Origin of the sequence: Streptomyces sp. NPDC013157 (genome assembly GCF_042899865.1) — a bacterium.
GTDB lineage: Bacteria > Actinomycetota > Actinomycetes > Streptomycetales > Streptomycetaceae > Streptomyces.
The window spans coordinates 344,746-400,966 of record NZ_JBIBAK010000008.1 but is presented as its reverse complement, the minus strand read 5'-3'; the positions used below and the strand labels follow the sequence as shown (position 1 = coordinate 400,966).

Genomic DNA, 56,221 nt, shown 5'->3' with positions numbered 1-56,221 from the left:
CAGTGGCTTGTCGACCGCGCGGCCATCGGCGACCTCCTCATCGAGTTCGCCCGCGCGCTGGACACGCAGGACTGGGACACGTACGTCTCCCTCTACGTGCCCGAGGGCAGCATGTCCCCGTCCGAGTCGATCCGGCTGGTAGGCCACGAGCAGCTGCGGGGCGTGGGCAGCAGCCGGCAGCTGGGCCGCTATCGGGGCACCTGGCACCTCAGCTCGAACCACGCCATCCACATCGACGGCGACACCGCCCGCTCCCGTTCCTACCTGCTGGGCGTGCACATGCTCAGTGACGACACCTTCCGCCACGCGGACGGCGCCGGCTGGTACGACTGCACGCTGCGCCGCACGCCCGACGGCTGGCGGTTCGTCACGGTCCGCATCCACGAGGTGTGGAACGCGGGCGAGCCCCTGCCGCACGCGCCGCGGCCGTAAGAGCGTCCCGAACCCCGGAGAAAGAGCAACGTGACAACTCTTCGCTTCGACGCCCACGTCGAGCAGGGCCCCGACCGCGTATGGGCCGTGCTCACCGACGTGCACACGATCCCGCAGTGGTTCCCGGCCGTACGGGAGGCGCATTCCGACGGCGTCCACCGTCACCTGCGCACACCCGAGGGGACGCTGCAGGCTCTCGTCGTCACCAAGGACGACGAACTGCGGCGGTTCCAGTACCGGTTCGCCGAGGGACTGCCCGAGCCGATCGACTTCCACCTCGGCACCATCGACGTCCTCCCCGACGGCGACGGCTCACGTGTGATCTACAGCCAGGAGATCCTTCCGGAGAGCCTGGCCCCGCTCGTCGAACGGGCGGTCGGCGCGGGAATCGCGGGCATCGCCCGGTACTTCGCCACCCACCCCTGAGGACCGAACGACCCGCGCGGCGGCACACACGGATCATGCCGGTCCGGCACCGGAGGACATCCCGTCCCGGTGCCGGACCGGCCGGTCGGTGGCTGCGATCCGCTACTGCGGGACGATACGGAACTGCTGGTTGGTGCTGGAGCTGGAGCTCCACTGGCCGAGGTCGGAGCCGCTGGAGGTGCGGCCCATGCCGTCCAGGTAGAGCCCTGTCGCGCGGTTCCTGAACCGGACGTAGTCGCCCGATGTCACCTCCATCCAGTCCTGGGAGGTGGCGGTGCTGTCGGTCGCCTGGCCGGCCGCCGAACCGTTGGCCGTGGCGCCCAGGCCGTCGAGGAACAGCCCGGTGGTGTGGTTCTTGAGGCGGATCCAGCTGCCGTCGGGAACGACCGACCACTCCTGGTTCGTGGTCGAACCGACGGGCCACTGGCCGACGGTGGAACCGCTGGTCGTACGCCCGCCCCCGTCGACGTACAGCCCGCTGGTCCGGTTCTGGATCTTCAGGTACGACGTGTCGGACGAGGCGATGGCCGGGGAGACCTGGATCCTGTCGAGGTTGGGGGCGTAGGCGGAGCTGTTGCCGAACTTGATGGTGTTGGATCCCGCGCTCAGGGTCACGTCGACCATCACGGTCCAGTAGTTGGACCAGCCACCGGAGTTACGGAAGTACACGCGCTGCGCGGTGCCGCTGTTGACCGAGATGTCCGCGTACCGGTTGATGATGTTGTAGGTGTTGCCGCCGTCGCCGCGGTTGTCGGCGTTGGCGTAGGTGACGACCATGCGGTAGACGCCGGCGGTGGCGGCCGTGACGTTGTTGAACGTGAGCGTGTTGGCCGAGCCGTTGCCGAGCCAGTCGACGTACTTGCCGCCCGACGCCGCGGAGTCGGTCTCGATCGCCGCCGTGCCGCCGAGGGTGTTGGCAGAGGCCTCAGCCTCGTAGCTCGCGGTCGAACCGGACGTCGACGTGGTCACGTCGATCGAGTCGACCGCGATGTTGTCACTGTCGTCGCTGGTGTAGGCGCCGTAGTTGATCCGGTTGATGCCCTGGGAGAGGTACATCGTGACCGTCTTGGTCTTCCACGTGTTCCAGTCCGCCGTGCCGGGCAGCGACAGGTCGGTCAGCTTGGACCCGTTCACCGTCACCCGGGTGCTGCGGTCGGTGGGGGCGCCGCTGCTCGGCCCGGCCGAATAGCGCAGCGTCACGTCGTAGTAGCCGTTGCTGGGCGCGCTGACCACGAAGTTGGTGCTCGCACTGCTCGAACCGGCGTAGCCGTCGACGTAGTAGGTGCCGGAGTACCCGGTGTTGGAACCGTAGGTCACCCGGGCGCTGCCGCTGAGGTCCGCGTACTCGGCCTCGTAGCGGGTCGGCACGTCCGCCGAGGAGGCGCTGGTGGCGGGCGTGATGATCATCTGGTAGGCCGAGGTCGCGGACATGTTCGGGACCGTGACGGTGATCTGGCCGTTGCTGACCGGGTAGTCGCCCTCCTGCACGACGTAGGGCCGGCCGGCGGCGGTGTCGGTCCCGGTGCTGTCCGTGCCCTCGACGATGGCGTGGACGGTGCTGCCGAGGTACGACGCGGAGCCGAACCCGCTGACGACGACATCGGTGCCGCCCGAGGTGCCGCCGAAGACGACCCGCGCCTGCTTCTTGGCGGAGTCGAGTGTCGCGACGCCCTGGAGCGAGCCGTTCTGGGTCGGCGGTGTGACGGTGACGGTGTTGCCGGTCATCTCGCCGTACCAGTTGTAGAGCCACCAGGCGCCGGTCGCCTGGTTGTTGTGCCGCCGCCAGTGAGCAGGATCAGGTGCAGGCGCTCTACCAGGCAGCCAAGGCGGAAGGTGGCAAGGTCACCGTCTACATCGGCGGCGACGCGCCCGGCCAATGGGACTCGCTCTCCTCCGCCTTCACCCAGCAGTTTCCCGACGTGAAGCTTCACCTGGTCACCGACCTGAGCAAGTACCACGACGCGCGTATCGACAATCAGCTCGCCACGCACCATCTCGTCGCCGACGCCGCGATCCCACAGACCTCACAGGACTTCGACCGCTGGAAGAAGCACGGCGCCCTGCTCAGGTACAAGCCGGTCGGCTGGGACAAGGTCTTCGCCAACGCCAACGACAAGGACGGCTACTACACCGGCGTCTTCTATGGCGCCTTCTCGTACATCGTCAACACCAAGCAGCTCCCCGTGAAGCAGAGCGCGAGTTCAAGGGCACCGACCTGCTCAAGCCCGCCTACAAGGACAAGTTGATCCTGACCTATCCCAACGACGACGACGCCGTCCTGTTCGGATACAACCAGATCGTCGACAAGTACGGCTGGAACTACCTGGCCAAGCTCGTCCAGCAGAACCCCAAGCTGATCCGCGGCGTCCCGGGTTCGGCGGCCGGCGTGGCGAGCGGCGACTATCTGGCCTCCGTCGCCGTGGGCGGCGACGCCCGGCCCAACGGCACGCAGGTCTTCTCCAGCACCGAGCGCTTCAACTCCTGGACGCAGCGCGGCGCCGTCTTCACGCAGGCCCCGCACAAGAGACGCATGCCCCATCTTGCGCTGTACACATTCGGCGTCCTGAAGTCACCTCTCGCCGATCCCGCGCCTCTCACGCGCGAGTTCTACGAGACCGGTGAGGCCGTCTACCGGAAGATCAGCCAGCACCCCGGGTACCTCGCGCATGCTGAAGCGGCGGACGCTTACCGGGGCATGCTCTTCAAGGCGGACTGGGGTGCATGGGGAGAGTTCGCCGTACCGACCTGGTACGGCAAGGGCCATACGGTGGAAACCACCGCCCTGGCCGCGACCCTCTCGCTCTGGACCGACCTGCGTCCCGCCTTCGACGCCGTCTACACCGGTCTGCACCGCGAGGCGCTGAACAGGCGTTACGACTGGTTCGAGAGGACAGGGCACCCGAACTACGTGTTCTGGTGGGTCTCCGACGGCGTGATACCCACCTGGCGGGACGGGGTCTCCAGGCTGGAGCACCTCCACGACCACGGCTCCGCGCGGCACGCCTTCACCTTCCACGACCCGTTCGCCCCGGACGGAACTTCGACCAGGTTCAAAGGCATCGGGCCGAAGGGCGACCAGGTTCGCTGACAAGGAAGCCCGAACGACTGGATCCGGGGTCCGCCCGCCGCCTGTGGGTCCTGTCCGAGGAACTGACCGGCGTCACCTTCCCCGACCGACGGCGCACCGCGCGGGCCGCTCAAGTCGGGCAGTCCGGACGCCGATGATCTCCGTGGAATGGTCGTTGTCGAGAAGGGCTGGACACTGTGACGTCAGCATCGGTCGGGCGGTCGCTGGACGTGCTCGCGGTCGCCGTCGACGAACTGCGGGCCGGGCGGACGGTCGTCGTGGTCGACGACGAGGACCGGGAGAACGAGGGCGACCTGGTCATGGCCGCCGAGTTCGCCACCACCCAGGCCATGGGGTTCTTCGTCCGCTGGACCAGCGGGCTGATCTGCACGCCCATGGCCGCGGAGATCGCCGACCGGCTGGAACTACCGCTGATGGTCACCCCCGCCCCGGGCACCGGCATCATCGACACGACCGCCTACACCGTGTCCGTGGACGCGCTCGGCACCGGCTCCGGCATCTCGGCCGCCGACCGGGCTCTGACTGCACGCACCCTGGCCGACCCCACCACCCGGCCCGACCAACTGGTCCGCCCCGGGCACGTGTTCCCGCTGCGGGCCCGCCCCGCAGGCATCGCCGAGCGGCGCGGCCACACCGAGGCCACCGTCGACCTGCTGCGCCTGGCCGGGCTGACGCCGGTCGGCGTGATCAGCGAGGTGTGCGAGGACGACGGTTCCTGCGCGCGCTTCGACCGGCTGCGCGCCTTCGCCGACACCCACCGTCTCGCACTCATCTCGATCGAGCAGCTCGCCGGCGAACTGCACCCGACCGCTGCGGCGGCGCTGTGACCCGCCCGGGCACCGCGACCGTCTTCGACCTGGACGACACCCTCGTCGACACCGCCGGGCACTGGCCGCGGGTATGCGCCCGGTTCACCGCTCGCCACGGACACCGGTGGCAGCCCGAGGACACCACCGCGCTGCACGGCAACGGCCATTGGGCCGGCTACGTCGCCGGGCTGTGCGGCGGCGCCGTGAACGCCGCCGACGTCGTGGACGCGTGCACCACCGAGATGCTCCAGGAGTGCGCCGCCGGACGGGTACGGGCACTGCCCGGAGCAGTCGAGCTGGTTCTGGAGGCCTGGCGGCACGGGCCCGTCGGGGTGGCCACGGCCAGCCCCCGCCGCTTCGTGACCGCCGTCCTGGACAGCCTGGGCCTGCTGGAGCACTTGGACGCCGTGGTGTGCGGGGAGGACGTGGTACGGGCCAAGCCCGCACCGGACGCCTACCTGCGCGCGGCCGCCGGCCTCCGCGTCGTGCCGTCCGACTGCCTGGCCGTCGAGGACTCCCCCCACGGCATCCGCTCGGCCGCCGCCGCCGGCATGCGCGTCCTGGCCATCCCCCGCCACGGCATGCGCCTGCCGGCCGACATCGCCTCGCTGCCCGCCGCGCACGCACGAACCGCGACCGACGCCCTGCCCCTGCTGAGCCGGTTCCTCACACCTCGTCCTGCACTCGCCGGAAACCGGTCGCCGGTCCTGTGACGACCCAGGGCGAACCGGCACCGCCGGCCGCGGCGACACGTCACTCCCCAGGAACGGTGGTGCCGGGCAGGTTCCGTCTCGGAGCATCCGACCGCTGCCGCTCCGCCGTGCAGGCACCGTCCGGAAGCGCCAGCCGGCAGGTGTCCCCCGGCGCCACGCGGACCGCGCGGTCCGGCAGCCGGATGTCGATGGGCGAACGGTCCGAGGCGGGGACCCGCATCTCCAGCCCTCCGCGCTCCAGGCGCAGCCGTACGCCCCAGTGCCCCCGGTAGCGGAGGGACACCGCGTACGACGACAGCTCCGGCAGCGGCACCGGGTCGAGCCAGAGCGCTCCGTCTCGGGTCTCCAGGCCGGTGAGCCCGCGCTGGACGAGGTCGAGGGTGCCCGCCATCGCGCCGAGGTGGATCCCCTCTCCGGTGGTGCCGCCCTGGACGTCGGCGATGTCGCCCCGCAGTGCCTCCTGGACGAACCTCCACGCATCCGCGCGCCGGGCCCGGGCCAGCACCCAGCCGTGGACCAGGCCGCTGAGGGTGGAGCCGTGGCTGGTGCGGCGGAGGTAGTAGTCGACCGTGCGGGCCCAGATCCCGTCGTCCAGTGTGTAGCCCAACCGCCGGAAGAGCGACCGGAGTTCGGCCGGGGAGAAGAGGTACCCGAGCATCAGGACGTCGGCCTGTTTGGACGCCTTGTAGCGGTTGACGGTGTCGCCCTCCGCCTCCAGGATCCGGTCGAGGCGGCGGATGTCGCCGTACCGCGCACGGTAGCCGTCCCAGTCGAGTTCGGCGAGGTCGCCGTAGCCCTCGAACTGGCCGATGACGCCCTCGTGGAAGGGGACGTGGAGGGTGTGCGACACCTCCTCCCAGTGTCCCGGCTCACCGTCGTCGAGGCCGATCCGGCCGGCGAGTTCACGGCGTCGTGGCTCGGGCAGCCTCCGCAGCAGTTCCAGGGCCCGGGTGAGGACCCAGGCGGCGGTGACGTTGGTGTAGGTGTTGTCGTCGAGGCCGGGCTCCGGTGCGTCCGGGTAGGCGTCGTGGTACTCGTCGGGGCCGACCACTCCCCGGATGCGATACCGGCCGAGCCGGTCGTCCCAGGTGGCCGAGTCGGCCCAGAAGCGGGCGATCTGCAGGAGTGTCTCGGCGCCCTCGGTGTCCCGGAAGCCGGTGTCGCCGCTCGCCTCGCAGTACTGCCACACGTTGTACGCGACCGCCGAGCCGACGTGCCACTGCAGCCGCGAGTGGTCCGGGAGCCAGCGCCCCGAGCGGGGGTTGAGGTGCAGTTCCTGGGACTCCTCGCGGCCGTCGCTGCCGCTCTGCCACGGGTACAGCGCACCGCGCCGGCCCAGCGCGTGGGCGGCCGCGCGGGCCTGGTCGAGACGCCGGTACCGGTAGCGGAGCAGGGCCCGGGAGACCTCCGGGAAGTGCAGGTTCAGGAAGGGCAGCACGAACAGTTCGTCCCAGAAGACGTGCCCCCGGTACGCCTCCCCGTGCAGTCCCCGGGCGGGCACGCCCACGTCCAGGTCCGCCGTGTGCGGGGAGAGGGTCTGCAGTACATGGAAGAGATGCAGCCGCAGAATCCGTCCGGCCCGGCCGGGGACGTCCAACTCGGCTCGCCGCCAGAGGTTTTCCCATGCCGTCCGGTGCGATGCGAGGAGAGCACTGAAGCCGGGAGCGGCGCCGGCACGGTCGACGGCCGCCCGCAGGGGGTCGCCGATCGCGGGGTCGCGCGAGGTGTGGACGGCCGCGATCTTGTCGACGACGACGGTGTGTCCCGGTGTGAGCCGGAGCAGGAGGCGCTGTACGGCTCGCAGCGGCTCGGGCGTCGCCTCGGTGATCCGCGCGTCGGTCACCAGCCGGGCCGCCATGCCGATGCGGATGCCGGAGGTGCTGGTGCGGCAGCGCAGCCACACCGTGTCCGGGGCCGCCACTCCGCCTTGCACGTGGGTCAGATGACAGCCGTCGAGGTCGCGGTAGCGCGCCACCCCGGCGTTGGTGACGCTCCCGTCGAGGGCGGCCTCGACCTCCAGCTCCCCGGCGTAGCTCTCGGCGGTGAACTCGGTGCGCAGGGCGGCCAGATGCGGGTCGGCCATGTGGACGACGCGCTGCTGACGGACGTAGAGCACGCCGCCGTCGCCGAGGGCGAAGCGGGTCCGGCGTTCCAGGAGGCCGGTGGCGAGGCGCAGGACCTGCCGGTGGTCGAGCACCGTGGCGGTGTCCGGGGTGAGCCAGTCCCCGCCCGGCAGCCGGAACCGGAGCGGCAGCCAGTTCGGGAGGTTGACCATGTCCTCGTTCTCGACCAGGTGTCCCGCCACGTCTGAGGTGAGCCGGTTGTAGCAGCCGGCCGCGTAGGTGCCGGGGTAGTGCACCTCGTCGGCGGTGCACTCGGGCAGGGCGCCTCGGGTGGCGAAGCAGCCGTTGCCCAGCGTGCACAGCGACTCACGCAGCCGTTCGTCGGTGGGCAGGTAACCGTCGTACTCCCACGTCCAGCCGCTCACTCCGGCTCCCTCCGTGCACGTGGCCGGCGCGCAGAGAGCGGGCCGCTCGGCCGGGGCCGCACCCCGCAGTACTGCAACGATCACTCCGGTTGCGGCACGACCGCCACCGGGCACTTCGCGTGGTGCAGCAGGGTGTGGGCCACCCGGCCGAGTTGCAGACCGACGTGTCCGTGCCGACGCCTCGCTCCCACGACGACGAGGTCGGCGGCGGCCGAGCGGTCCACGAGGATCCGGTGGGCCGGTCCCTCGGCCGTCACGCTGCGGACGCTGACCTTCGGATGGGCGGCCACGGCTTCGCCGAGCAGCGTGTCGAGCAGCGCGGACGCCTTCTCCTCGTGCCGGCGGGCGACCTCCCCGAGCGCCACCTGGTTGCCGACCTCGTGGGCGGGGCAACGCCAGGCCCGGACGGCGTACAGGGCGCATTCGCGGGCCTCGGCCTCACGGAAGGCGAACCGCACGGCCTCATCCGCGGTATCGGGATCCCCGGCGCCCAGCATGATCCGCTCGTGGCCGCCGGACAGGCCGGTCCTGTCGCCCCGGACCACGATCACCGGGCAGCGCGCCTTGGCCGCCACGGCCAGACCGACCGACCCGAGCAGCAGCCCGGTCAGCTCACCCCGGCCGCGCGACCCGGTGACCAGGGCATGCGCGTTGTCGCCTTCGCGCAGGAGGGCGTACACCGCGTCGTCGGGGAGGATGTCGGTGGTGACCTTCACGTCCGGGCAGCGTTGTGCGGCGCGCTCGGCCGCGGAGGCGACGATGTGTTCGGACAGCACGCGTTCCGAGGGGCGTTCCGTGCCCTCCGACGGCACCCCGGCCTCGTAGCGCTCCCACCGGGAGGCGTACACCAGCCGCAGCGGAAGGTCGTGGCGGGCGGCCTCGTCCACCGCCCAGTCGACCGCGAGCAGGCTCCCGTCCGATCCGTCGACGCCTACGACCAGGGGAAGTGTCATCGTCCCCACCGCCTTTCGTCGGACTGCCACGTCGTGCAGCAGGGGGCTCCGATGTCACCGTGCCACCTTCCGGCGACGGGTTGGAGGGGCCACTCGGCCCGTTCGGGTGCCCGGTCAGCCCCTGTCGGCGTGGAGCAGCGCGCCGGACGCTGGGCTCGGGCCCACCGGAGGGGAGGGCTCTCGGTACGACCCGTCTGTGCACGGGTCACGGCCTTGAAGGAGGCTCGGACATGAAGCCCACGAAGGTCGGCGCCGTCATGGTCACCGACGTCGTCACGGCTGGGTACGGCACACCGTTCAAGGAACTGGTGCGGCTCCTGGAGGAGCACCGCATCAGCGGCCTTCCGGTGGTCGACGAGGACGGCAAGGTGATCGGCGTGGTCTCCGGGACCGACCTCATGCTGCACCAGACCCGGGACCCCGGGCACGACCACACGCACGCCGTGGGCCGCGGCGCCCGGCGTGCGGCCGTCAAGAGCAACGCGACCACGGCGGGCGGTGTCATGTCGGCGCCCGCCGTCACCGTCCGCTCCGATGCCACGGTCACCGAGGCGGCGCGGCTGATGGCCGGCCACCGTGTCGAACGCCTGCCTGTGGTCGACGCGGAGGGCCGGCTGGTCGGCATCGTCACCCGCGGCGACCTGCTCCGGGTCTTCCTGCGTTCCGACGACGAGATCGTGCGGGAGGTCCGGCAGGAGGTCCTCGGCAACACCCTCTGGCTGGCCCCTCACACCGTCGAGGTCGCGGCCCAGGACGGCGTGGTCACCCTCACCGGCCGGCTGGAACGGCGCAGTGAGATCCCCGTCGCGGTCGGCATGACGCGTCGGCTGGACGGTGTCGTCGATGTCGTCGACCGCCTCTCCTACCGGTTCGACGACAAGCACCTGCGGCCGACCGAGCAGAAGCTCCACGGGGTGGCCGACGACTGGCTCCGCATGCTCTGACGGTGGCACCGCACACGGGTCCGGCGCTCTCCCGGGGGAGAGCGCCGGACCCGTGTTCAGCAGTGCACCGATGTCCGGTGGTCGGACGGCTTCGGCCGGTACGGTTCTCGCGGAGCCGGTCCGTGCCGCCTGCGGTTGCGCAGCCGGGCGGTCAGGGCGTCGAACGCCGTGGTGAACACCGCGGTGAGGATCGCCGTCATCGCCAGCGCCAGCACCAGCAGGACGGAGAAGCGCTCCCAGAACTCCGGTGTGAGGCTTGTGCCCACTGTCATCGCCCTCCCTGATCGGGGTCGTTCCCCTCACTCCCAGCCAACTCCGACGCCCCTCGTGAGGCATGAGCCGGACGGCCCGGAGCACGGCCCTGGGCGTCCTTGCCGTGGGGGGCCGTGGAGCCCGGGGCCGCCGGGCCCGCGATGCACCCGCGCCCGAGGCCGAACGACCCCTTGCCGGGCCCGGGCGGCCCGTGGCGGCCGGGTCCGCCCGGACCCACCCTGGGAGCAGGGCCCCTCGGCCCCGCCCGTCCTTCGGAGGAGGAGACCATGCCCGGCAAACCGCACACCGTGAGCGACGTGATGACCCGTACCGTCGCCGCGATCGGCCGCGACGCGCCGTTCAAGGACGTCGTCACCCTGATGACGGAGTGGAAGGTCAGCGCCCTGCCCGTGCTGGAGGGCGACGGCCGGGTCATCGGTGTCGTCTCCGAGGCCGATCTCCTCCCGAAGGAGGAGTTCCGGGACAGCGACCCGGACCGGTTCACCCAGCGGCAGCGCCTCGACGATCTGGCGAAGGCCGGCGCGGTGACCGCCGAGGAGCTGATGAGCACGCCCGCCGTGACCGTGCACCCGAACGCCACGCTCGCCCAGGCGGCGCGCATCATGGCCCAGCGCAAGGTCAAGCGGCTGCCCGTCGTCAACGACGAAAGCCTGCTCGAAGGCGTTGTCAGCCGCTCGGACCTGCTGAAGGTCTTCCTGCGCGGCGACGAGGAACTCGCCGAGGAGGTACGTCACGAGGTCGTCGACCGCCTCTTCCCGCTGTCGGCCGACCACATCCAGGTCGAGGTCGCCGAAGGCGCCGTCACCCTCACCGGATGGGTCGAGGACAACGGTCTGGCCGCCGTGGCCGAGCGGCTGGCCCGGGCTGTCGAGGGCGTGGTCGACGTCCGCTGCTGCCTGGTCCCGGCGTCCACGCGGAGCGACCCCGGATGACGGGGCAGGACACACGGGATCATCGCCGCGTCGCGCCCGTCGACGGCGGACACAGCGGTGTGCGCGGCCGGTGGGCACCGGCCGCGCACACCTGATGTGGGATCGGCTCCCTCCCCCCTGGGGGTCAGCCGGTCCGCACCGGAATGGTCCTGGTTCCCGTCTTCTCCTCCGGGACCGGGACCGTGACGGTCAGCACGCCGTCCTTGTACTCCGCGGCCGCCTCGTCGCCCTTCGCTCCGGCGGGCAGCCGGACGGACCGGGCGAAGGTGCCGTAGCGGAACTCGGTACGGTGCTTCTCCTTGGTCTCCTCGGTGCGCTCGGCCCGCAGGGTGAGCACACCCTCCGTGACGGTGATCTCCACGTCGGCGGGTACGACGCCCGGAAGCTCGGCCCGCAGCACATAGGTCCCGTCCTTCAGCTCCTCCTCCACGCGGATGCCGTGCAGACCCGCACCCCCGTGCGGACCGGGGAAGCCGGACTCGGCCCAGCCGAACAGGTCCTCGGGCAGCACCGGCCAGCCGCGCAGCCGCTCGATCATGCCGCTCATGTGCTTCCTCCTCTCGGATTGTCATCTCCAGCCTGGCCCAAGGGCGTTGGAACAGCCGTGGGCCGACCGGCCCTGTCCTGGCTCCGGTCGGCCCTCTCCTGAGGTCATCCCTTGCCCCCGCTGAAGTTCCGCCACTGGGGTCCGATCTGCCGCCATTCCGCGTCCCATTCGGCAAGGCGGCGCCGCATCAACCGGCCGCGGAGGCCCCATCCGGCGCCCCACACCGCGGTGGCGGCGAGCGGTGCCACGAGGGCGGCGGCCGCGACGGCGTCGAGGGTCGCCTCGCTCCGGCTCGTCGGCGCAGCGGCCACCCGCTCACCGCGATCCACCCAGACCTGGAGCCGGCTGCCGATGGTGGCCGTGGGGACGGCCTTCGCCAAGCCGGTGTGTGCGGAGCCGTCCGAGGCCGTCCAGCGCACCGTGACCCATACCTTCCCCGCGTCGTAACCGGCCACGACGGGCGTGCCGCTCTCCGCGTTCTCGGTCAGTTCGGCGGACACCACATGGAGCGCGGCACGCCGCTCGGCGAACGTGTGGTCCACGGTCGCGCCGGCCCACCATCCGGCGAGCAGCCCGCCGACCAGGGTCACGGTCCAGACAGCGAGCACCACCCAGGCCTCGACCACGTCGCTGTGGCGCCGCAGCGGATTGCGCCGCCAGCGCCAGAACGGTCCGCCGACCACGCGTCCGGGAGTCGTGCCGGTCATGGTCCGCCTCCTCCTTCCGGGGCCCGGGACGTACGGCCTCGGCCGGGCGGGGTGTACCTGGCGTCGGGAAGATCGGGGTCGAGGTCCGGGCGTCGGGGCGGACCTGCCAGCGTGCACTCCACGGCGACCACACCGTCGACGCCCCGTACCCACCCGGCGGCCACCGGGACCAGGGCGGTGTCCGGGACACGGCCGGTGAGGGTGACGACGCCGTCGCGTACCTGCGCGCGCACCCATTCGGCCGAGTCGGGGAAGAGGTGCGGGAGGATCTCGCGCCGGATCTCCTCGGCGATGTCCTCGTCGTCCCGCATGAACACCTTCAGCAGGTCGGCACGACTGACGACCCCCTGCAGCAGTCCGTCCGCGTCGACCACCGGAAGCCGCTTGACGCCGTGCCGGGCCATCCTGCGCGCGGCCTCGGGCAGTGGGGCCTCGGGGCCGACGGTGACGGCAGGCGTGGTCATCAGCGCGGCAGCGGTGGTCGATGCGGCCTCGGCGAGGTCGGGCCCGGACCGGACCTGGCCGTAGCCGACCGGGACGCCGGTGCGGGCCTCCTCCCGGCGCACCAGATCGGCTTCCGAGACGACGCCGACGACCCGTCCGCCGTCGTCCAGGACGGGCGCCGCGCTCACCTGCCACTGCTGCAGGGCCTTCACGATGTCCTTGAAGGCCGCGCCGTGGCGCAGCGCGAGGACGGTGTGGGTCATCACATCGCGCACGACGTGTGGAGTGCCGGTCATGGCGACCTCCAGGGTTCGGCAGCCGTGGTCCGACACCCCCAGGATGGGCCATCCGCCCTCGGAGGGCATGAGCCGAACGGCCCCCTCCCCGGTCCCGGCATTCCCGAGCCGGGTTCCGGGGACAGGTCCCGTCTGCTGCTACGGCTCCCCCACCGGCACCCGCCACACCAGCGTCGTACCCCCGCCCTCGGAACCCGGGGGGCACTCCCACTCCAGCCGGCCGCCGAGTTCCGCCGCCCGCTCCGCCATGTTCCGCAGCCCGCTGCGGCGGCCTTCGGGCGGGATCCCCACCCCGTTGTCCCTGATCGTCAGCGACAGCTCCTGCCCGTCGGTCGCCAGGACCACCTCCGCGCGGTCGGCCCGGGCGTGGCGGGCGATGTTGGTCAGGGCCTCGGACAGGACGGCGACCGCGTGGTCGGCGATCTCCTTGGGCACGTCCGTGTCGATCAGCCCCTCCATCCGCACGCTCGGCGCGAACCCGAGCGCCGCCGCCGCCTCCCCGACCATCCGCACCGCACGGGCCCGCAGCCCGGTACCGGCGCCGCCCTCCCGGGTCCGCAGCCCGAAGATCGTCGACCTGATGATCTTGATGGTCTCGTCCAGGTCGTCCACCGCCCGCAGCACCCGCTCCGAGGCCTCCGAGTGCTCGATGAAACGTCCCGCGCTCTGCAGGGTCATGCCGGTGGCGAACAGGCGCTGGATCGCCAGGTCGTGCAGATCCCGGGCGATCCGGTCACGGTCCTTGAGCACCGCGATCTCCTCCGCGTCCCGCCGCCGCTCCGCCAGCTCCATCGCGAGAGCCGCCTGCGCCGCGAAGGCCTGAAGGGGTTCCGTCTCCTTCGCGGTGAACAACGGCCCGCCCGCCTCACGCGCCAGCAGCACCACCCCCCGCACACCGGCTTCGCTCGTGCCGATGGGGCTGGCCACCGCGGGCCCCAGTCCTATGAAGCGCGGTGGCTCGGGCGAGACCCGCTCGTCGTGGACCACGTCCTCGCTGGTCACCAGGGCGCCCTGGGAGAACGCCAGCCCCATGAGCGTCTTGTCGAGCGGAAGCACCAGCCCCTGGTGCGCGTCCGCGTCCATACCGACGGCGATCTCCACGGTGAGGGAATCCGTGTTCTCCATCGGCGTCGCAACCGCCGCCAGCGCCGAGCCGGTGATCTCCCTGGCCTGCTCGGCGATCAGCCCGAGAGCCTCCGCGCTCGCACTGCCGGACATCAGACTGTTCGTGATCTCCGCGCTCGCCCGCAGCCACCGCTCACGCAGCCGCGACTCCTCGTACAGCCGGGCGTTGTCGATCGCCACCCCGGCCGCCACGGCCAGCGTCGACGTCACCGACACATCCTCTTCGTCGAACTGGCCGCCGCCCCGCTTCTCGGTCAGGTAGAGGTTCCCGAAGACCTGGTCACGCACCCGGATCGGGACACCCAGGAAGGTGTTCATCGGCGGGTGGTTGGGCGGGAAACCGTACGACGCCGGATGCTCGGAGAGCTTGGCCAGGCGCAGCGGCTCGGGATCACGGATCAGCTCACCGAGGATCCCGTGCCCCTCGGGCAAGGGGCCGATCCGGGCGATCTCCTCCTCGGTGACACCGACCGTGTGGAACGCCGACAGCCGCCTGCCGTCCGGCCCGATCACGCCCAGCGCCGCGTACTCGGCGTCGACCAGCACGGCCGCCGCCTCCACGATGCTGTGCAGGGCCTGCTCCAGGTCCAGTTCCCGGCCGACCGAGAGCACCGCCTCCAGCAGACTGTGCACCCGGTCCCGGGTCCCCCGCGCGGCGTCCAGCCGGGCCTGCAGCTCCTCCAGCAGCTCGTCCAGCCTGAGCTGCGGCAACCGCCCCCGGGCCGCCTCATGGCTCTCCACCGCACTCCTCCCGACCCCGTCGACTCGTACACCGGCAGGTCCGGTCAAGTGCCACCGTAATGCGCGGCGACCCGCGTTGACACCCGGATCACGTCAAGTCGTAGGTACCGACGGCGGAGCCGCCCGGCCGTGCTGAGCGGACGGCCCGGACTGACCTCCGGGAGCAGCGCACCACCCGGAGTGCAGGAGCGGCACCGGTGTCCCACGGTGCGGCCGGTGCGGCCGGTGCGGCCGGTGCGGCCGGTGCGGCCGGTGCGGCCGGTGCGGCCGGTGCGGCCGGTGCGGCCGGTGCGGCCGGTGACGAGGGTTCGGGAGACGGTCTCCAGGACGCAGGCAGCAGCGAGGCAGCGCGTCCCGTGTGCATCCGTGGTCTCGTCCACCGTTCCACCCCGATCGGGGGTGGCTATTCCGGCGCCCGGCCCGGCCCGGATCCGACCGTGATACGGCGCCCGGTCACGGAGCGGGGCTCGATCCGCACCCACAGGTCGCGGTCGCCGCCCGCCCACGGAGTGCTGTGGGCCGACACGGTGAGCCGGCGCACCTCCTCCGCCTCGGTCACCCGCCTCGCCGGTCCGCGCACCAGCACGCTCCAGCCCTCGCCGAAGGCGTCGTCGATGCGGTCGACCTCGAAGGCCACCTGACGGCCCGGGGCCAGGGACGGTGTGGTTTCGTCCGCGGTCCTGAAGACGATCGCGCCGTCGACGACGCTGTAGTTGACCGGCAGGATGACCGGACCCGAGGCGGCGTCGACGCCGAGGCGCCCGACGCCGTGCGAGCCGAGCAAGGCCCTGCATTCGGTCGGGCTCAGCTCGGTGAACTCGGGGCGGTATCCCGCCCGGCCGGGTCCGGGCGGGGTGTCCAGGTCTCCTCCCGTGAGGTGCGAGATGGTGGTGTGCAGGACGCCGGCGAGCCTGAGCAGGGCGCCCGTGCCCGGCGCGGCCTCGGGGTGTTCCTCCAGGTAGCGCAGGTAGCCGGCCGCGATGCCGGACCGTTCGGCCGTCTGCTCGCGGGTGAGGCCGAGTTCCTTGCGGCGGGCCGCCACGCGGCGCCCCAGGTCTCCCAGCGCTGGTCCTTCTGCCGTGTGCGGCCGTACCTGTTCGGCCATGACGGGTCACGTCCTCTCGTCGGTCAGGTCCCGCGGACGGCGACCTCGTGCTGCTCCCCGCCGAGCACGACCTTGAGCGCGCCGGTGTCGGCGGCGCCCGCGAAGACCTCGTACGCCTCGGCCATGTGGTCCAGCGGGAAGGTATGGGTGACCAGTTGCGAGGTGGGCAGCCGGCCGGCGGCGGCCATCCGCAGCAGGGTGGGGGTGGAGTGGGTGTCCACCAGTCCTGTCGTGATGGTCACGTTCTTGATCCACAGGTCTTCGAGGTGCAGCGTTGCCGGCTTGCCGTGCACGCCGATGTTGGCGACGCGACCGCCCGGCCGGACCATGCGGGTGCACAACTCGAAGGTCTCCGGTACACCGACGGCTTCCATGACGACATCGGCGCCGAGACCGTCGGTGAGGTCGGCGATCAACTGCTCCGGCGCTTCCCGGGCATCGGCGACGGCATCCGCGCCGAGGCGCTTGGCCGCCTCCAGCCGGGCGGGGGCCAGGTCCACGGCGACGATCCGCTCGGGGGCGAACAGCCGGGCCGTGGTGATCGCCGCGAGGCCGATGGGGCCCGCACCGACCACGGCCACGGTGTCGCCGGGGCGCACCCGGCCGTTCAGCACGCCGACCTCGTAGGCGGTCGGGAAGATGTCCGCGAGGAGCACGGCGTCCTTGCTGTCGACCGTGCCGGGCAGCGCGTGGACGGACAGGTCCGCGAACGGGACGCGGACGTACTCGGCCTGGGTGCCGTCGACCAGGTGGCCGAGGATCCAGCCTCCGCCGCCGCGGCACTGGCCGTACATCCCTTCCCGGCAGTAGGAGCAGCGCCCGCAGGAGCTGATGCAGGAGACCAGCACGCGGTCTCCCGGCCGTACGGTCCGGACGTCACTGCCGACCTCGACGATCTCGCCGACGGCCTCGTGACCGAGGATCGTGCCGGGCTGCACCTCCGGGACGTCGCCCTTCAGGATGTGCAGGTCCGTCCCGCAGATCGTGACGGCGTCCACGCGCACGACGGCGTCGGTGGGCTCCTTGATGGCGGGATCGGGGACCTCTTCCCAGGCGGACTGCCCGGGACCGTGGAAGACGAAAGCCTTCATGGGGTCGCTCACCGTCCTTGGTCCGCTGCGGGGCACGGGATCGGCGGACGCCGGCGGCGGGTGCCGGCCGGACGCCGGGACATCGCCGGTGCTGCCCCACGGATCCAGCCTCTCCTGTCCCGGACGGGCCCGCTTGGGCCGTCCGGCCCTCATCACCTGCCGGACGGGCCGCCCGTCCCGAAGAACCGGACACGGGCCGTCCGTGCCCTGCGGGCACCGGCCCGCGGGGCCGAGCGGCCCTTCCACCCCCCTCGGGCACCGAACGGTCACGCCGGGCGGCGGCTTCCAGCGGCTGCTGCGCCGCGCGGACCTGGGCGACGCCTTCGAGCGGTATCCCGGCCTCCGCGAGGCTCTCGCCGGCAAGGACTCCCCTGGACCGGCCACGCCGCGGTCGCCCGAGGCTCTCCCGGTGCGGGCTGAACGGCCCATGCTTCCGGTCGAGTCGACCCCGAGCAGCCCTACGGCGGTCCCCGCTCGGCCCATGTCGCGGCGCCGGGCCGGCTGACACCTTGATGAGTGTCACCACGGCAAGGAACCACCACGAGGAGGAGGTGCGGACCGATGCGCAGGACCCGGCGCGTGAAGAAGCTGCTGTGGCGGTGGCGGAGCAACCCGCTGCGACGCCGTGCCGATGTCGTCGAGGCCTGGGTGGTCCTGGCCGTATGGGCGCTCGTCGTGGTGGGAGGAACCGTCGCCGGACTGCTCGCCGCCCGGACCGCGGACGACGTCTTCGCGCGGCAGCGCGAGGAACGGGAACCCGTGCGGGCCGTGCTTCTCGTCGATGTCCCGAAGACCACTTCCGGGCTCGGCACCGAGAGCGAACGCACGCCGGGCACCGTGACCTGGACCGCGCCCGACGGCTCCGCGCGCACCGGCCGGACTCTCGTGGACACCGGTACCGAGGCCGGTTCCCGCGTCGTGGTCTGGCAGGACCGCCAGGGCCGTCTGACCACCAGGCCACCGAGCGCCCGCGCGGCCGCCGTGGAGGCGGGGGTCCTGGGGACCGCGGCCGGCTGCGCACTGGCCGGAGTGGTCATCGGGGCCGGAGCGGTGGCCCGGTGGCGGCTGGAGCAGCGGCGGCTCGGCCTGTGGGACCGCGAGTGGACCACCGTCGGACCTCGCTGGGGTCACAAGACCGGCTGACGAGGATTGCTTTCCGGAAGAAGGCCGCCCGGGCCTTGCTGCGGCGCGCTACGCGCGCCGTGGCCGTCGTGCCGTCGTGAGCACTCCCGGAGCCGACCCACCGGTAGTCCGGGAGCGTGAACACGTTCACGCTGGTAGCAGGACCCGTGAGGGCTCCTTCGAGCCCTGGCTCCCCGCAGCTGTGAGGAGAACACCATGACCGGCAGCCCGCACCAGGTAGGCGACGTGATGACGCGTGCCGTCGTCGCGGTGGGCCGCGAGGCCCTGTTCAAGGACATCGTGGGGCGGATGGACGAAGGGAGGATCAGCGCCCTGCCCGTACTGGAGGGCGACGGGCGGGTGGTCGGGGTCGTCTCCGAGGCCGATCTGCTGCCCAAGGAGGAATTCCGGGACAGCGATCCGGACCGGTTCACGCAGCTGCGCCGGCTCTCCGACCTGGCCAAGGCCGGGGCGGTGCGCGCGGAGGAGCTGATGAGCACCCCGGCCGTCACCGTCCATGCCGACGCCACGTTGCCGGAAGCCGCCCGGATCATGGCGATACGGCACGTGAAACGGCTGCCCGTCGTGAACGCCGAGGGCGTGCTGGAAGGGGTGGTCAGCCGCGGGGACCTGCTCAAGGTGTTTCTCCGCTCCGACAACGACCTCGCCGACGAGATACGGCGTGAGGTCGTCGACCCGCTCTTCCCGGCACCGGTCGAGCCGGTGCACATCGTGGTCACCGAGGGCGTCGTCACCCTGACCGGACGGGTCACCGACGGCACCCGGATCCCGCTCGCGGTGCGCCTGGTGCGGGGGGTCGAGGGCGTGGTGGGCGTGGACTGCCGGCTCACCGCGACGGACGCCTGACGGGGAGCCGTGACGCACCGTTCACGTGTTCCAGAGGCGACGCCTTTCCGGTCACCCGGGTCCGGGCTGCCGGATCAGCCGTGGGCCACCACGGCGACGGGTGCACCTATGTGATGCAAGGCGGCATGGGTGACGTGACCGATGTGCGCGCCGAGTGCACCGGTACGGATGCGCCGGCCGACGACGGCCAGGGACGCGTCACGGGCCGCGTCGACGACGACCTGCGCGGCGCTGCCGCAGCGGCTCGCGTCCATGACGTCGAGGCCCGGGAACTTCTGCCGCCACGGGCGCAGCGCCTCGGCCAGAGCGGTGCGGTGGCTGCGTTCGAGGTCGTCCTGGAGCGCCGCGTCGTCGGGGAAGCGGTAGTGGGGCATGACCGTCTCCGGCCAGGCGGACACCACCCGAAGTGATGTTTCCCGGCGGACCGCGGCGTCGAAGGCGAACTCCAGCAGCGCGTCGTCCGGGTGATCGACATCGAGGCCGAGCACCACCGGCCGGAACGGTGTGGCGGCGGACGGCACGCCCGCCGGATCCATCCTGTGCTCGTCCGCGGCCTGCTCGCCCTCACGCACCAGCACCACGGGCCGTTCCACGCGGGCCACGACGGCCAGGCTCACCGAGCCGACCACGAACCCGCCGATGCCGCCGAAACCCCGCGAGCCCAGCACGAGCAGCTCGGCGGAGGCCGCCGCCTCGCAGAGGGCTTCGGGCACAGCTCCCGTCAGCGGTTCGGTGAGCACCTCGAGACCGGGGTGCCGCAGCCGGAGGCCCTCCGCGGCCTCGCGCGGCACCGGCCGGGTCCAGTGCTGGCTGGTCTCGGGACCCACCAGCGGGGCCTGCGCCACGGGTACGGGGGGACGTTCTGCCACGTGCACGATCTTCAGTGGCAGGCCGCGCAGCCGGGCTTCGCGCGCCGCCCACTCGGCGGCGGCCCGGCTCTCGGGCGATCCGTCGAGACCTACGGTGACGGTTCGGAACATGATCTCCACCTCCGGGGAGCGCTCCCTTCCAGCGTGACGGCACGCTCCCGGGGCGGTAAGGGCCATCCGTCCCCCTGCGGGCCCGACCGGCCCACGCGTGCGCAGGCGGGCCGGAGGGCAGCCGCGCCCGCCGCCGAGAAGAGCCGGTGCACGCCACCCTGGCCGAGGCCGCGCGCATCATGGCCCGGAAGAAGGTCAAGCGACTGCCCGTGGTGGACGAGCACGGTCTGCTATCAGGTGTGGTCGGAGATACGGCGGGACATCGTCCCGCTCCTCTTCCCGCCGCGGGGCTCGGACGTCGGCGCGGGCACCTCACGGACCGCCCGGGGGATCATCGGACCCGGCACAGGGACCAATGGCCCCTGGTACGTCGGCCGCACCGCCCCCTGCAATGGAAAGGGAATCGGCGGCGGCACTCCCCGGCGCCGCCGCAGGGAGGAGGCGAGGGCGATGTCCGCTCCCGCGTCAGCGAAGCAGACCGACCGGGCCAGGACGACACCGGGCCCGAGGCGACCGGCGCCTCGATGCGCGCCCGCGTCGGCGACGAGATCGTCGTACGCGGCACCAGGGCCGGAGTCGTCGCACGGGACGGCGGGGCCGTCGGGCTCCACCATCGTGACGGCTGCCCGCCCTACGACGTGCGATGGGGCCGACGGCGGACGGGTGACCGTGTACTGCCCGGGGCCCGACTCCTGCGTCAGGCATCCGGCGTCCGCGGCCCCCGCACCCGGCGGTCCGGGGAGTGGAGGCCGTCATGACCCGGCCCGGTGATCTCCGCCCGATCGTGGTGGGCGTCGATCCGGACCCGGCTCACCGGATGGCTCTGGCCTGGGCGGCGGACGAGGCCGCCCGGCGCCGGTTGCCGCTGCGCCCGGTCCTCGCCGAGGGCGTGCCGACCCGCGGCTACGGGAGGGGCCGGACACCGCCCTCCTGGGAGGAGTGGAACGAGGCGCTGCACAAGGCGGGCCGGCAGGCGCTGGACGACGCCGCGGGGTTCGTCGCGGAGCACCATCCGGGGCTCCCGGTGGACCCGCTGCTCGCAGAGGGCGATCCGGCGTGGGTGCTGCGGGAGCAGAGCCGTGACGCCACGGCCGTGGTGCTGGGCTCGCGGCATCTGAGCCGCGCGCAGGAGGTGTTCGGCTCCGCCTCGGTCGCCGTGCCCCTCATGGCTCACGCCCGCTGCCCGGTGGTCGTCGTACCCGAACCGGAACACGTCACCCAGGACCCGGCGTACTACGTCGTCGGCGTCGACGGCAGCCCGCACTCCGCGGCCGCCGTGGACCTGGCGTTCGAGGAGGCCGCGCTGCGCGGCGCCGGAGTGCGGGCTCTCTCCGTCTGGGAGCCGGGCCCGCTGAGGATCTTCGACGAGTACGAACCGCAGCAGGAGGCCCGGCGGTTGCTCTCCGAGATCGTGGCCGGTCGCGGCGCCCGCTACCCGCAGGTGGACCTGCGCCACGAACTGGTCGCCGGACACCCCGTACAGGTGCTCACCGAGGCCTCGGCCCACGCGCTGGGTCTGGTGGTGGGCACCCGGGGCCGGGGCGGTTTCACCGGCATGCTGCTCGGCTCGGTCAGCCAGGGGGTGCTGCACCACGCGCGGTGCCCGGTCATCGCCGTGCCGTCCGGGCCCGGGTGATCCCCGGGGCCGATGCGAAGGGAAGGGAAGCCACCATGACCGCAGAACCCGTCGACGCGCACACCGTCGAAACGCTCGTGGCAGACGCCGCCGCCGCGCCCTCGCAGCACAACGCACAGCCGTGGAGGTTCCGTTACCTCCGCGACATCGGTGTCCTGCGCCTGTACGCCGACCTGGGGCGCACCCTGCCGCACACCGATCCGCAGCTGCGCGGTCTGCACCTGAGCTGCGGGGCCGCACTGCTCAACCTACGGGTGGCCGCCGCGGCGGAGGCGCTGGCACCGGTCGTCCGGCTGCTCCCGGACCCGGACTGTCCGGACCTGCTCGCCGAGGTGCACCTGTGCGGCAGCAGTCCGCCGGACGCCGCGCTGGCGCTGTTGCGTCCTGTGGTCGGCCGCCGGCACTCCAGCCGCTTCCCCTTCCGTGACGAGGAGATCCCGGCGGCGATGCGCGAGGGCCTGGGCGAGGCGGCCGACGCCGAAGGCGCGCAGTTGCTGTTCCCGGGCGGCTGGCATGTGCGGTCGGTCCTGGAGCTGGTGGGGGACGCCGAGGAGTGGGAGGCGCAGGACGCGGGAGTGCGCGGTGAGACCGCGCGGTGGGCGCATGCGGAACCTTCGGGGACCGAAGCGCCGTCCGACGGCATCCCCGCCGAGGCGTTCGGCCCGGTACGCCGTGGCGGCGACGCCCCCGTGCGCGACTTCGCCGCCGGACGCCCCATGCCGGACCGTCCCCGGGCGTCGTTCGAGAAGAGGCCGAACATCGCCCTGCTCGGCACGGCCGACGACCGCCCCGTGGACTGGCTGCGCGCCGGGCAGGCGCTGGAGCGGGTCCTGCTGCGGGCGACCGCGGACGGACTGGTCGCGTCCGTGACCTCCCAGCCGCTCGAATGGCCGGACCTCCGGTGGGCGGCCCGCGACCCGCTCTCCGCCATGGGCCACGTGCAGATGGTGCTCCGGCTCGGCTACGGCCCGGAAGGGCGGCAGAGCCCTCGACGGCCACTGGACGACGTGCTCGACATCGTGTGAATCCGGCAGCGCCCGACTCCCCCGCTCGAAGACCCCGCACCACGACCGGACGACCGACGAGGAGCATCCCCATGAAGGTGTCCGAGGTGATGACCGCGCCTCCCGTGCACGTGGACCCCGGTGTCTCCCTGAAGGAGGTGACCCGGTGGATGACCGAGCACGGCGTGGGCTCCGTGCTCGTCGTGAAGGACGGTGAGCTGTGCGGCATCGTGACCGACCGCGACCTCGCGCTGCGCGGCCTCGGCGGCGGCCTGGCGCCGGACTCGACCGTGGACGCGGTGATGTCGGCCGAGGTCGTCACCGTCGACGCCGACGACGATCTGCGGGCCGCGTACCGCACGTTCGGCCGCGCGGGCGTGCGCCGGCTGCCGGTCCTCGACCGGGGGCGGCTGGTCGGGGTGCTGACGATCGACGACCTCTTCCTGGACGTCTTCCGGCGGCTGGCCGACCTGCTCGGACCCGTCGCATGGAGCGTGCTCCACGAACCGCCCGGACCGCCCTCGGCCGGCGGCGGTCCGCATGAAGCCTGAACCGGGTCGATCGGGAACGACCGCGCTGCGCGAGGACGACCCGCCCCACGCAGCCGTGCGTCGGGGGAAGCGGACCGTCCTCGGCCGTGGAGCCGGGCCCGCCCGCCGTCTCTCTCTTTTCCCCCCCCGCAGGCCGTCCCCGAGGTCGTCACCGCCCTGAACGGCTCAGGGTCGGTCATTGATCCGCGGGTGTGATGCGCCGGCCCGTGAGGCTCCTGGGCCGGATCGACACCCACATCGCACGCTCGTCGCCCGCCCACGGAGTGGTGTGGGCGCGTTCCACGAGTCCGCGGACCACCTCGGGCCGGGTCACGACGCTCGCGTGCCCGACGGCGAGCACGCTCCAGCCCTGGCTCAGCGCCTCGTCCACGTGGTCGACCTCGAAGGCGACGTCCTCGTCCACGGTCAGGGCGGTGACGGAGCCGGGCGCGGTCCTGAAGACGATGGCGCCCTCGATGACGTCGTAGTTGACGGGGACGACCGCGGGCAGGCCGTCCGGCGTGGACAACGTGACGCGTCCGACCCCGTGCGTGGAGAGCAGGGCCCGGCACTCCTCCGGGCCGAGGTCGAGCAGCCGGGGGCGGAGCAGGGCGTGCCCCTGCCCGGGCGGGAGGCCGACGCCGCCGCCGTACAGCGCGTCGACACTGGTACCCAGGGCGTCGGCCAGTCTGACGAGGGCCGCCGGGGTCGGGGCCGCGGGCTGCTCCTCCAGGTAGGCGAGGTATGCCGGTACCATCCGGGCGCGAGCGGCGGTCTCCTCCCGGCTGAGCCCCAGCCGCCGCCGTGCCGCGGCCACCCGCCGGCCGACGTCTCCGGGATTGGCCGCGCCGGTCGGCGGCAGAGACCCGGGCCCGGTCTTCACCTCACCCGACGCGGGCCGGCCGTGGTCGAGGTGGTGGACGTGTGCGTCGGGCCCGGGAAAGACGAGGGTGATCTCGCCCGAATCCGACCAGCGCACGTCGTAGGGAGGTGTGCCGTCCTCGTGGTGGAGACCGACGATCTCCCCGTCGCGTCGGGTGGCACCGGTCGCCGGGCTTTCGACGACGAGTTGGTCACCGAGATGAGCGCGCATGATCGCCGCCCCTCTCCTCAGAGTCGTCCGACAGGCGTTGCTTCAGGCGGGCCGTCCGGTCGTCGCACGGCTGCCCGGCTGGTCCACCCCCACACCCTCGATGTCCCGTTCCGCGATGCGCAGCAGTTGCTGGGACAGGTCGTTCATGGCCCTGCCCGCCGCCAGTTCGTCGCCGATCTCCGGGACGTTGCTGTCCGTCGGGCGGCAGTGCGCGGTCCCGTGGGCGGTGAGTGACGTGGTCCCGGTCTCCAGCACCACGCGCGCCTTGGTCGTTCCGTCGTCTTCCTCGAAGAGGTGGAGGTTCACCTTCCACTGTGCCGTGTGCATCGCTTTCCTCCTCGGATCCGCGAGGACGGAGTCCGCTTTGTCCATCGTGTTCGTCCACCATCCATCGGCTTCCGACTCCCCGCACTGGGCCGAACGTCCCTGCCGTACCGCCGTCCGGCCCCCGGAGAAGGCGACCCGGTGGCTCCTCGTCGGCGACGGCCACGTCGGCGATCGCTGGAAGGCCGCGTGGATCTCCTGCCCCGTCGCCTCGTGCGAGACGAGCAGCAGCTCGGTGGAGCCCGCCGGCAGCGTGTCCAGGCCGCCGCCGTCGAGCGCGTCCAGCTGTGCGCCCGCGGCGACGGAGGGGGCCGGGCTCCGCACGGGCCGACCCGGCGGGGCCACGGGGAGGCTCCCGGCGGGCCTCGCCGGTCGTGCCGGGGCGGGCCTCGCCACAGCGAACCGGTGAGACCCGCCCGGCGCACACGGTCACTTCTTCAGCTCCGCGGCGATCCCGGACGCCCACGCCTGCACAGCGTCGAAGTCCCGGAAGTCCCCGCCCTTCCCGGAGCGCACGATCCTCCGGGCCAGCCACCCCTCCGCGTCCTCGTCGAGGCAGCCCCCGAAGGTGACGTGCCCCCGGGCGTGCAGGTCCTGCACGGCGCGCCGCACCGCGCGTACGGGCGGGATGTCCCGCTCGGCGGCGGAGTCGTCGAGCGGGCCGCTGCTGAAGAACCACACGGGCCGCTCGGCAAGGTCCTTGCCGTGGCGGCGGACGAAGGTCCGGGCATCCTTGTGCCAGCGCCCCGCGTACAGGCCGCCGCCGACCACGACCGCGTCGTACCGCGTCACGAAGGGCACGGACGCGGCTCGCATCGTCTCGACGGTCAGCCCGTTCTCGCGCAGGGTGTCGGCGATCGCTTCGGCGATGTGCGCCGTGGATCCGTTCCTGCTGCCGTAGGTGACTAACACCGTGCCGGTCATGGGATGGTCCCCCTCTCAGAGTCCGCGCAGCCAGTCGTCAGCCGCGCCGTGCAGTGCCTGCTCCTCGCGGACACGGGAGTCGTCCAGGCGGTAGGTCAGTCTGTCGATCACGTCGACCACGCCGTCGATCTGGCGGGTCATGGAGACGGCGATCTCGGTCTCGGCCCTGCGCTCAATGTGGCCGGTGAGCGTGACGACGCCCTCGGCCACGGCCACCTGCACACTGTGCGGCGGCAGCCACAGGGCGTGGACGAGGACTTCGTCGACGACCTCGCCCCGGATCTCGTCGTCGGGGCGCAGGAACACCTGGAGCAGGTCGCGCCGGGTGACGATGCCGACCAGCCGGTCCTCCTCGTCCAGGACGGGGAGCCGCTCCACTCGGCGTTCGGCCATGGTGCGGGCCGCCTCGACGATGGTGTTCTCGGCGTGCACCGTCACCGGCGGGTCCGACATCAGGTCTCCGGCCGTGCGGGCCCGCGCCTTGGCCGCCTGCTTCCTGGCGCCGCGCGTCAGCTGGCCCAGCGGTGCGCGGTACTTCTCCCCGTAGGGACCCGGCGCGGTGGCCTGGCGGGCCATGAGGTCCGTCTCGGAGATGACCCCGATGACCTTGTCGTCGTCGTCGACCACCGGGAGCCCGCTGATCCGGTGGTCGGCCAGGAGCCGCGCGACCTCTTTGAACGGCGTGCTGTAGGCGGCGTGGACGACATCCGTGGTCATCACGGAGCCCACCTTGTTGTGCCTCATCTCTGTTCCCTCCTCGCTCCTCAGCGGAGTCGGCGCAGATAGGGGTCCTGCGGCCGGCGCGGCAGCAGTCGTACCCGTGCGTCGAGCACGGTGACGCCGTCCGGTGTGGCCAGGACGGGGTTGAAGTCGGCCTCGGTGAGCTGCGGCAGATCCGCCGCCATCCGGGACAGCCGCCGGAGCAGCTGCTCCAGGGCTTCGAGGTCGACGGGTCGGTTGCCGCGGGTGCCGAAGAGCAGGGGTGCGCAGCGCGGGGACGTGATCAGGTCGTGCACGTCGTGGTCGGTGAGGGGGGCCAGCCGGGCCGCGTGGTCGGCCAGCACCTCGGTGGCCGTGCCGCCGAGCCCGAACAGCACGAGCGGGCCGAACACCTCGTCCTGGACGACACCGGCGAACAGCTCGGTGCCGCGCCGGGCGAGGGACTGGACGACCACGCCGGTCATCAGATGGCCGAACCGGGTCTCCAGGTCCCGGAAGGCGGCGCGGACCTGCGGCTCGCCGCGCAGGTCGAGGTGGACCGCCCGCTCCTCGCTCTTGTGGACCAGGCCCGGCCAGTGGGCCTTCATGACCACCCGGCCGTCGGCGCCGCTGAGCCGTTCGGCGGCGCGCACGGCATCGTCCTCGGTCTCGGCCCAGGCCCAGGGGATCTGCGGGATGCGGTAGCAGGCGAGCAGGTCGGCGCAGGTGCGCGGGTCGAGCCAGCCGCCGTCCGGGTGAGCGGCGAGGTAGGCGTCCGCGATGGTGTGGGCGCGCTCGGAGTCGACGTCGTCGAGGGCCGGTACCGTGCCGGCCGGGCGGGCCAGCCAGGCCGCGCGGTCGGCGGCGTGGGCCAACGCCCGTGCGGCGGTCTGTGGTTCGGCGTAGGACGGGACGGTGCCGCCCTCGTCGGCGGCGGGCAGCAGCTTCACCGGGAGGTCCTGCTCCAGGCACACGGCGAGGACCGGCTTGGGCCTGCGGCCGGGCGCCCCGGTGAGGGCGCGGATCAGGTGGTCGCCGGTGGCGGTGGCGAGGGCTGTCGGGACCAGGGCCACCAGGACGGCGTCGACGCCCGGGTACTCCATGAGCGCGTCGACGCAGTCCGTGAGCTGTTCCTCGGTCACGGCGGCGGTGGCATCGACCGGGTTGCCGACGGCGGCCCCGTCGGGCAGCACGGCGAGCAGCTCGTCGGCCATCGCCGGGGTGAACGGCGGCAGGGCGAGCCCCGCCTCGGCGCAGGCGTCGGCGGCAAGCACTCCGGCGCCGCCCGCGTTGGTGACGATGGCGACGCGGTTGCCTTCCGGCAGTGTCTGGGAGTAGAGCAGTGCGGCCGTTTCGAGGAGTTCGCCGACCGAGCTGGTGGCGGTGACGCCCGCCTGGGTGAACAGGGCCCTGCGGGTCATGGTGGGGGTGGCGGCGGCCGCGGTGTGCGAGGCGGCGGCCCGGCGGCCGGCCGTGGACCGGCCGGCGTCCACGGTCAGCACCGGCATCCGGCGGGCCACCCGGCGGGCGGTACGGGAGAACGCGCGGGGGTTGCCGAAGGACTCCAGGTGCAGCAGGGCGAGGTCGGTGCGGCCGTCGGTCTCCCACCACTGGAGCATGTCGTTGCCGCTGACGTCGTACTTGTCGCCGAGCGAGACGAAGGAGGACACGCCGATGCCGAGCCGGGAGAGTCCGTCGAGCAGGGCGATGCCGATGCCTCCGGACTGGACGGCGACGCCGGCGCTGCCGGGGCGCGGGTGGCCGTCGGCGAAGGTGGCGTCGAGGCGCAGGCCGGGGTCGGTGTGGGAGATGCCGAGGCAGTTGGGGCCGACCAGGCGCATGCCGTAGGTGCGGCATGCCGTACGCAGTGCTTGTGCGTGGTCGGGGCCGAGGCCCGCGGTGACGACGAGCAGGGCGCGGACGCCGGCCTTGCCGCACTCCTCCGCGGTGGCCGGGACCGCCGCCGCGGGAACCGCCACGACCACCAGGTCCGGGGTCCTGGGCAGGGCGCTGACGGACGGGTAGCAGGGCACCCCGAGGACCGAGGTCACGCTGGGGTTCACGGCGAAGAGGCGACGGGTGTAGCCGCCGGTCCGGATGTGGTGGAGGATCGCCCGGCCGACCGAGCCCGGTTTGCGTCCGGCGCCTACGACGGCGACCGCCTTCGGGTACAGCAGCGGCCGCAGGCTCGCCACGTCGGCGGCGCGGCCCCGGGACTCGACGGCCGAGAGGTAGGCGTCGTCCTCGTCGAGGTGGATGGTGCAGCGCGTCTCCGGGCCCTCGAAGCGCCGGGCGGTACGCAGGCCGAGGTCGGTGAAGAGCCGGAGCACCTCGCGGTTCTCGCTCAGCGCGTCGGCCGTGAAGACGGTGATGCCGTCGGCGCGGGCCGCCGAGACCAGGTGCTCGACGAGGAGGGTGCCGACCCCCCGGTGATGGAGTCCGTCGGCCACGGCGATGGAGATCTCCGCGGAGTTCTTCTCGTCCCCCGTCTCGTACTCGGCGAGGCCGAGCACCCGGCCCTGAGCCTCGGCCAGCAGTGCCCGGTAGCCGGGGCGGGCCGGGGCGCACGCCCGGTCGGCTGCCATCGCGGCCGAGCGCCGGCTCACCGAGAAGAACCTCAGGCGGAGGTTCTCCGCGGACATCTCGTCGTAGAACCCCTTCAGCCGCTCGTGGTCACCGGGGATCACGGGCCGGATGCACACAGTGGTCCCGTCCGCGAGCAGCGCGTGGGCGGGGGGTCGTTCGAGCAGGGAGTCGGTCATCGCGGTTCTCCTCCAAACCGGTTGGCACTACGAGCATCCGGCGCGGCGGGCTCGGGCCCCATGGGCTGTCCGGGGTCTGCCGGGGGCCGGTCGGCCCAAGGTTCTGCGCTGGTCGTCCCGGGTCCCGGGCACACGGAAGGGGCCGGTGATCGGCGGCACCGGCCCCTTCCGCAGTACGTGGTCAGTCGTCGGCCACCAGGGCCGTGAGGTCCAGGAGCCGGTTGGTGTAGCCCCACTCGTTGTCGTACCAGCCGAAGACCTTGGCCAGCGTGCCGTTGGCCTGGGTCAGGGCCGGGTCGAAGACGCAGGACGAGGGGTCGCCGATGACGTCCCGGGAGACGATGGGGGCCTTCGACACCCGCAGGATGCCGTTGAGCGCTCCCTCGGCCGCCGCCTCGAAAGCGGCGTTGATGTCGTCCGGGCCCGCCTCGCGGCCGAGCACCACGGCGAGGTCGGTGAGCGAGCCGTCCTCCACGGGGACGCGGACCGCGATCCCGTCCAGCGCCCCGGCCAGTTCCGGCACCACCAGGCCCACCGCGCGGGCGGCGCCGGTGCTGGTGGGGATGATGCTCAGGGCGGCCGAGCGGGCCCGGCGCAGGTCCTTGTGCGGGCCGTCGAGCAGGGACTGGTCGTTGGTGTAGCCGTGGATGGTGGTCATGACCCCGCGTTCGATGCCGAAGGCCTCGTCGAGGACCTTCACCATCGGGGCGACGCAGTTGGTGGTGCAGGAGGCGGCGGAGACGATGCGGTGCTGGTGGCGGTCGTAGGTCCGGTCGTTGACGCCCATGACGATGGTGGCGTCGGCGCCCTTGCCGGGTGCGGACAGCAGCACCGTGTGGGCGCCGGCCTTCAGGTGCAGGGCGGCGGAGTCCCGGTCACGGAAGCGGCCGGTGGACTCGACGACGATCCCGGCACCGTGGTCCAGCCAGTGCAGGGCCGCCGGGTCGCGCTCGGCGGTGACGGCGATGCGCCGCCCGTCGACGGTGATCGAGCTGTCGTCGTGGGTGACGTCCCGCCCGATGTGCCCGAACGTCGAGTCGTACTCCAGGAGATGGGCGAGCGTGGCGGGTGAGGTGATGTCGTTGATCGCGACGACCTCGACGTCCTGGGTGCCCGCCTCGGCGCGGTCGAGTGCCGCGCGCAGATAGGTGCGGCCGATCCGGCCGAATCCGTTGATGCCGACGCGTACGGTCATGGTGACGAACTCCTTTCGGTAGCAGGTGGATTGAGGCGATTCAGGCGTTCCAGGTGCGGTCGGAGGCCTCGGGCAGATCGGTGCCGTGCTGGGTGCGCACGAGGTCCAGCCCCGGCGGCGGTCGTCGGGCGGTGGAGGCGGCACGATCAGGCGGGTGACCGCAGGCGGGCCTCCGGCCGGCAGGTCACCGCAGTCACGTCGGTTCGGGTACGACGGCGACCGGGCACGCCGCGTGGTGCAGGACTCCGTGGGCCACCCGGCCGAGTTGGAGACCGAGGTGCTCGGTGTTGCGCCGGGCGCCGACGACCAGCAGGTCGGCGGTGTGGGAGGCGGCCAGCAGCACCTGGCGGGCGGGGCCCTCGACGGTCCGCCGGTGCACGCGCACCTGCTGCGGTACGTCGCGCAGCGCCTCCTCAAGAGTGTCCGAGGCCTCCTGCTCGTGCAGCCGGGCAGGTTCTCCCGACGGCTGGGGGTACCCCCGGACGAAGTCTGGGGGAGGGTGGTCGGTGGTCTCACGCGCCGGGGCCCGCCAGGCCCGCAGGGCGTCCACCTCGGCGCCCCGCAACCCGGCCTCCCGGACAGCGAAGCGCACGGCCTCCCGGCCCCCGACGCCGAGCACGATCCTGCCGCCGGCTCCGGTGCGGACCCGGTTGTCGTGGCTGCCACGCAGCACGATCACCGGGCAGTGGGCGTGCGCGGCGACGGCCAGCCCGACCGAGCCGAGCAGCATCTCGACGAAGCCGCTGCGGCCCCGGGAGCCCAGCACCAGTACGGCGGCCTCGCGGCTCTCGTGGACCAGCGCGTACTCCGGCTCCTCCGGCACGACGTCGGTGGTGACCTTGAGACCGGGCTGCCGGCGGTGGGCACGCTCGGCGGCGACGGCGACGACGTCCTCGGCCATCAGCTGGTCGGACGGCTTGGTGACGAGGTCCTCGGCGAGCGACTCGCCCTCGTACCGCTCCCACAGCGAGGCGTACACCAGCCGGAGCGGCGCGCCGCGCAGGACGGCCTCGTCGGCCGCCCAGTCGACGGCCCGCAGGCTGGAGTCGGAGCCGTCGACCCCGACCACGACGGGGAGGTCCACCGTGCTCACCGCCCCGCGCCCATGTCGAACACGATCCGGGCCTTGACCTGGCCGCGCAGCACGTCCTCGATCGACTCGTTGACGGCGGCCAGCGGACGGGTCTCGTAGACGACCCTGGTCCGGCCGGCCGCGTGCAGCTGGAACACCTCGGCGAGGTCCTGCCGGGTGCCGACGATGGAGCCGATGACGCTGGTGCCGTTGAGCACGGTGTCGAAGATCGGGACCCGGAGGGTGCCGTGCGCGGGCAGGGCGACCATCACCAGCTTGCCGCCGCGCCGCAGCCCGGAGTTGACGGCCTCGAAGGCGGCGTCGTTCACCGCGAGGGCGATCGCGGCGTGCGCGCCGCCGTGCCGCTTGAGCACCTCGCCGACGTCGTCCTTGCGGGCGTCGATGACGAGGTCGGCGCCGAGTTCGGCGGCGAGTTCGAGCTTGTCGTCGGTGACGTCGACGGCGGCCACCCGAGCGCCGGCGATCTTCGCGTACTGCAGGGCGAGGTGGCCGAGTCCGCCGACCCCGGAGATCGCGACGAGCTGGGTGGGCCGCACGCCGACGACCTTGAGCGCCTTGTACGTGGTGACGCCGGCGCAGGTCAGGGGGGCGGCGTCGAAGGGGGTGACGCCCTGCGGAACCGGCTGGGCGAAGTCGGCCCAGGCCAGCATCTTCTCGGCGTACCCGCCGTCGCAGCCGTAGCCGGTGTTGACCTGCTGCTCGCACAGGGTCTCCCAGCCGGACAGGCAGTGCTCGCACCGCCCGCACGCCTTGCCGAGCCAGGGCACGGCGACCCGCTGACCGACGCTCAGGTGGGTGACGCCTGCGCCGAGTTCCTCGACGATGCCGACGCCCTCGTGTCCGGGGACGAACGGGGGGTTCGGCTTGACGGGCCAGTCGCCGTGCGCGGCATGGATGTCGGTGTGGCACAGCCCGGAGGCCTCCACGCGGACGCGGACCTGTCCGGGGCCGGGTTCGGGGTCGGGGCGCTCCTCGACGACCAGGGGCTCGCCGAAGGCTCGTACGACCGCTGCCTTCATGGTGTTCTCTCCTCCGAGGTGGGTCAGCCGTGGGCTACGACGGCGACGGGGGCGGTGGCGTGGTGCAGGACGGCGTGGGTGACATGGCCGATGTGGGCGCCGAGGGCACCGCGGCGGATCCGCCGGCCGACGACGACCAGCGAGGCCTCCCCCGACGCCTCGACGAGTTGCTCGGCGGCGCTGCCGAAGCGGGACACCTCGACGGTCTCCACGTCCGGGTACTTCTGCCGCCAGGGGCTCAGCACCTCGGTGAGCGCCTGGGACTGTTCCAGGGTCAGCGCCTCGTGCAGCGGCGGGTCCACGGGCATCCCGTACGCGTAGTACGGGGGCGGGAACCAGGCGTGCACGACCCGTAGCGAGGTGGCACGACGCAGGGCGGCGTCGAAGGCGAACTCGATCAGCGTCTCGTCCGGGTGGTCGGTGTCGAGGCCGAGGACGACCGGCCGGAAGGGCGTGGCCGCCGACGGTATGCCCGCCTGGTCCGTCCGGTGCTCGTCGGCGGCCTGCTCCCCCGCCCGCACCAGCACTACGGGGCTCTCGGCGTGGGCTACGACGCTCAGGCCGACGGACCCGACCAGGAAGCCGCCGACACCGCCGAGGGCCCTGGAGCCGAGGACGAGCAGCGCGGCGCCCTTCGAGGCCTCGACGAGGACCTCACCGGCACTGCCGGACACCTGCTCGCCGACCGCCTCCACACCCGGGTGCCGCAGCCGCAGCTCCTCCGCGGCCTCCCGCAGAACACGGCCGGTCCAGTGCTGGTGGGTCTCAGGACCGAGCAACGGGGCCTGTGCCATGGGGTCGGGGACCGGCTCCCAGACGTGGACGATCTTCAACGGCAGGCCGCGCAGCTCCGCTTCGCGGGCCGCCCAATCCGCCGCCGCCCGGCTCTCGGCCGAGCCGTCGAGACCTGCGGTGACCGTGCGGGTCATGATGTGCACCTCCTGGCGCGAGGGATCCCGCCGGGTTCCCTCGGCGGATCCGGTTCCAGAGTCGTGTTCGGTGGCTTACCGGGGCAGGGGCCACAAGTCCCGTACAGGGGCCGTTGGACCCCCTGCACGGTTACGGGCGGCGGGACCGATGGCGGTTCCGCCGCCCGTCGGACGTTCAGCGCAGCCACCCGTTGGTGCGGACGAACGGCAACCGGGCCCACAGCCGCCCCAGGCCGAGGGCGTCGCCGGCGGCCGTCAGGGCCAGGACGATCAGGACCACGGCGTAGATGAGGTGGTAGTCGGCGAACGGGTTGGTGGACATGCTCACGGAGCCGTCCGAGAGGTGCTTGGCGGGCGGCCACTCGGCCATCCACATCAGCGCCATCATCGCGGTGCCGGCGACGGCCGCGAGCCGCAGCGCGACGCCCGCGGTGAGGGCCAGGCCGATGCCGAGCAGACCGAGCATGAACAGCCAGTCGGCCCAGGTGTCCCCGGCCCAGGAGTGGAAGGTGGACTCCAGCGGGCCTGCGGCGACACCACTGAGGAAGCCCTTGGTCGGCGAACCGCCGTCGATCCAGCCCTTGCCGGAGGGGGTGGCGTAGCCGAAGCCGAAGGTCTTGTCGAGGAACGCCCACAGGAAGACGAACCCGGTGAGCAGCCGCAGGGAGGCGAGGGCGTACGCCCGTGCGGTACGCGTGCCGGTCGTCGCCGCCACCGCGGACTCGGAGCCGGAGGCGGTCCGGGGCCGGCGGAAGGACGGCAGGTGGAAGCCGGAGCTGCGGTGAGGGTGCTCGTGCACGGCCATGGTGGTGATCCCTTCGGTAAATCGGGGGCGGTTCGTTCCTTGCCTGACGTCCTTCACTCTCGTGGTCCGCGAACGCCTGCGCCGGATGCCGAAGGTCCGCATCCGTCGGGCTGAACGGCCCTGTCCTCAAGGCCTGTTGGGACATGCCCACGACGCCGGTGCCGTGACCGGGCACGGGCCGGCGGACGCCGGAACCCCCAGGCGGGAGGCGGTACTTGACCGGCGGCAGCTGCGGACGCCCGGGCCGGCACCGCCGCACGCCCGCCATGTCAGGTCGCGCCTCCCCGCCTCGGACGGCTGCCGACGGCCGTCACCCTTCGCTCACGGGCAGCGCGGCCGATACAGGTGCGGGCCCGTCGGCCTGGGGGTGTCGCCAGAACTCGCGGTCCTGAGGGTCGTGCACGTCTGGACCGAGCCGCCCGGCAACTTCCGCCGCTTCCACGGCATGGAGTTCCACGCCTCGCTCGCGCGGCGGCAGGCCACCGCTCTGACGGAGGCGCTGCGTCCCTGGCGGCGGAAGTTCCCGGGCGTCGACGTGATCGAGTCGAGCCGCTGCGGCAGCGCCGCCCAGGTCCTCGTCGACGCTTCCCGCGACGCTTCCCTGGCCGTCGTGGGCCGCCGGATCCGCACCTGCCCCCTCGGTACCCACATCGGCCACGTCACCCACGCCGTTCTCCATCACGTGGTCGCGCCCGTCGCCGTGGTCGCGCACGGCTACTGAGGCACTCCGGCCCCCTCCCAGCAGGCTGCCGCTTCGCCTTGTCGTCCTCCGCCGGGGAGGGATACCGTGCCGATCCGCGTCCGCGACCGCCGGCCGTGGCGGCCGGCGTGGCGAGCGCCGACGCGGAGATCACCCGCAGCCTGATGTCCGGCAGGCGTGGTCGAGGTGCACTGCGCACGCACCGGGCCGCCCGGCGACGGTCGCCCGGTTCGGCTGTGGCACCGGCGGCGCAGCCTGCTCGGACAGAGCGGTTCCGCAGTGGCCCTGGGCCGTCAGTAGGCCGCCACCCCCTGCCCGCGGAACTGCCCGCGCACCCGTTCGACCAGTTCCGCCGACGGACCGGGCGTGTCCCGCAATGCGAAGGGGATGCCGAGTGCCGTGTACTTCGACGCACCCAGTTGGTGGAAGGGAAGGATCTCGACCCGCTGGACCGAGGGGAGCTCGGAGACGAAGCGGGCCAGGGCGTCGACGTGCTCCGGGGCGTCCGTCCAGCCGGGGACCAGGACGTAGCGGATCCACATCGGGACGCCGAGGCGGTCGAGGCGGGTCGCGAAGTTCAGGGTGGGGGTGAGTTCGCCACCGGTCAGGGCGCGGTAGGTGGGGACGTCGAAGGACTTGATGTCGAGCAGGACCAGGTCGGTGTCGGCGAGGAGTTCGTCGGTGGCGCGGGCGCCGAGGAAGCCGGAGGTGTCCAGGGCGGTGTGCAGGCCGGCCTCCTTGCAGCGGCGCAGCACCGCGCCCGCGAAGGCCGACTGGAGGAGCGGTTCGCCGCCGGTGAGGGTGACCCCGCCGCCGGCCGTGGTGACGAAGGCACGGTACTTCTCGATCCCGGCCATCACCTGGTCCACCGTCGTCCCCTGCCCGTCGCGCATGTGCCAGGTGTCCGGGTTGGCGCAGTACAGGCAGCGCAGCGGGCAGCCGCTGAAGAAGAGGACGAACCGGGTCCCGGGACCGTCCACGCCGGTGGACAGGTCCCAGGAGTGGATCCGGCCGCGCACCACGGCGCTCACAGGGATCCGTGGAAGGTGCGGCTGATCACGTCGAGCTGCTGCTCGCGGGTCAGCCGGACGAAGTTGACCGCGTATCCGGAGACCCGGATCGTCAGGTCCGGGTAGCTCTCCGGGTGTTCCATCGCGTCTTCCAGAGTGGCCCGGTCCAGGACGTTGACGTTCATGTGGAAGCCACCGGCCGCCGTGTAGGCGTCGAGGATGCCCACCAGATTGCCCTCGCGTTCGGCCGGGTTGTGGCCCAGACCCTCGGGCGTGATGGTCGTGGTCAGGGATATGCCGTCGCGGGCCTGTTCGTAGGGCAGTTTGGCCACCGAGAGGGCGGAGGCGGCGACGCCGTGGCGGTCGCGGCCGTTCATCGGGTTGGCGCCGGGGGCGAAGGGCCGGCCGGCCTGGCGGCCGTCGGGCGTGTTGCCGGTGTGCTTGCCGTAGACGACGTTCGAGGTGATGGTGAGGACCGACTGGGTGTGTTCGGCGTTGCGGTAGGTGGGGTACTGGCGCACCTTCGCCATGAAGGACTCCACCAGGCCGACCGCGATGTCGTCGGCGCGGTCGTCGTTGTTGCCGTACGCCGGGAAGTCGCCCTCGGTACGGAAGTCGACGGCGAGTCCGGTGGCGTCCCGGAACACCTTCACCCGGGCGTACCTGACGGCGGACAGGCTGTCGGCGGCGACCGAGAGGCCGGCGATGCCGCAGGCCATGAAGCGATGCACGGGGTAGTCGTGCAGGGCCATCTCGAGGCGTTCGTAGGCGTACTTGTCGTGCATGTAGTGGATGACGTTGAGGGCGTTGACGTACGTCCGGGCCAGCCAGTCCAGGACGTGGTCGTAGGCCGCGGAGAGTTCCTCGTAGTCGAGGTACTCGCCGGTCAGCGGGGGTGCGGCGGGGGCGACCTGTTCGCCGGTCATCTCGTCTCGGCCGCCGTTGATCGCGTACAGCAGTGCCTTGGCGAGGTTGACCCGGGCGCCGAAGAACTGCATCTGCCGGCCGACCTGCATCGCCGACACGCAGCAGGCGATCGCGGTGTCGTCGCCGGTGCGCGGGCGCATCAGCTCGTCGGACTCGTACTGGACGGCGCTGGTGTCGATCGACACCCGGGCGCAGAACTCCTTGAAACCGCCGGGCAGTCGGGGCGACCAGAGGACGGTCAGGTTGGGTTCGGGCGCGGGGCCGAGGTTGTAGAGGGTCTGGAGGAACCGGAAGGAGGTGCGGGTGACCAGGGTGCGGCCGTCGGTGCCCATGCCGCCGATGGACTCGGTCACCCAGGTCGGGTCGCCGGAGAACAGGGCGTCGTACTCGGGGGTGCGCAGGAACCGTACGATCCGCAGCTTGATCACGAAGTCGTCGATCAGCTCCTGGGCGCGGGTCTCGTCGAGGACGCCGTCCGCGAGGTCGCGTTGGAGGTAGACGTCGAGGAAGGTGGAGGTGCGGCCGAGTGACATCGCGGCGCCGTTCTGCTCCTTCACGGCGGCCAGGTAGCCGAGGTAGAGCCACTGCACGGCCTCGTGGGCGTTCGTGGCCGGGCGGGAGACGTCACAGCCGTAGGCCGCCGCCATCTGCGCCAGCTCGCCCAACGCCCGTATCTGCTCGGCTAGTTCCTCCCGGTCACGGATGACCTCGGTGCCGGAGGCGCAGGCGTCGAGCTTGGCCCGCTCGGCCTTCTTGGCCTCGATCAGCCGGTCCGTGCCGTAGAGCGCCACGCGCCGGTAGTCGCCGATGATCCGGCCGCGGCCGTAGGCGTCGGGCAGTCCGGTGATGACGCCGGCCTTGCGGGCGGCGCGCATCTCGGGGGTGTAGGCGTCGAAGACGCCGTCGTTGTGGGTCTTGCGGTAGGTGCCGAAGACCCGGGTCACGAACGGGTCGGGCTCGTAGCCGTACGCGCGCAGCCCGTTCTCCACCATGCGCAGGCCGCCGTTGGGCATGATCGCGCGCTTGAGCGGGGCATCGGTCTGGAGGCCGACGATCAGTTCGCGGTCGCGGTCGATGTAGCCCGGCGCGTGCGAGGTGATCGTGGACGGGGTGGTGGTGTCGACGTCGAGGATGCCCCGGCGCCGCTCGTCCGGGAACAGCGAGCTGACCTTCGTCCAGACGGCGCGGGTGCGGTCGGTGGGTCCGCTCAGGAACTCCGGGCCGCCCTCGTACGGTGTGTAGTTGGCCTGGATGAAGTCGCGTACATCGGTCTGCTCGCGCCAGCGGGTGCCGGCGAAGCCCCGCCAGGCGTCCGTGGTGCGGTTGCCGACTGTCGTGGTGAGCGTCATCGTCGGTTCTCTCCCCTTCTCTCACCTGGGATGCTTGTCGTTCGCCGCGCGCGGCGGGAGTGCCGTCCGGTCCCCGACGGCGGGGCCGGACGGCCCTGCCCGGGCCGTCACCCGCCGTCGAGGTCCGGGCGGACCAACGTGCCCGAGCGGCCGTGGACGATCTCGTACGCGGCGTCCAGGGCCCCGATGGCGGCCAGTCCCCCGGTCCGCTCCACGAAGCGGGCGGCCGCCTCCGCCTTGGGCCCCATGGAGCCCTCGGGGAACCCGGCGCCGCGCAGCTGCGCCGGAGTGGCGTCCAGCACGGGGTGCTGGTCCGGGGTGCCGTAACCCTCGTACACGCAGGGCACGTCGGTGAGGACGAGCAGGAAGTCGGCCTTCAGCTCCTCGGCGAGCAGGGCTGCCGTGAGGTCCTTGTCGACGACCGCCTCGACGCCGGCGAGGGCCCCGGTGTCCGGGTCGGCGGTGACGGGGATGCCTCCGCCGCCGGCGCAGATCACCAGCGTGCCGCCGCCGAGGAGTTCGTGGAGCGTCTCGATCTCGACGATGCCCTGCGGGGACGGGGAGGGCACGACGCGGCGCCAGCCCGTGCCGTCCAGCCCCATGCGCCAGCCGCGGTGCCGCGCGAGGGCCTTGGCGACGTCCTGGCCGTAGACCTGGCCGACGAACTTGGTGGGGTGCTCGAAGGCCGGGTCGTCGGCCCGGACCAGTGTGTGGGTGACCAGGGTGGCGACGCGGCGGCCGGGCAGGGCGTTGTGCAGGGCACGGGCCAGCAGGGCGCCGATCATGCCCTGGGTCTCGGCGCCCAGCGTGTCGAGCGGGTAGGGGACGGTCAGGGCCGGGTCGGCCGCGCTCTCCATGGCGAGCAGGCCGATCTGCGGGCCGTTGCCGTGGGTGACGACCAGTTCGTGGTCGTGGGCGAGGGCGGCGAGGGCGGTGACGACCCGGTCGACGTTCTCCTCCTGGACGGCCGCGTCGGGGCGGTCGCCCCGGCGCAGCAGGGCGTTGCCGCCGAGGGCGACGACGATACGCATGGCTCAGTCCTCCAGGGTGGCGACGAGCACGGCCTTGATGGTGTGCAGCCGGTTCTCCGCCTGGTCGAAGACGATCGACGCCGGGGACGAGAAGACCTCGTCGGTGACCTCCAGGCCGTCCAGGCCGTGGGCGGCGTAGAGGTCCCGGCCCAGGTGGGTGCTGCGGTCGTGCAGGGCGGGCAGGCAGTGCATGAACTTCACGTCCGGGTTGCCGGTGGCGGCCAGCTTCTTGTCGTCGACCCGGTAGGGCAGGAGCAGTTCGATGCGCTCCCGCCAGGTGTCGGCGGGCTCGCCCATCGACACCCAGACGTCGGTGTGCAGGAAGTCGGCACCGCGTACGGCGGTCTCGGCGTCCTCGGTGAGGGTGACGCGGGCGCCGCTGCGGTCGGCGAGCGCCCGGCACCGGGCTACCAGTTCGCCGTCCGGCCACAGCCGGCGCGGAGCGGCGATGCGGACGTCCATGCCGAGCAGGGCGCCCATGGACAGCAGCGAGTTGCCCATGTTGTTGCGGGCGTCGCCGAGATAGCAGTAGGCGATGTCCTGAAGCGGCTTGGCGCTGTGCTCGTGCATGGTCAGGACGTCGCACAGGCTCTGGGTGGGGTGGGCGGTGTCGGTGAGGCCGTTGCAGACGGGGACGCCGGAGCGGTCGGCGAGTTCGGTGACGATCGACTGGGCACTGCCCCGGTACTCGATGGCGTCGAACATGCGGCCCAGCACGCGGGCGGTGTCGGCGATGGACTCCTTGCCGCCGATGTGGGTGTCGCCCGGGCCGAGGTAGGTGGTGCGGGCGCCCTGGTCGGCGGCGGCGACCTCGAAGGCGCAGCGGGTGCGGGTGGAGGTCTTCTCGAAGATCAGCGCGAGGTGCCGGCCGGTGAGCCGCGGCCGCTCGGTGCGGGTCCGCTTCTCGGCCTTGAGGTGGGCGGCGAGGGTGAGGAGGCGGTGGATCTCGGCGGCGGTGAAGTCGAGTTCGCTCAGGTACGAGCGGCCTCGCAGGTCGACGGTCACGGTGTCTGGTTCTCCTCGCTCGGTCAGTGGGCCGGGTCGCGTTGGACCGGGCAGCTCATGCAGCGCGGTCCGCCGCGCCCGCGGCCGAGTTCGGCACCGGCGATGGTGACGATCTCGATGCCCTGCTTGCGCAGGTAGGTGTTGGTGGTGACGTTGCGCTCGTAGCCGACGATCACGCCGGGCGCGACGGCGAGGAAGTTGCTGCCGTCGTCCCACTGCTCGCGCTCGGCGCCGCGGATGTCCTGCGGGGCGGAGAGCATGCGGACCTTGTCGACGCCGAGGGCCTCGGCGAGCGCGGTCGCCAGGTCGGAGTCGGGGGTCACCTCGAAGCCGGTGTCGCGTTCGGCGTTCGGCGTGAGCGTCCAGGAGCGCAGGGAGTCGGCGAGCCCGGGGTAGATCGCGAAGGCGTCGCGGTCGACCATGGTCAGGACCGTGTCCAGGTGCATGTAGGCGCGAGCGGACGGCAGTTGGACGGCGATCAGCCGGGTGGCCGTGCCGTCGGCGAAGAGCCGGGCCGCGAGGTTCTCCACGGCCTGTGCGGTGGTGCGCTCCCCCATGCCGACCATGACGGCCCCGTTGCCGAGGACGTGGACGTCGCCGCCCTCCAGGGTGCCCGCCACGCCGTCGAGCAGCGGGGCGCCGGCGAACAGCGGGTGGAAGCGGTAGACGGCCTCGGCGTGCAGGCTCTCGCGGCGGCGGGCCGGCTTCGCCATCGGGTTGACCGACAACCGGTCGTAGATCCAGCAGGAGTTGTCGCGCGGGAAGAGGTGGTTGGGCAGCGGCGGGAGCGCGAAGTCGTCGGCGTCCAGGGCGCTCCAGACCAGGCTGTGCGGGGTGGTCAGCGACAGGTCGCTCTTGAGGATGCCGCCGATGAGGTAGCCGGCCAGGGTCTCCCCGTCGAGTTCGGCGCACAGGGCGCGGACGGGGTCGACGAGGGCAGGGCCGACGGTGGCCGGGGTGACGACCCGGTCCAGCAGCCAGTCCCGGGCGCCCTCGGCGTCGAGCGCCTGGGCGAGCAGGTCCCCGAAGTAGTGGACGCGGGCGCCGTGGTCGCGCAGGACCTGGGCGAAGGCGTCGTGCTCCTCGCGGGCGCGCTTGGCCCACAGGATGTCGTCGAAGAGGAGGGCGTCGACGTTGCGCGGGGTGAGGCGGGAGAGTTCGAGGCCCGGGCGGTGCAGGATCACCTGGCGCAGGCGACCGACCTCGGAATCGACGTGGAAGGTGTTCATGGCGGCCTTTCCGGGGCGCTGGGTCAGTCCTGGTGGTCGAGGGGACGCGGCTTGTGGGTGCCGCCGACGCGGTTGGTGCGCAGGCCGCGGGAGCGCCGGGGGCTCGGGACCGCTGTCTCCGGGGCGCGCCGCGGGGTCTCGGGGCCGGCGGCGGCCAGGCTCTGGCCGCGCTTGAGCCAGACGTAGACGGGCACACCGAGCAGGACGACGAACAGGCCGTAGTAGACGGTCTGGTAGCCGCTGCCCTGGATCGACCAGTAGGAGAAGGCGAGCGCCAGCGCGGCGACGGTCGTGTCACGGGCGAGCCGCTTCGGGCTGAGCGACTCCCGGCCCTTCACCAGCAGCCAGTACAGCTGGGCGGCGGCGGAGAACAGGTAGGGGATGACGGCGGTCAGCACGCTCAGCAGAACGATCTTCGTGAAGACGTCCTCGAAGCGGGTGTAGCTGAACACGGTGATCAGCGAGGCCAGCACGGTCGAGGCGACGATCCCGAAGGCCGGCACGCCGTTCGCACCGCGGAGCCGGGCGAAGGCGGTGGGGAAGAGGCCGTCGCGGGCCGCGGCGTACGGCATCTCGGCGCACAGCATCGTCCAGCCGTTGAGGGCGCCGACACCGGAGACGATCGCGGCGACGGCGACCACGTCACCGGCCCAGCTGCCGCCGAAGATGTTGTTCGCGGCGTCCGTGAAGGGCGCGGTGGAGGAGCCGAGACCGGCGTGCGAGACGGTCCCGAAGACCGCGAGGGTGCCCAGGATGTAGATGACGGCGCAGACGAGCGTGCCGTACACGGTGGCCCGCGGCACGTTGCGGCCCGGCTCCCGCACCCGGCCGGCGACGACCGAGGCCGCCTCCAGACCGAGGTAGCTGAACAGGGCGATGGCACCGGCGGCGGAGATCGCACCCAGCGCGGACCGGCCGCTGGCGTTGAAGGAACCGAAATTGTGCGGGTCCATGAAGAACAGGCCGACGGTGGCCATGAAGACCAGCGGGACGAACTTCAGCACGGTGGTGATCACCTGGAAGGCGCCCGTGTTCCTCACGCCGGTGAGGTTGATCGCGGCTGGGATCCAGAGGCCGGTCAGGGCGAGGAGCACCGAGAGCCACGTTCTGTGCCCGGTGTTCACGAACACCTCGACGTAGCCGACCCAGGCCACCACGATCGCCGCGTTGCCGGCCCACGCGGTGATCCAGTACGACCAGGCGTTCAGGAACCCCGCGAACTCGCCGAACGCCTCGCGGGCGTAGACGTACGGCCCGCCGCTTGCGGTGGTCCGCCCCGCGAGCGAGCCGAAGGTCAGCGCCAGGGCGAGCGCGCCCACGGTGACGACGCCGAAGGCGACCAGCGCGATCGGCCCGTACGGCGCCAGCGCGGACGGCAGGGCGAAGACGCCGGTGCCGATGACGCTGCCGATCACGAGGGCGGAGGCGGCGGGAAGGCCGAGGGCCGCCGTGGGGGCGGCTCGCTTCCCGCTCGTCGGGGTCGTGGACATGGCTGTGCTCCTTGTGCGTGGCGCTGCGGACGGGTCGGTGCGGGACCGATCGTTCTGCGCCACGCGGGGGTGCGGGGAGCGGCCGTACGGGCTCAGGGACGTACTGAAGGTCCCCGGCGGCCGGGACCGTTCGGCCCATGCCCGGGCCGGGGCATCCGCCGCACGCTGGCAGTAGTAGTCGGCACGCCCCGCCCGGGAGGTACGTCATGATCACCACACCGACGCCCACCATGCTGCGCGCACTTCCCGGCGAACACCGGGAACGGCTGATGCGCTTCGCCCGGGAGGTCTCCTTCCCCCAGGGAACCCGGCTCTTCGAGGAAGGCGCTCGCGCCGACCGGTTCTGGATCATCCGCTCCGGCCGGGTCGAACTCGACATGCACGTCCCCGGCCGCCGGGCGGCCGTCATCGAGAACCTCGGCCACGACGAGCTGATCGGCTGGTCCTGGCTGTTCGCACCCCATGTGTGGCACCTGGGCGCCGAGGCCACCACGCCGGTCCGGGCCTACGAGTTCGACGCCGTCGCCGTCCGGTCCATGTGCCAGGACGACCCGGCACTGGGCAACGCCGTGAGCCAGTGGGTGGGACAGGTGCTCGCCCACCGCCTGCGTGCCGCCCGTACCCGCCTGCTGGACCTGTACGCCCCGTACGGCGCCGACGCCGGCGTCTGACGGCCCGCCCGGCACCTTCGGCTCTCCTGGGAGTGACCATGCACGGCACACCGCACATCGTGAGCGACGTCATGACGCAGACCGTCGTCAGCGTCGGGCCCCGGGCCCCCTTCAAGGAACTGGTGCGGCTGATGCGGGACTGGCAGGTGAGCGCCCTGCCCGTCGTCGAGGGCGAGGGCCGCGTCGTCGGAGTCGTCTCCGAGGCGGACCTCCTGCACGAGGAGGAGCTCCGGGACGGTGCCACGGACCCCCGGACCCGGCTGCGCCGGATCGCCGACCTGACGAAGGCCGGCGCGGTGACGGCCGAAGCGCTGATGACCTCCCCCGCCCTCACCACCCGTCCGGACGCCACCCTCGCCGAGGCCGCCCGCACCATGGCACGCGCCAAGGTCAAGCGGCTGCCCGTGGTGGACGAGCTCGGTCTGCTCCAGGGCGTGGTGAGCCGGGCCGACCTGCTCAAGGTCTTCCTGCGCGGCGACGAGGAGATCGCCGAGGAGGTGCGGCGCGAGGTGGTCTCCTACCTCTTCCCGCCGCCCTCCTCCGTGCTGCACGTCGACGTCCGGGAGGGAGTGGTGAAGCTCGTCGGCAGGATCCGGGACACCGCCCTCGTCCCCGTCGCGGCGCGGCTGGTGCGGGCCGTCGAAGGAGTGGTGGACGTGGAGTTCGAGCTGTCGGCCGACCGTCCGGAGGAGGCAAGTGGGGCCGGTCGGCCCTAGTGCGACCGGCCCCGGCGGGCGATGATCGTCCCGGGCGGTACGCAGTCCGTCCTTCAGTCGGGGAACAAGGGGACGTCGATGACAGAGCCGCGCACCTTCTCGGAACAGGACCCGATCCGCGTGTTCCTGCTGGACGACCACGAGGTCGTCCGGCGCGGCATCACCGACCTCCTCGACGCGGAACCCGACATCACGGTCGTCGGCGACGCCGGCACCGTCCAGCACGCCCTCGCCCGCGGCCCCGCCCTGCGCCCCCACGTCGCCGTCCTCGACGTCCGCCTGCCCGACGGCGACGGCATCACCGTCTGCCGCGAGCTGCGCGACCAGATGCCCGGCCTCGCCTGCCTCATGCTCACCTCCTTCGACGACGAGGAAGCCCTCCTCGACGCGATCATGGCCGGGGCGTCCGGCTACGTCCTCAAGCAGATCAAGGGCTCCGACCTGGTCTCCGCGGTCCGCACGGTCGCCTCCGGCCAGTCGATGCTGGACCCCGCGACCACCGCCCGCCTCATGCGCTCCCTGCGCGCCGACCCCGCCGAGACCCCCGCCACACCACCCGAGCTGGCGGGCCTGTCCCCCCGCGAACGCGACATCCTCGCCCTGATCGGGGACGGCCTCACCAACCGCGAGATCGGCAAGAAGCTCTACCTCTCCGAGAAGACCGTCAAGAACCACATCTCCCGGCTCCTGGCCAAGCTGGGCGTCCAGCGCCGCGTCCAGGCCGCCGTCCTCGCCTCCCACCTGGAACAGCCGGAGACCGGGGACCGACCGGTGCGGTGAACCGTGCGCAGAGCCTGGTGAGGCCGAACGGCCCCGGCCGCCGTGCATCGCCGCCGGAGATGCCCGAAGCAGCCGCCGCACCGGTCCTGCCTCGCACCGGTGCGGCCCGGTCGGGGAAGGAGTCACCATGTCCGCCACGGCTCTCGACGCGTACACCCTGGAGAAACTGGTCGCCGCCGCCGTTGCCGCGCCGTCGGTCCACACCACGCAGCCCTGGCGCTTCCGCCTGGACCCCGGGGCGCTCACCCTCCAGATGCGCGCCGCCACCGGGCGCGCCCTGCGCCACACCGACCCGACCGGCAGGGCCCTGCACGTCTCGGTCGGCTGCGCCCTCTTCAACCCCAGGGTCGCGGCCGTGCACTTCGGCTGGGAGCCGGTGCCCCGGCTGCCGCCCCGTCCGGAACAACCGGACCTGCTGGCCACGGTGCGTCTCGCCGGCGCCTCCAGGACATCGGTGCCCCCAGCCCTGTACGAAGCGGTGTGGCGGCGCCACAGCTGCCGTTTCCCCTTCTCGGACCGGGCGCTGCCGACCGCCGTGGTCAGGGAACTCCGCGACGCCGCCGGTGCCGACGGCGCCCACCTCGACCTCGTGTCGCCCGCGGACGTGGATCCCCTGCTCCGGCTGATCGGCCAGGCGGAACACCGCAACAACGCCGACACCGACCGAGCGGCGGAGAGCCGCCGGTGGGTCCGCGCGAGCGGCCGTGCGGCCGACGGGCTGGCGCCCGAGGTCCTCGGCCCCCAGGACTTCCTGGATCGCGTCCCGATGCGGGACTTCGGCACTCACCGGCGTCCGGGCGCGCTGACCGCGGTCCCCTTCGAACACCGTCCGCACCTCCTCGTCCTGTCGACCGACCACGACCGCCGGGCCGACTGGCTGCGCGCGGGTCAGGCTCTCGAACACGTCCTGCTGGTGGCCACGGCGCACGGCGTGCGAGCCTCACTCCTCGACCAGGCACTGGAATGGCCCGATCTGCGTGACCGGCTGATCCTCCCGTCGGCGAGCGGACGCCCTCGCCACGCGCAGATGGTGATACGTGCCGGATACGGCCCGGAGGGACCTCCGTCTCCGCGTCTGCCCGTGCCGACACCATGGCGCGCTTCCTGAGGTGATGCGCGCCGGTCCGCCGGGGCCGTCCGGCCCCGGCCGGTGACCAATGGCCCACTGACGACACCGCTCGCGCAGGAAAACGTAGGAGGCGCGGTTCCCGATCCACGGACGCGAGCGACGAGGAGTGTTCTGATGGCGAAGGCATATCTGGTGGGCAGCGGGGTCGCGGCGCTCGCCGCGGCGGCGTTCCTGATCCGCGACGGTGGCTTCGACGGGGCGGACATCCACCTCTTCGAGGAGCAGATGGGCATCGGCGGCAGTCTGGACGCGGGTGGCACGGCGGAGGCCGGCTACACCATGCGCGGCGGCCGGATGTTCGAGGCGGAGTTCCGCTGCACCTACGACCTGCTGTCCGGAATTCCCACGCTCGACGATCCCTCGGTGTCCGTGACACAGGAGATCCTGGCCGGGCACGAGGAGTTCGCCTGGGACGACATCGCGCGGCTGGTCGACGGTGACGGCAAGATCGCCGCCACCGGCTCCATGGGGTTCTCCGAGCGTGATCGTCTGGACCTGGTCCGGTGTCTGGCCGCTCCCGAGGGCCACCTGGACAGCAAACGGATCACCGACTGCTTCGGCGAGCACTTCTTCACCACGAACTTCTGGTTCATGTGGTGCACCACGTTCGCCTTCCAGCCCTGGCACAGCGCCATCGAGTTCCGCCGCTACCTCCGCCGCTTCATCCACCTGTTCCCGGAGTTCGGCTCCATGTCCGGTATCCACCGGACCCGGTACAACCAGTACGACTCGCTCGTGCGCCCGCTGGCCGCCTGGCTGCGCGAGCACGGGGTGACCATCCATCCCGGATGCACGGTGACCGACCTCGACTTCGCCGCCGGGAAGAACGGCAGGACGGTGGAAGCCGTCCGCGTGTCCCGGGCTGGCCGCGAGGAGCGGATCGCCGTCGCCCCCGAGGACCTGGTCCTGGTCACCAACGGCTCCATGACCGACGCCTCCAGCCGCGGCACGCACACCTCTCCCCCGCCTCCGCCTCCCCAGCGCTCGGACGCCTGGCTGCTGTGGCACCGGCTGGCCCGCGGACACGAGAACTTCGGGAACCCCGACGCCTTCGACAAGCACGTGAAGGAGTCCCGCTGGGAGTCCTTCACCGTCACCGCCAAGGACCCCGCCTTCCTCGACGCCCTGGCCGGGTTCAGCGGCCGTGAGACCGGCAGGGGCGGGCTGATGACGTTCACCGACTCCAACTGGCTGCTCACCATCGTCGCCAACCGCCAGCCCGTCTACCGGGACCAGCCCGAGGGCGTCTCGGTCTGGTGGGGCTACGGCCTCTTCCCCGGCCGCGCCGGCAACCACACGCCCAAGCCCATGACCATGTGCTCGGGCCGGGAGATCCTCGAAGAGGTCCTGCACCACCTGCACTTCGACGACCGGACCAGTGCCCGGGTCCTCGAAACGTCGACGGTCATCCCGTGCGTGATGCCCTACATCACCAGCCAGTTCCTGAACCGCCGTCGTGACGACCGCCCCGAGGTCGTCCCCGAGGGCTCGGTCAACCTCGCCTTCATCGGGCAGTTCGCGGAGGTGCCGGACGACGTCGTCTTCACGGTCGAGTACTCCGTACGCACGGCGTGGACGGCGGTGTCCCGGCTGCTCCACCTCGACAAGCAGCCGCCTCCCGTCTACAAGGGCCACCACGATCCCCGTGTCCTGGCGGCCGCTCTGGAGACCATGCACCGGCGTTGAAGCACGCACCCCGGGAAGGCCGCTCGGCCCAGGCCACCTCGGACCGGGGTCCACCGGCCCTCGGAAGGGCCGTCCGGGACCTGTTGTCCGGCGGCCTCCCCCAGGGACCGTGGAAACGAGTCCATCCCGCGACGTCGGCCCGGACGTCGCCGAACCGGGGAAGTGAACCATGCTGTCCGTACCAGCGTCGCGCCGCGGCCTGCGCGAGGGCAGAGGCTGCCCGGTCCCCTCCCAGGGCCGTACGGCCCCTCGGCGTCGGCCCGCCACCGGCCGGGCAGGGGAATCGAGGGCTGCTCGGCCCCGCCCGTGCCCGCTCGGCCCAGGTGGTGTTCGCATCAGTCGCCATCGGGAAAGGGAGGCACGGCCATGAGGCCCACGAGGATCGGCGCTCTCCTGGTCGACGAAGTCGTCACGGCGCGGTACGGCATACCGTTCAGCGACATACCGTCGCAGTCGGTGTGACCCGTCGGCCGGACGGCGTCGTGGACGTCGTCGACCACCTGTCCTTCCGGCTGGACGACAGGCACGTGCGGCCGGCGGGCGGCGTCGTGCACGGCATCGCCGACGACTGGCTGCGCAAGCTCTGAACCGCCGCCCGGCTGCGGCGGTCACATCCGGACTGATCGCGGTCCTGTCGACGCCGGGGACCGTCCTGCGCCCCGGTGAGCGGGAGTTCGTCGAGGAACGGCACTACTTCGGGAAGAGCGACGACCACCGGGAGTTCCGCACGTGACGGCCGACGGCCGCTGACGCGGACACGAACTCCGCGCTCCGGCGACGACGTGGGCCGGGGATCATGTTTCCGGCCCACGGGTGCGACGCCGGTCTGGTCCCGGGCAGGCCCCGCCGGCTCCTTCGGGGCGGCCTTCGCCTCCCTCCGGCGGGCGTGGTCGGGCGCAGCGTGAGAAACAAGCACGGGAGAGGCGCGTAGCAGGATCACTACGCTGCACGAGTGTTCTCATACGACGAGTTGACTTCGCCGGAGCGTGAGTTGTGGAACGCGTTTCCCGAAGGGCGAGCCGTGGACCTGCGCGCGGACGCGCCCGGGGACGACCGTGTCGCCGAGGGCGGGCGATGGGGGCCGGAGCGGACGGTTCGGGCCTCCGTGATCGCGGCGTTGATGCTGGGCGCGCACAGCGGGCAGCCCGGCGCCGTACCTTGTCTGCGGCTCGCCGGGGCGCGGATCGTCGGACCGCTCAACCTGGCCGGCGCGCAGCTGGCATACACCCTCTGGTTGGAAGGGTGCTGGTTCGAGCAGGCGGTGAACCTGCTCGGGGCCACGACCCAGACGCTGGTTCTCAGGAGCTGCCGGGTGCCTGGCGTCGAGGCCGGGGCCACGCGTATCGAGGGGAACCTGGACCTGGCGCACTCGGTCGTCGAGAGCGGCGCCCCCTCCCACTTCCACCACCGCATCACCGCCCTGTCCCTCACCAACGCCCGGGTGGCCGGCGGCGTGATCCTCAACAAGGCCGAGCTCAACGCGCCCGGCGGGTGGGCCCTGGCCGCCGGCGGCCTCGTCATGGAAGGAGGATTCTTCTGTCGCCCCGGGTTCGTCGCACGGGGCGAAGTACGGTTCCCGGGTGCACAGTTGCCTGGCGGCCTGTACATGAACGGCGCGCGGCTGGAGGAGCCCAGCCCGCGCGGCCTGGCGCTCAATCTGGAGAACTCCGTGGCCTCGACGGTCATCCTCTCCGACGGGTTCGTGGCGAACGGGACCGTAGGGCTGCGGGGTGCCCGGATCTCGGCCGGTCTGAGCTTCTCGGGGGCCGTCCTGAACGGGCCGCCGGACGGCAGCGGTCCCTCCCTGTCGGCCCCGTTGATGCAGGCGGTCGACTTCGACCTCGGCCTCGCCGCAGCGCCGTCCGGCGCCGTGGACCTGCAAGGTGCGCAGGTGTCCTACCTGCACGACGGCGAGCACAGCTGGCCCGAGGTCGTGGAGTTGGACGGCTTCGTCTACGGTTCCATCAAGACGGACGGGAGACGGGAAGCAGTGGGGCGGCGGAACTCCGTGGCCGAGCGCGTGGCGTGGATACGGCGCAGTCCCGGCTACAACCCCCAGCCGTACGAGCAGTTGGCGAGCTGGTACCGGAAGTCCGGCCACGACGACGAGGCCCGCCGCGTGCTCCTGGCCAGACAGCGCCACAGGCGCCGCACACTGCCCCCGGCAGCGCGGGCGTGGGGGCACCTGCTCGACGTGACCGTCGGCTACGGCTACCGTCCCTGGCTGGCCGGCGTCTGGCTCCTCGCGCTGACCCTGCTGGGCACGCTGTCCTTCGGCGGCCACTCCCCTCGTCCGGTCCAGCGAGGCGAGGGCCCGCCGTTCCAGCCCCTCGTCTACACGCTCGACCTTCTGATCCCCATCGGCGGCCTGGGGCAGCGCACGGCCTGGTACTGGACGAGCGGGAGCCTCCAGTGGCTGGCCTATCTGCTGATCGCCTTCGGGTGGGTGCTGACGACCGCCGTCATCGCCGGGGTCACCCGCGCACTGCAGAAGAGCTAGTCAGGAACAGCCGGCCCCAGGCGTCGCCGGCGGACGCGTGCGTGGACCGTGTGCGGCACGCCCCGACGGCAGCGACGGATCCGCCTGGGCCGACCGGCCCACCGGAGGGGACCGACAAGCACCTGCCCCCTCCGACACCGGCGGGCAGACGCTGGAGAGCATCCAGCCGAGGCCCGACGGAGGAGACCGACATCATGGTCCGTTACGTGTACGACTTCGCTGAGGGCGGCCGTGACCTGGCCGGCCTGCTCGGCGGCAAGGGGGCGAACCTGGCCGAGATGACCCGGCTGGGGCTGCCGGTGCCACCGGGCTTCACCGTGACGACCGAGGCCTGCCGGACCTTTCTCACCGCCGGCAGTGAGCCGCACGGGCTGACCGAGGAGATCTCGGAGCATCTGGCGGCTCTGGAGAAGGCGGCCGGCCGGAGGCTGGGGCAGCCCGACGATCCGCTGCTGCTGTCCGTCCGCTCCGGAGCACGCTTCTCCATGCCCGGCATGATGGAGACGGTCCTGGACATCGGTCTCGGCGACGACTCCGTGCTCGGCCTGGCGAAGGTGGCCGGGAACGAGCGCTTCGCCTGGGACTCCTACCGCCGCCTCATACAGATGTTCGGCAGTACGGTCATGGGTGTCGACAGCGGACTGTTCGAGACAGCTCTCGCCGACCTCAAGTGCGACCGGGGCGCAACGGACGACCTGGGCCTGGACGCGCCGGATCTGGCCGGGCTCGTCGAGACGTACAAGACCCTGATCCGCCGGGAGACCGGTGAGGACTTCCCGCAGTCCCCGGACGAGCAGCTACGGCGGGCCGTCCTCGCCGTCTTCGGGTCCTGGAACGGCGAGCGCGCCCGGATCTACCGGCGCCGCGAGCACATCCCCGACGACCTCGGCACCGCGGTGAACGTGCAGACCATGGTCTTCGGCAACCTCGGCTCCGACTCGGGCAGCGGTGTCGCCTTCACCCGCGACCCCGCCACCGGGCGCCCGGGCCTGTACGGCGACTACCTGCCAAACGCCCAGGGCGAGGACGTCGTGGCCGGCATCCGCAACACCGTGTCACTGGCCGATCTGGAAGAGCTCGACCCCGTCTCCCACGCTCGGCTGCGCGGTCACATGGAGACCCTGGAGGCGCACTACCGGGATCTGTGCGACATCGAGTTCACCATCGAGCGCGGCCGGCTCTGGATGCTCCAGACCCGGGTCGGCAAGCGCACCGCCGAGGCCGCGTTCGCCATCGCCTCCGAGCTGGTGGACGAGAGCCTGATCGGCCCCGCCGAGGCACTGGGCCGGGTCGCCGGGGACGGGCTCGCCCGGCTGATGTTCCCACGGTTCGACACCTCCGCCGTCGGCGAGGCGCTCGCGCACGGCCTTCCCGCCTCACCGGGCGCGGCCGTGGGCGCCGCCGTGTTCGACTCCGCCGAGGCCGTCCGCCGGGCCGCCGCGGGCGAGCAGGTCGTGCTCGTCCGCCAGGAGACCACCCCCGACGACCTGCCGGGCATGATCGCCGCACAGGCGGTGCTGACCAGCCGGGGCGGCAAGACCAGTCACGCCGCCGTGGTCGCCCGCGGCATGGGCACGGTGTGCGTCTGCGGTGCGGAGGAGATCGCGGTGGACGCCCAGGGCCGTCGCTTCACCGTGGGTGAGACCGTCGTCGAAGAGGGCACGGTCATCTCCGTCGACGGATCCGCAGGGGCCGTGTACCTGGGCGCCGCCCCGCTGGTCGACTCCGCGGTGATGCGGTACTTCGAGACGGGCGAGCGGTCGGCCGGACTGGTCGAGTCCGTGGCCCGGACCATGGAGCAGGCCGACCGCACGGCCCGGCTGGAGGTGCGCGCGAACGCCGACACCCCGGAGGACGCCGCCCGCGCCCGGCGGTTCGGCGCGCGGGGGATCGGACTGTGCCGTACCGAGCACATGTTCCTCGGCGAGCGGCGCAAGCTGGTCGAGGCGATGATCCTGGCCCGCGACGAGGCCGAGCGGAGGCAGGCACTGAGCGCGCTGCTGCCGCTCCAGCGCCAGGACTTCATCGGCATCCTGGAGGCGATGGACGGCCTGCCGGTCACCATCCGGCTCATCGACCCGCCCCTGCACGAGTTCCTGCCCGACCGCACCGGCCTCGCCGTGCGGATCGCCGCCGCCGAGGCCCGGGGCGGACACCCGGACCCGCACGACACCGAGCTGCTCGACGCGGTCGACCGCATGCACGAGGAGAACCCGATGCTCGGGCTGCGCGGCGTACGCCTGGGCCTGGTGGTGCCCGGCCTGGTCGCCATGCAGGTGCGGGCGATCGCCGAGGCGGTCGTGGCGCGTACGAGGGCCGGGGGCTCCCCCGAGGCGGAGATCATGGTGCCGCTGGTCGGCGCCGTCGAGGAACTGCGCATCGAGCGGACGGAGGTGGAGCGGGTCCTGGCCGAGGTGTCCGAGGAGACCGGCGTGCCCGTGCACTGCCCCGTCGGCACCATGATCGAGCTGCCGAGGGCCGCGCTCACCGCGGGCAGGATCGCCGAGGAGGCGGAGTTCTTCTCCTTCGGCACGAACGACCTGACCCAGACCACCTGGGGTTTCTCCCGCGACGACGTCGAGGCTGCGTTCTTCTCCGCCTATCTCGACAAGGGCATCTTCGCCACCTCGCCCTTCGAGAGCCTAGACCGCGACGGCGTGGGCCGGCTGGTCCGGATCGCCGTCGACGAGGGGCGCGCCGCCCGCCCCGGCCTGAAGATCGGCGTGTGCGGCGAGCACGGCGGCGACCCCGACTCCGTCCACTTCTTCCACGAGGCCGGACTGGACTACGTCTCCTGCTCGCCGTTCCGCGTCCCGGTCGCCCGCCTGGAGGCCGGGCGGGCCACACTGTCCGGGGCCGGGTCGAGCGACAGCAGGTGAGCGCCGGGCCGGGCTCGCGTCCCCGAGCCCCGGCCCGGCCGGAAAGGAGGTGGCCGCCATGGCCCGCATCGTCGGTGAGGTGATGACCTCCGATGTCGTCGGGGCACGCCCGGAGACATCGTTCAAGGACGTCGTACGGCTGCTGGACCGGCACCGGATCAGCGGTCTGCCCGTCGTGGACCACGACGACAAGGTCGTGGGCGTCGTCTCGCAGACGGACCTGGTCCGTCGCCAGGCGGCCGGGTCCCCGGCCGACCGGGCGCGGCGGTCACGGCGCCACCCGTCGGGCCGCCTCGGGCGCCCTCGTCCCGGTGCCGTCGCCGACACCGTCACGGCCCGGGACCTGATGTCGACGCCCGCGATCACCGTGCATCCGGAACAGCGGATAGCGGACGCCGCACGTGTGATGGAGCGGCACGGCGTCGAGCGCCTGCCCGTGGTGGACGAGGAGGACCGCCTGATCGGCATCGCCACCCGCCGTGACCTGCTGCGGGTCTTCCTGCGCACGGACGACGAGATCGGCCGGGAGGTCCGCGACGAGGTGGTGGACCTCACGCTCGGGCTCCCGGCCGACAGCGTGACCGTCTCGGTCCGGGACGGCATGGTCACCCTTTCCGGAGCCGTACCGCACCACGGCGACATTCCGACCGCGATCCGGATGACGTACCGGGTGGACGGAGTTGTCGGCGTCGTCAACGGCCTCTCCTGCCGCGCCGACGACCCCCACGCGGCCGACGGCGCCCACTCCTCCGGTGCGCACCACGACTGAGGGTCGAGTGACGTCCGCTGCCGCTCGGCAGCGCCCCGCAGGGACGCAGGGCCGCATTGCCGGTACGGCTGCCGCCGCGTGAGCACGACCGCCGCGACGGCGCCGCGGACGAACGACGGCGCATCGCGGCGATTCCAGCGCAGCGCCCAGCGGCGGCGGACGGGACATCCGGCCCCGACGGCCCGGGCCGATCAGTCCCTCAAGGGGACCATCGGGCCCTGGGGACACCACCGCTGACGAGAGACGCTGCTGATGGGAGCGGTGCCCATCCCCCGGGGTGCCGCTCCCTCCCGCGCCGCCACCCGTGCGGTCGCCGCCCTTCCACCACGGAGGCCTGCCGACATGACCCGCCACGCCGACCGCAGCGCGACCGCCGAACCCGCCGACGCGCCGTCCGACATCGCCGTCGCGGTGGACCGCCTGGTGACCAACGGGCTCAAGGCGCTCGCCGACTACGAGGGGCTCGACCAGGAACAGGTCGACCACATCGTGAAGAAGGCCTCGGTCGCCGCCCTCGACCAGCACACCGGCCTCGCGCGACTTGCCGTGCAGGAGACCGGACGCGGCGTGTTCGAGGACAAGGCCGCCAAGAACATGTTCGCCTGCGAGTACGTCACGCACAGCATGGGCCCGATGAAGACGGTCGGTGTCATCGCCCGCGACGACATCGACGACATGATCGAGGTCGCCGAGCCGGTCGGGGTGGTGTGCGCCGTCACCCCCGTCACCAACCCGACCTCCACCACCGTCTTCAAAGCCCTCATGGCGCTGAAGACCCGCAACCCGGTGGTGTTCGCCTTCCACCCCTCCGCCCAGAACTGCAGCGCGGAGGCTGCCAGGATCGTGCGCGACGCGGCGGTCGCGGCGGGCGCTCCGGAGCACTGCGTCCAGTGGATCGAGACTCCGTCGGTCGAAGCGACCGGCGCCCTGATGCGCCACCCGGGCGTCTCGCTGATCCTCGCCACCGGCGGCAACGCCATGGTGAAGGCCGCCTACTCGGCCGGCAAGCCCGCACTCGGTGTCGGGGCCGGCAACGTCCCCGCCTACGTCCACCACAGCGCCGGCATACGACGGGCCGTGAACGACCTGGTGCTGTCCAAGTCGTTCGACAACGGCATGATCTGCGCCTCCGAACAGGCCGTCATCCTGGACGACCGGGTCTACGACGCGGTTCTCGCCGAATTCGGGGCGCTGCATGCCCACTTGGCGACCGCCGAGGAGAAGGCGAAGCTGGAGGCCTTTCTGTTCCCCGCCGACGGGACCGCGGGCGCGGGCTGCGAGCCCAAGGTGAACTCCGCGGCCGTCGGGCAGAGTCCGGTGTGGATCGCCGAGCGGGCCGGGTTCACGGTGCCGGCCGGCACCTCGCTCATCCTCGTCGAGGCCGGCCAGGTCGGTCCGCAGGAGCCGCTCACCCGCGAGAAGCTCTGCCCGGTCCTCGCCGTCCTGCGGGCCGGCTCCACGGAGCAGGGCTTCGACCTGGCCGCGGACATGGTCGCCTTCCACGGGCAGGGCCACAGCGCCGTCATCCACACCGGTGACCTCGAACTCGCCGAGGCGTACGGCCGTCGTATGAAGACGGTACGGGTCATCGTCAACGCCCCTTCCTCCCAGGGCGCGATCGGCGGCATCTACAACAGCCTGCTGCCGTCACTGACGCTCGGCTGCGGTTCCTGGGGCAGCACCTCGGTGTCCAACAACGTCTCCGCAGCCCAACTGCTCAACGTCAAGCGGGTGTCCGTGCGCCGCAACAACCTCCAGTGGTTCAAGGTCCCGCCGAAGATCTACTTCGAGCCGCAGTCCGTCCGGTATCTGACCTCCATGCCGGACGTCCACCGCGTCACCGTCGTCACCGACGCGACGATGACCCGGCTCGGCCTCGTCGACCGGGTCGAGCAAGTACTGCGGCGGCGCCGGGAACCGGTCACCGTCCAGGTCATCGACAACGTCGAACCCGAGCCCAGCATCGACTCCGTCCGGCGCGGCGCCCGCCTCATGGGGGACTTCCGCCCGGACACCATCATCGCCCTGGGCGGCGGCTCCCCGATGGACGCGGCCAAGGTGATGTGGCTGCTGTACGAACAGCAGGCCGAGGGCAGGGACGTCGACTTCGCCGACATGCGGCACAAGTTCTCCGACATCCGCAAGCGCGCCTTCCGCTTCCCGGTGCTGGGGAAGCTCGCCCGCCTGGTGTGCATCCCCACGACGTCGGGCACGGGTGCCGAGGTCACCCCCTTCGCGGTGATCTCCGACCCGG

General features: G+C 72.3%; 51 protein-coding genes and 2 pseudogenes (2 of these 53 running past the window's edge). 26 read left to right on the top strand and 27 right to left on the bottom strand.

Annotated features, from left to right (window positions below):
* Together ACFY6U_RS25380 and ACFY6U_RS25375 are read left to right on the top strand one after the other, a co-directional pair.
* Positions 1-432: the 3' portion of a nuclear transport factor 2 family protein gene (locus tag ACFY6U_RS25380; protein WP_390041695.1), read on the top strand. Its footprint begins 90 nt before the window's first position; 432 of the gene's 522 nt are visible here — the last part of the coding sequence; the start codon falls outside the window, past its left edge; its stop codon occupies positions 430-432.
* Positions 433-462: 30 nt separating this feature from the next.
* Positions 463-858: an SRPBCC family protein gene (locus ACFY6U_RS25375; RefSeq protein WP_390041693.1), complete on the top strand. Its 396-nt coding sequence runs from the start codon at positions 463-465 to the stop codon at positions 856-858.
* A gap of 102 nt (positions 859-960) precedes the next feature.
* On the opposite strand, the gene ACFY6U_RS25370 is transcribed toward ACFY6U_RS25375, so the two are convergent.
* The gene (locus ACFY6U_RS25370; RefSeq protein ID WP_390041691.1) at positions 961-2,583 is read right to left on the bottom strand and encodes an RICIN domain-containing protein; all 1,623 of its coding nucleotides are present in this window, start codon (positions 2,581-2,583) and stop codon (positions 961-963) included.
* 74 nt (positions 2,584-2,657) lie between these two features.
* Between ACFY6U_RS25370 and ACFY6U_RS25365 the strand changes: the two genes are divergently transcribed.
* The 4 genes from ACFY6U_RS25365 (at position 2,658) to ACFY6U_RS25350 (ending at position 5,468) form a co-directional block, all read left to right on the top strand.
* Positions 2,658-3,104 carry a hypothetical protein gene (locus tag ACFY6U_RS25365; protein ID WP_390041689.1) on the top strand — a complete coding sequence of 149 codons (447 nt, stop codon included), beginning with the start codon at positions 2,658-2,660 and terminating at the stop codon, positions 3,102-3,104.
* Between the two features lie 284 nt (positions 3,105-3,388).
* Complete coding sequence (locus tag ACFY6U_RS25360) at positions 3,389-3,946, top strand: DUF3291 domain-containing protein (RefSeq protein ID WP_390041793.1); 558 nt, start codon at positions 3,389-3,391, stop codon at positions 3,944-3,946.
* A gap of 176 nt (positions 3,947-4,122) precedes the next feature.
* The gene (gene ribB / locus ACFY6U_RS25355; protein WP_390041687.1) at positions 4,123-4,773 is read left to right on the top strand and encodes a 3,4-dihydroxy-2-butanone-4-phosphate synthase; all 651 of its coding nucleotides are present in this window, start codon (positions 4,123-4,125) and stop codon (positions 4,771-4,773) included.
* Positions 4,770-5,468, top strand: a complete 699-nt coding sequence (locus ACFY6U_RS25350; protein ID WP_390041685.1) for an HAD family hydrolase — start codon at positions 4,770-4,772, stop codon at positions 5,466-5,468. The genes ribB and ACFY6U_RS25350 overlap by 4 nt, the downstream gene beginning before the upstream one ends.
* 40 nt (positions 5,469-5,508) lie before the next feature.
* Here the strand turns inward: ACFY6U_RS25350 and ACFY6U_RS25345 are convergent, their stop codons facing one another.
* On the bottom strand, positions 5,509-7,956 hold the full coding sequence (locus ACFY6U_RS25345; RefSeq protein ID WP_390041683.1) for a glycoside hydrolase family 65 protein: 2,448 nt from the start codon (positions 7,954-7,956) through the stop codon (positions 5,509-5,511).
* An 80-nt stretch (positions 7,957-8,036) separates the two neighbouring features.
* Positions 8,037-8,909, bottom strand: a complete 873-nt coding sequence (locus ACFY6U_RS25340) for a universal stress protein (RefSeq protein ID WP_390041681.1) — start codon at positions 8,907-8,909, stop codon at positions 8,037-8,039.
* A 230-nt stretch (positions 8,910-9,139) separates the two neighbouring features.
* On the opposite strand from ACFY6U_RS25340, the gene ACFY6U_RS25335 reads away from it, so the two are divergent.
* Positions 9,140-9,853, top strand: a complete 714-nt coding sequence (locus ACFY6U_RS25335) for a CBS domain-containing protein (RefSeq protein ID WP_390041679.1) — start codon at positions 9,140-9,142, stop codon at positions 9,851-9,853.
* A 56-nt stretch (positions 9,854-9,909) separates the two neighbouring features.
* Here ACFY6U_RS25335 and ACFY6U_RS25330 read toward each other — a convergent pair whose 3' ends face one another.
* Positions 9,910-10,125, bottom strand: a complete 216-nt coding sequence (locus ACFY6U_RS25330; protein WP_390041677.1) for a hypothetical protein — start codon at positions 10,123-10,125, stop codon at positions 9,910-9,912.
* A gap of 267 nt (positions 10,126-10,392) precedes the next feature.
* Here ACFY6U_RS25330 and ACFY6U_RS25325 point away from each other — a divergent pair, with 267 nt between their 5' ends.
* Complete coding sequence (locus ACFY6U_RS25325; RefSeq protein ID WP_390041675.1) at positions 10,393-11,058, top strand: CBS domain-containing protein; 666 nt, start codon at positions 10,393-10,395, stop codon at positions 11,056-11,058.
* A gap of 124 nt (positions 11,059-11,182) precedes the next feature.
* Here ACFY6U_RS25325 and ACFY6U_RS25320 read toward each other — a convergent pair whose 3' ends face one another.
* From ACFY6U_RS25320 to ACFY6U_RS25295, 6 genes are all read right to left on the bottom strand, one after another.
* Positions 11,183-11,605, bottom strand: a complete 423-nt coding sequence (locus ACFY6U_RS25320; protein WP_351500465.1) for an Hsp20/alpha crystallin family protein — start codon at positions 11,603-11,605, stop codon at positions 11,183-11,185.
* Between the two features lie 104 nt (positions 11,606-11,709).
* The gene (locus ACFY6U_RS25315; RefSeq protein ID WP_390041673.1) at positions 11,710-12,312 is read right to left on the bottom strand and encodes a hypothetical protein; all 603 of its coding nucleotides are present in this window, start codon (positions 12,310-12,312) and stop codon (positions 11,710-11,712) included.
* Positions 12,309-13,052 (bottom strand): CBS domain-containing protein, encoded by a 744-nt coding sequence (locus tag ACFY6U_RS25310; RefSeq protein WP_390041671.1) that lies wholly within the window; start codon positions 13,050-13,052, stop codon positions 12,309-12,311. Before ACFY6U_RS25310 ends, ACFY6U_RS25315 begins: the two co-directional genes overlap by 4 nt.
* Before the next feature lie 138 nt (positions 13,053-13,190).
* Positions 13,191-14,918, bottom strand: coding sequence for a GAF domain-containing protein (locus ACFY6U_RS25305; RefSeq protein ID WP_390041669.1), 1,728 nt, complete (start codon positions 14,916-14,918; stop codon positions 13,191-13,193).
* Positions 14,919-15,321: 403 nt separating this feature from the next.
* Positions 15,322-16,023: a helix-turn-helix domain-containing protein gene (locus ACFY6U_RS25300; protein WP_390041668.1), complete on the bottom strand. Its 702-nt coding sequence runs from the start codon at positions 16,021-16,023 to the stop codon at positions 15,322-15,324.
* 23 nt (positions 16,024-16,046) lie between these two features.
* Positions 16,047-17,114, bottom strand: a complete 1,068-nt coding sequence (locus ACFY6U_RS25295; protein ID WP_390041667.1) for a zinc-dependent alcohol dehydrogenase family protein — start codon at positions 17,112-17,114, stop codon at positions 16,047-16,049.
* A 561-nt stretch (positions 17,115-17,675) separates the two neighbouring features.
* Between ACFY6U_RS25295 and ACFY6U_RS25290 the strand changes: the two genes are divergently transcribed.
* Together ACFY6U_RS25290 and ACFY6U_RS25285 are read left to right on the top strand one after the other, a co-directional pair.
* Positions 17,676-18,257: a hypothetical protein gene (locus ACFY6U_RS25290; RefSeq protein WP_390041666.1), complete on the top strand. Its 582-nt coding sequence runs from the start codon at positions 17,676-17,678 to the stop codon at positions 18,255-18,257.
* 195 nt (positions 18,258-18,452) lie between these two features.
* A complete protein-coding gene (locus ACFY6U_RS25285) occupies positions 18,453-19,103 on the top strand; it encodes a CBS domain-containing protein (protein ID WP_390041665.1) in 651 nt (216 codons plus the stop codon).
* A 74-nt stretch (positions 19,104-19,177) separates the two neighbouring features.
* Here the strand turns inward: ACFY6U_RS25285 and ACFY6U_RS25280 are convergent, their stop codons facing one another.
* Entirely contained in the window at positions 19,178-20,083 is a 906-nt protein-coding gene (locus tag ACFY6U_RS25280) for a universal stress protein (protein WP_390041664.1), read from the bottom strand.
* A 152-nt stretch (positions 20,084-20,235) separates the two neighbouring features.
* Between ACFY6U_RS25280 and ACFY6U_RS25275 the strand changes: the two are divergent.
* From ACFY6U_RS25275 to ACFY6U_RS25255, 5 genes and pseudogenes are all read left to right on the top strand, one after another.
* Positions 20,236-20,328, top strand: a pseudogene (locus ACFY6U_RS25275) (CBS domain-containing protein); the annotation flags it as partial.
* 279 nt (positions 20,329-20,607) lie between these two features.
* Entirely contained in the window at positions 20,608-20,841 is a 234-nt protein-coding gene (locus ACFY6U_RS25270; protein ID WP_390041791.1) for a DUF1918 domain-containing protein, read from the top strand.
* On the top strand, positions 20,838-21,719 hold the full coding sequence (locus ACFY6U_RS25265) for a universal stress protein (RefSeq protein ID WP_390041662.1): 882 nt from the start codon (positions 20,838-20,840) through the stop codon (positions 21,717-21,719). Before ACFY6U_RS25270 ends, ACFY6U_RS25265 begins: the two co-directional genes overlap by 4 nt.
* 35 nt (positions 21,720-21,754) lie before the next feature.
* The gene (locus ACFY6U_RS25260; RefSeq protein ID WP_390041660.1) at positions 21,755-22,744 is read left to right on the top strand and encodes an Acg family FMN-binding oxidoreductase; all 990 of its coding nucleotides are present in this window, start codon (positions 21,755-21,757) and stop codon (positions 22,742-22,744) included.
* 71 nt (positions 22,745-22,815) lie between these two features.
* Positions 22,816-23,274 carry a cyclic nucleotide-binding/CBS domain-containing protein gene (locus ACFY6U_RS25255; RefSeq protein WP_390041658.1) on the top strand — a complete coding sequence of 153 codons (459 nt, stop codon included), beginning with the start codon at positions 22,816-22,818 and terminating at the stop codon, positions 23,272-23,274.
* 175 nt (positions 23,275-23,449) lie between these two features.
* Here the strand turns inward: ACFY6U_RS25255 and ACFY6U_RS25250 are convergent, their stop codons facing one another.
* The 10 genes from ACFY6U_RS25250 to ACFY6U_RS25205 all read right to left on the bottom strand — a co-directional run bounded on the left by ACFY6U_RS25250 (position 23,450) and on the right by ACFY6U_RS25205 (position 34,096).
* The gene (locus ACFY6U_RS25250; RefSeq protein WP_390041657.1) at positions 23,450-24,346 is read right to left on the bottom strand and encodes a DUF1918 domain-containing protein; all 897 of its coding nucleotides are present in this window, start codon (positions 24,344-24,346) and stop codon (positions 23,450-23,452) included.
* A gap of 42 nt (positions 24,347-24,388) precedes the next feature.
* Positions 24,389-24,673 carry a DUF1876 domain-containing protein gene (locus tag ACFY6U_RS25245; protein WP_390041789.1) on the bottom strand — a complete coding sequence of 95 codons (285 nt, stop codon included), beginning with the start codon at positions 24,671-24,673 and terminating at the stop codon, positions 24,389-24,391.
* A 426-nt stretch (positions 24,674-25,099) separates the two neighbouring features.
* Positions 25,100-25,594, bottom strand: coding sequence for a flavodoxin domain-containing protein (locus ACFY6U_RS25240; RefSeq protein WP_390041655.1), 495 nt, complete (start codon positions 25,592-25,594; stop codon positions 25,100-25,102).
* A 15-nt stretch (positions 25,595-25,609) separates the two neighbouring features.
* On the bottom strand, positions 25,610-26,338 hold the full coding sequence (locus tag ACFY6U_RS25235) for a CBS domain-containing protein (protein ID WP_390041653.1): 729 nt from the start codon (positions 26,336-26,338) through the stop codon (positions 25,610-25,612).
* A 20-nt stretch (positions 26,339-26,358) separates the two neighbouring features.
* Positions 26,359-29,055: a GNAT family N-acetyltransferase gene (locus tag ACFY6U_RS25230; protein WP_390041651.1), complete on the bottom strand. Its 2,697-nt coding sequence runs from the start codon at positions 29,053-29,055 to the stop codon at positions 26,359-26,361.
* A 181-nt stretch (positions 29,056-29,236) separates the two neighbouring features.
* On the bottom strand, positions 29,237-30,250 hold the full coding sequence (gene gap / locus ACFY6U_RS25225) for a type I glyceraldehyde-3-phosphate dehydrogenase (protein WP_390041649.1): 1,014 nt from the start codon (positions 30,248-30,250) through the stop codon (positions 29,237-29,239).
* A gap of 193 nt (positions 30,251-30,443) precedes the next feature.
* Positions 30,444-31,334, bottom strand: a complete 891-nt coding sequence (locus tag ACFY6U_RS25220; RefSeq protein ID WP_390041787.1) for a universal stress protein — start codon at positions 31,332-31,334, stop codon at positions 30,444-30,446.
* A gap of 5 nt (positions 31,335-31,339) precedes the next feature.
* Entirely contained in the window at positions 31,340-32,362 is a 1,023-nt protein-coding gene (locus ACFY6U_RS25215; protein WP_390041647.1) for a zinc-dependent alcohol dehydrogenase, read from the bottom strand.
* Positions 32,363-32,385: 23 nt separating this feature from the next.
* Positions 32,386-33,291, bottom strand: a complete 906-nt coding sequence (locus tag ACFY6U_RS25210; protein WP_390041645.1) for a universal stress protein — start codon at positions 33,289-33,291, stop codon at positions 32,386-32,388.
* Positions 33,292-33,466: 175 nt separating this feature from the next.
* Positions 33,467-34,096: a hypothetical protein gene (locus tag ACFY6U_RS25205; protein WP_390041644.1), complete on the bottom strand. Its 630-nt coding sequence runs from the start codon at positions 34,094-34,096 to the stop codon at positions 33,467-33,469.
* Between ACFY6U_RS25205 and ACFY6U_RS25200 the strand changes: the two genes are divergently transcribed.
* Entirely contained in the window at positions 34,095-34,817 is a 723-nt protein-coding gene (locus ACFY6U_RS25200) for a universal stress protein (protein WP_390041642.1), read from the top strand. The two genes, ACFY6U_RS25205 and ACFY6U_RS25200, sit on opposite strands and share 2 nt — an antisense overlap.
* A 272-nt stretch (positions 34,818-35,089) precedes the next feature.
* Here the strand turns inward: ACFY6U_RS25200 and pflA are convergent, their stop codons facing one another.
* From pflA to ACFY6U_RS25170, 6 genes are all read right to left on the bottom strand, one after another.
* The gene (gene pflA, locus ACFY6U_RS25195; protein WP_390041640.1) at positions 35,090-35,827 is read right to left on the bottom strand and encodes a pyruvate formate-lyase-activating protein; all 738 of its coding nucleotides are present in this window, start codon (positions 35,825-35,827) and stop codon (positions 35,090-35,092) included.
* Complete coding sequence (pflB, locus tag ACFY6U_RS25190; protein WP_390041638.1) at positions 35,824-38,082, bottom strand: formate C-acetyltransferase; 2,259 nt, start codon at positions 38,080-38,082, stop codon at positions 35,824-35,826. Before pflB ends, pflA begins: the two co-directional genes overlap by 4 nt.
* 107 nt (positions 38,083-38,189) lie before the next feature.
* Positions 38,190-39,113, bottom strand: a complete 924-nt coding sequence (locus tag ACFY6U_RS25185; protein ID WP_390041636.1) for a carbamate kinase — start codon at positions 39,111-39,113, stop codon at positions 38,190-38,192.
* Positions 39,114-39,116: 3 nt separating this feature from the next.
* Positions 39,117-40,118 carry an ornithine carbamoyltransferase gene (argF, locus tag ACFY6U_RS25180; RefSeq protein WP_390041634.1) on the bottom strand — a complete coding sequence of 334 codons (1,002 nt, stop codon included), beginning with the start codon at positions 40,116-40,118 and terminating at the stop codon, positions 39,117-39,119.
* Between the two features lie 23 nt (positions 40,119-40,141).
* Entirely contained in the window at positions 40,142-41,347 is a 1,206-nt protein-coding gene (locus tag ACFY6U_RS25175) for an arginine deiminase (protein ID WP_390041632.1), read from the bottom strand.
* A 23-nt stretch (positions 41,348-41,370) separates the two neighbouring features.
* Positions 41,371-42,762: an APC family permease gene (locus tag ACFY6U_RS25170; protein WP_390041785.1), complete on the bottom strand. Its 1,392-nt coding sequence runs from the start codon at positions 42,760-42,762 to the stop codon at positions 41,371-41,373.
* A 281-nt stretch (positions 42,763-43,043) separates the two neighbouring features.
* On the opposite strand from ACFY6U_RS25170, the gene ACFY6U_RS25165 reads away from it, so the two are divergent.
* The 10 genes and pseudogenes from ACFY6U_RS25165 to adhE all read left to right on the top strand — a co-directional run.
* Positions 43,044-43,508, top strand: a complete 465-nt coding sequence (locus ACFY6U_RS25165) for a cyclic nucleotide-binding domain-containing protein (RefSeq protein ID WP_390041630.1) — start codon at positions 43,044-43,046, stop codon at positions 43,506-43,508.
* 38 nt (positions 43,509-43,546) lie between these two features.
* A complete protein-coding gene (locus ACFY6U_RS25160; protein WP_390041628.1) occupies positions 43,547-44,224 on the top strand; it encodes a CBS domain-containing protein in 678 nt (225 codons plus the stop codon).
* Between the two features lie 78 nt (positions 44,225-44,302).
* Entirely contained in the window at positions 44,303-45,004 is a 702-nt protein-coding gene (locus ACFY6U_RS25155; protein WP_351498414.1) for a response regulator transcription factor, read from the top strand.
* Between the two features lie 127 nt (positions 45,005-45,131).
* Entirely contained in the window at positions 45,132-46,112 is a 981-nt protein-coding gene (locus ACFY6U_RS25150) for an Acg family FMN-binding oxidoreductase (RefSeq protein ID WP_390041625.1), read from the top strand.
* Between the two features lie 120 nt (positions 46,113-46,232).
* A pseudogene (locus ACFY6U_RS25145) lies at positions 46,233-47,819 on the top strand (oleate hydratase); the annotation flags it as partial.
* Positions 47,820-48,277: 458 nt separating this feature from the next.
* Entirely contained in the window at positions 48,278-48,406 is a 129-nt protein-coding gene (locus ACFY6U_RS25140; protein WP_390041623.1) for a hypothetical protein, read from the top strand.
* A 365-nt stretch (positions 48,407-48,771) separates the two neighbouring features.
* Positions 48,772-50,319, top strand: coding sequence for an oxidoreductase (locus ACFY6U_RS25135; RefSeq protein ID WP_390041622.1), 1,548 nt, complete (start codon positions 48,772-48,774; stop codon positions 50,317-50,319).
* A gap of 194 nt (positions 50,320-50,513) precedes the next feature.
* A complete protein-coding gene (gene ppdK / locus ACFY6U_RS25130; protein ID WP_390041620.1) occupies positions 50,514-53,198 on the top strand; it encodes a pyruvate, phosphate dikinase in 2,685 nt (894 codons plus the stop codon).
* Positions 53,199-53,256: 58 nt separating this feature from the next.
* On the top strand, positions 53,257-53,967 hold the full coding sequence (locus ACFY6U_RS25125) for a CBS domain-containing protein (protein ID WP_390041618.1): 711 nt from the start codon (positions 53,257-53,259) through the stop codon (positions 53,965-53,967).
* A 342-nt stretch (positions 53,968-54,309) separates the two neighbouring features.
* Positions 54,310-56,221 carry the 5' portion of a bifunctional acetaldehyde-CoA/alcohol dehydrogenase gene (adhE, locus tag ACFY6U_RS25120; protein WP_390041616.1) on the top strand. 752 nt of this gene lie beyond the right edge of the window, so 1,912 of the gene's 2,664 nt are visible here — the first part of the coding sequence; its start codon is at positions 54,310-54,312; its stop codon lies beyond the right edge, outside the window.

Excerpts from the sequence above, each read along its gene's own strand:
- ACFY6U_RS25250 (WP_390041657.1), bottom strand. The coding sequence starts at position 24,346 with ATGCGCGCTCATCTCGGTGACCAACTCGTCGTCGAAAGCCCGGCGACC.
- ACFY6U_RS25150 (WP_390041625.1), top strand. The coding sequence starts at position 45,132 with ATGTCCGCCACGGCTCTCGACGCGTACACCCTGGAGAAACTGGTCGCC.
- ACFY6U_RS25235 (WP_390041653.1), bottom strand. The coding sequence starts at position 26,338 with ATGAGGCACAACAAGGTGGGCTCCGTGATGACCACGGATGTCGTCCAC.
- ACFY6U_RS25200 (WP_390041642.1), top strand. The coding sequence starts at position 34,095 with ATGGTGGTGATCCCTTCGGTAAATCGGGGGCGGTTCGTTCCTTGCCTG.
- ACFY6U_RS25165 (WP_390041630.1), top strand. The coding sequence starts at position 43,044 with ATGATCACCACACCGACGCCCACCATGCTGCGCGCACTTCCCGGCGAA.
- ACFY6U_RS25335 (WP_390041679.1), top strand. The coding sequence starts at position 9,140 with ATGAAGCCCACGAAGGTCGGCGCCGTCATGGTCACCGACGTCGTCACG.
- ACFY6U_RS25310 (WP_390041671.1), bottom strand. The coding sequence starts at position 13,052 with ATGACCGGCACTCCACACGTCGTGCGCGATGTGATGACCCACACCGTC.
- ACFY6U_RS25185 (WP_390041636.1), bottom strand. The coding sequence starts at position 39,113 with ATGCGTATCGTCGTCGCCCTCGGCGGCAACGCCCTGCTGCGCCGGGGC.
- ACFY6U_RS25280 (WP_390041664.1), bottom strand. The coding sequence starts at position 20,083 with ATGTTCCGAACCGTCACCGTAGGTCTCGACGGATCGCCCGAGAGCCGG.
- ACFY6U_RS25285 (WP_390041665.1), top strand. The coding sequence starts at position 18,453 with ATGACCGGCAGCCCGCACCAGGTAGGCGACGTGATGACGCGTGCCGTC.
- ACFY6U_RS25215 (WP_390041647.1), bottom strand. The coding sequence starts at position 32,362 with ATGAAGGCAGCGGTCGTACGAGCCTTCGGCGAGCCCCTGGTCGTCGAG.
- ACFY6U_RS25315 (WP_390041673.1), bottom strand. The coding sequence starts at position 12,312 with ATGACCGGCACGACTCCCGGACGCGTGGTCGGCGGACCGTTCTGGCGC.
- ACFY6U_RS25265 (WP_390041662.1), top strand. The coding sequence starts at position 20,838 with ATGACCCGGCCCGGTGATCTCCGCCCGATCGTGGTGGGCGTCGATCCG.
- ACFY6U_RS25300 (WP_390041668.1), bottom strand. The coding sequence starts at position 16,023 with ATGGCCGAACAGGTACGGCCGCACACGGCAGAAGGACCAGCGCTGGGA.
- ACFY6U_RS25205 (WP_390041644.1), bottom strand. The coding sequence starts at position 34,096 with ATGGCCGTGCACGAGCACCCTCACCGCAGCTCCGGCTTCCACCTGCCG.
- ACFY6U_RS25290 (WP_390041666.1), top strand. The coding sequence starts at position 17,676 with ATGCGCAGGACCCGGCGCGTGAAGAAGCTGCTGTGGCGGTGGCGGAGC.
- ACFY6U_RS25330 (WP_390041677.1), bottom strand. The coding sequence starts at position 10,125 with ATGACAGTGGGCACAAGCCTCACACCGGAGTTCTGGGAGCGCTTCTCC.
- ACFY6U_RS25155 (WP_351498414.1), top strand. The coding sequence starts at position 44,303 with ATGACAGAGCCGCGCACCTTCTCGGAACAGGACCCGATCCGCGTGTTC.
- ACFY6U_RS25210 (WP_390041645.1), bottom strand. The coding sequence starts at position 33,291 with ATGACCCGCACGGTCACCGCAGGTCTCGACGGCTCGGCCGAGAGCCGG.
- ACFY6U_RS25125 (WP_390041618.1), top strand. The coding sequence starts at position 53,257 with ATGGCCCGCATCGTCGGTGAGGTGATGACCTCCGATGTCGTCGGGGCA.
- ACFY6U_RS25270 (WP_390041791.1), top strand. The coding sequence starts at position 20,608 with ATGCGCGCCCGCGTCGGCGACGAGATCGTCGTACGCGGCACCAGGGCC.
- ACFY6U_RS25320 (WP_351500465.1), bottom strand. The coding sequence starts at position 11,605 with ATGAGCGGCATGATCGAGCGGCTGCGCGGCTGGCCGGTGCTGCCCGAG.
- ACFY6U_RS25325 (WP_390041675.1), top strand. The coding sequence starts at position 10,393 with ATGCCCGGCAAACCGCACACCGTGAGCGACGTGATGACCCGTACCGTC.
- ACFY6U_RS25255 (WP_390041658.1), top strand. The coding sequence starts at position 22,816 with ATGAAGGTGTCCGAGGTGATGACCGCGCCTCCCGTGCACGTGGACCCC.
- gap (WP_390041649.1), bottom strand. The coding sequence starts at position 30,250 with ATGACCGTACGCGTCGGCATCAACGGATTCGGCCGGATCGGCCGCACC.
- ACFY6U_RS25370 (WP_390041691.1), bottom strand. The coding sequence starts at position 2,583 with ATGACCGGCAACACCGTCACCGTCACACCGCCGACCCAGAACGGCTCG.
- ACFY6U_RS25295 (WP_390041667.1), bottom strand. The coding sequence starts at position 17,114 with ATGAAGGCTTTCGTCTTCCACGGTCCCGGGCAGTCCGCCTGGGAAGAG.
- ACFY6U_RS25360 (WP_390041793.1), top strand. The coding sequence starts at position 3,389 with ATGCCCCATCTTGCGCTGTACACATTCGGCGTCCTGAAGTCACCTCTC.
- ppdK (WP_390041620.1), top strand. The coding sequence starts at position 50,514 with ATGGTCCGTTACGTGTACGACTTCGCTGAGGGCGGCCGTGACCTGGCC.
- ACFY6U_RS25260 (WP_390041660.1), top strand. The coding sequence starts at position 21,755 with ATGACCGCAGAACCCGTCGACGCGCACACCGTCGAAACGCTCGTGGCA.
- ACFY6U_RS25240 (WP_390041655.1), bottom strand. The coding sequence starts at position 25,594 with ATGACCGGCACGGTGTTAGTCACCTACGGCAGCAGGAACGGATCCACG.
- ACFY6U_RS25245 (WP_390041789.1), bottom strand. The coding sequence starts at position 24,673 with ATGCACACGGCACAGTGGAAGGTGAACCTCCACCTCTTCGAGGAAGAC.
- pflB (WP_390041638.1), bottom strand. The coding sequence starts at position 38,082 with ATGACGCTCACCACGACAGTCGGCAACCGCACCACGGACGCCTGGCGG.
- ACFY6U_RS25230 (WP_390041651.1), bottom strand. The coding sequence starts at position 29,055 with ATGACCGACTCCCTGCTCGAACGACCCCCCGCCCACGCGCTGCTCGCG.
- ACFY6U_RS25175 (WP_390041632.1), bottom strand. The coding sequence starts at position 41,347 with ATGAACACCTTCCACGTCGATTCCGAGGTCGGTCGCCTGCGCCAGGTG.
- ACFY6U_RS25340 (WP_390041681.1), bottom strand. The coding sequence starts at position 8,909 with ATGACACTTCCCCTGGTCGTAGGCGTCGACGGATCGGACGGGAGCCTG.
- ACFY6U_RS25160 (WP_390041628.1), top strand. The coding sequence starts at position 43,547 with ATGCACGGCACACCGCACATCGTGAGCGACGTCATGACGCAGACCGTC.